Here is a 57,671-nt window from a genome sequence, read left to right on the forward strand (position 1 = left end):
CGGAGGTCGTTTGCTGCACCAGTTTGCGACGATACCGCGTCAAGTCCCGAAGCTCACGGATTTCTTGTGGGGCGACCATGCTGGGTTGTACCAACCCGCAGCGGTGCAACTGGGCGATCCACTGTGCGTCTTGAACGTCGGTTTTACGTCCCGGCATCTTTTGAATCTGCCGTGCATTGGCGAGAGTCAATTCACAGGTGGACTCCAGGACGTTCCATATTGGCTTCCACAGCACACCGGTGCTCTCCATCGCTACCTCTCGGCACTCGCGCTCCTCGAGCCAATCCTGCAACTCCAGCAATTCGCGGGTAGTGGTACCGAACGTGCGGATTTCGGACTTGGGTTTGTGTTCCAACGAACCCGACAAGACGCATGCAACTACGGTTTCCTGATGGACATCCAGACCAGCACAAATTTGACGTACAGCATCCATACCAACACCCTCTTGTTTCAGATTAAACAGACCATGCAGTCCTAAAGGAGAGAGTTTATACGCGTCTTTAGGGACAATGGGCGGCTCTCGCAAACTGCAATAAGACGGATTACTCAACGGGGGACCAATAAATTTCCGTCTTTTGATCTGTTCATTATCTGTTTGTCCAGAATGTAAGAAGGATAAAAGGACGCGTACGACCACATTTTCATCTATGGCGGTGACGGTAACGTCATAGGGGATTACTCAACTGCGTGCAGGGGGTATGTGCACGGCGGGCCGAGATGAGTCGCCACGACTCAATTGGATCGACTGTGGGCGTGCGACGGCGGCGAAATGAGTCATTTTTACTCAAATGCGTGCGGCGGTATGGGCATGGCGGGCCGAGATGAGCCGCCACGACTCAATTGGATCGACTGTGGGCGTGCGACGGCGGCGAAATGAGTCATTTTTACTCAACTGCGTACGGCGGTATGGGCATGGCGGGCCGAAATGAGTCGCCACGACTCAACTGGATTGACTGTGGGCGTGCGGCGGCGGCGACATGAGTCATTTTTACTCAAATGCGTGCGGCGGTATGGGCATGGCGGGCCGAGATGAGCCGCCACGACTCAATTGGATCGACTGTGGGCGTGCGGCGGCGGCGACATGAGTCATTTTTACTCAAATGCGTGCGGCGGTATGGGCATGGCGGGCCGAAATGAGTCGCCACGACTCAATTGGATCGACTGTGGGCGTGCGGCGGCGGCGACATGAGTCATTTTTACTCAAATGCGTGCGGCGGTATGGGCATGGCGGGCCGAAATGAGTCGCCACGACTCAATTGGATCGAGGAGGGCCGAGCCCGGAACGACTTCATGAAAAAAGGCCGCCCCGAAGGACGGCCCTGACTTCCATGCGAAGAAGCTTCGCGCTCGCTCAAATGACCCGGTCGGCAAAATGCTCGAGGAACTCCTGCGCCTTGACGCCCACGCAAACGCGAAGGTTCGGCTTCCCGTCCGGCAGCTCGGCCGTTCGCCCAAGCTCCTCCTCGTTCAGCAGCACCTGCACGTTCAGCATTTCGGTCGTCACGAAATCGGGGTTGACGGCGACGCCGACGGCAAGCGGATCGTGAAGGCCGCACCCGCCCTTGCCCGGATGAATCGTTTCGTAAAAGCCGATATAAAATTCCGTCACCTCGGCCAGAAAACCTCCGAGCTCGGGATCTTTTCGCCGCCAAACATCAACCCGGTCGCGCCCGAGCATCGTCTGGAGCGTCACGTCCAGGCCGACCAGCGTAATCGGCAGCCCGGAGCGGAACACGACGTCCGCCGCCTCGGGATCGCTGTGGATGTTCGCCTCCGCATAAGGAGACACATTGCCCGCCACTCGAACGGCGCCGCCCATAATGACGACATCGCCGACGAGCGGGACGATGCCGGGATCCTTCTGCACCGCAAGCGCGAGATTCGTCAGCGGCCCGACGGCCACGATTGTCACTTGCCCCGGGAGGCCGCGCACCTGCTCGATGATAAAATCGACGGCATGCCGGCCGTCGGGCCGGCGTTTCGGCTCGATATCGAGCACGTTGCCGAGACCTTTTTCGCCGTGAATGTGGCGAACGGCTTCCTTGCGCTTGCGCTTCAGCGGGTCCGACGCTCCGGCCAGCACCGGCGCGTCCACTCCCAGCTTTTCCAGCATGTACAGCGTATTGCGAGTCGCTTCGTCCACCGGAACATTGCCGAAGCATGTCGTCAGCCCGAGCAGACGCAGCTCGGGAGAACGGGCCGCGTACGCGATCGCCAGCGCGTCGTCGACTCCCGTATCCACGTCGAGAATAATCGGTTTCACCAAATGTTCGCACCTCTTGTCGAATCTGATTGCTGTCCACTCAAGTGTAGCTTAAATCCTCTCCCGTTCCAACCCCGCCAAACGGCTCGATCCTTTCGCCGGTCCCACGGCCGGTCCCGCGGCCGCTACGCCCGGTCGGAGACGGCCGCCCCCGCCCCCGGCAGGCTGCCGCTTTGCAGCTTGTTCAGCCGCGCGTCCTTGCGGGCGAGCCGGTAGCCGAACAGAGCCGCCAGCAGTTGCTGGAACAGCATGCCGGAGATGACGGGCAGCGACACGGCGGCCGGGAAGTACTGCACCGCAATGACGGCCCCGGCGCTAATGTTGCGCATGCCGGCGTTGAACTGCATGGCGACGGAGTCTTCCCGGTTCCATCTCAGCAGCGAGGAAACGCCCCAGCCGATCAGGTAGCCGACGACGGCCGTGCCCAGCGTCACGGCGACGACGACCGCGAGATGGTTGTCGAACCGCCGGAAATACGGCGCGATGACGGAGCCGTTGATGACGACGACGACGAACATGCCGATTTTGACGAACGGGGCCAGCGACGGTCCCCATGCGGCGTTTACTTTTCCCTTCGTCCACTGGTTGACCAGCATGCCGGCCAGCGAAGGCAGCACGATCATCCACAGCAAGCCCTGCATCATTTCCCAAACCTGAATTTCGACCGTCTGGCCCATCAGCACGTACAAGCTGGCCGGCACCACGAGCGGCGAGAGCAGCGTATCGATCAAAATGAGCGACAGCGTAAGCGCGAGGTTGCCCCTGTAGATGGATACCCAGACGACGCTCACCACCCCGGTCGGCAGAACGAACAGCAGCAGGCAGCCCATGGCCGTAAGCGGATCGTCCGGAAAAAACAACTTCCCCGATAGCCAGCCCGCGCAAGGCATGACAACGTGCAAAATAAGCAAAATCGTCAGAAGCTTCCAAGGACGGTAAAGCTCCCGCCCGATATCCCCGAAGCTGGACTTCAAGCTCCCGATAAACGTCATGCCGGCAAAAATCCACGGCACCAAATACTCGTAAGAGCTCACCCGCGTCGAAAGCAATACCCCGATGACGATGGCGGACGGCGTCAGCAGCGGCATGATTTTTTCCAGAACGGCATTCAATCTGATCAAAAAAGCGACGACTCCCGATCGCACCATGAACGCATCTCCTTTTGCGAAAGCCCTTTGTCCATTATACCTGCAATCGGACGCAAGGGGGGCGGCGGGGCGATCGGAATTCGTTATGCGAGTGCAAACAATCGTTTATCCAAAAAACAAAACACGCCTGCAAAGGCGTGTCGATAAGCGACTCCTCATTCGTCCCGCGTTGCCGCGGAGCGCCCCCGGCTCGGTCAGGGCCCGACCGGAAGCCCGCTCCGCCGGATCCGATAGACGGCCATTCAATCCAGGCCTGTCGGAACGTGCCGGAACGCTTCGGTGTCGAACAAGCCGAGGTCGGTCAGCTTGAGCTCCGGAATGACGGGCAGGCAGAGGAAGGATAAGGTCAAAAACGCGTTAAACTCCTCGCTCGCTCCGATCCGCGTCAGCGCCCGGTTCAGCGCTTCGATCTCGCGCACGATGTCCCCGTAAGGCCGCGCGGTCATGAGGCCCGCGATTTCCAGCGGCAGCGAAGCGATCGGCTCCCCGTCGTCGACGACGACCAGCCCGCCGCCCATCCGGCCCAAAGCGTCGACGGCCGCCAGCATATCGCGGTCCGTCGCGCCGACGCAGACAAGGTTGTGCGAGTCGTGCGCGACCGTCGACGCGATCGCCCCGCGCCGGAGCCTGAATCCGCTCACGATGCCCAGCCCGACGTTGCCCGTGCCGCGATGCCGCTCGATCACGGCCATCTTCAGCAAATCGCGGGGGGTCGAAGCCTTGAAGACGCCATCCACCGCGTCCGCCTCGACGATTCGCTTGCGCGTTACGATCGAGTTGGGGATGACCTCGATGACGCGGACGTTGCCGGACGGTCCGACGGCAATGCGCAGATCCTCTTCGCGCAGCCTGGGCAGGCGCACCGTGCCGGTCAGCGCCGGCGGGACCGGACGCGAAGCCTCCGCCCGCGATCCCGCTACGACCCGCCCGTCCTCCGCGACCAGCTCGCCGGCGCGGTAGACCTGGCGGATCGTCATGTTCTCCAGGTCGTCGACGATCAGCAGATCGGCGGCATAGCCCGGAGCGACGGCGCCGAGGCCTTGCAGGCCGAAGCATTCGGCGGCGTTCAGCGTCGCGATCCGGATCGCCCGCAGCGGGTCCATGCCGTGCCGAATCGCCAGACGGATGTGATGATCGATGCTGCCTTCGGCGACCAGCTCGTCCAAATGCTTGTCGTCCGTGCAAAAGGCGAACCGCCGCTCGTTGCCCGCATTGACCGCGGGAAGCAGCGCCGCGAGATTTTTCGCGGCGGAGCCTTCGCGCATCAGCACGTACATGCCGCGCCGCACGCGGTCCAGCGCCTCCTCCGGCGTCGTGCACTCATGATCCGTGCGGATGCCGGCCGCCCGGTAGACGTCGATGGCGCCCGGGCCGAGTCCGGAACCGTGGCCGTCGACGGGAACGCCCCGGCCGGCCGCGTCCGCCAGCTTGTCCAGCATATCTTCGCGGGCCTCGGCCACGGCCGGGTAGTCCATCACCTCCGCCAGGCCCAGCACTCCCGGCCGGCCGTAATACGGGGACAGATCCGGCGCCGCCAATTCCGCCCCCGCGTTTTCGAACGGGGTGGCCGGCACGCAGGACGGCAGCATGAACAGCACGTTCAACGGCAGCCCGCGCGAGGCATCCAGCATATAATCCAGGCCTGCCGTCCCGCAAACGTTGGCGATTTCATGCGGATCGGCGACGACGGTCGTCACCCCGTGGGGAAGCACGACCTTGGCGAACTCCGCCGGCGTCGCCATCGAAGATTCGATGTGGACGTGCCCGTCGATCAACCCCGGGCAGACATACCGTCCTTGCGCGTCAATCACGGTTTTCCCCTCATAGGATCCGATCCCGACGATGACTCCGTCGCGAATCGCGACGTCCCCGCGGATCGCCTCGAGCCCGAAGACGTCCACGATTCGTCCGTTCCGAATGACGACATCGGCCGGCTCCCGGCCGGTTGCCGCCATAATCCGTTTGCGCAATTGCTCGCGATTCGCCTCGCCGCTCATGGGCTCTCCCCCTTTTAATGGAACAGCCCGCCCGATTTTCCGGAACGGTTTACTGCTCCTGCTCCAACACGCCGACCAGCAAATCCAGGAACCGCTCGCTGTCCAGGCCGGAAGCGGCATAGATCGACTGCAAATGCTCCCAGCGAAAATGATCCCGACGGTCCCATACGGTCTGTCCGAGCGTCAATGGACTAACCTTCTCCACGGCCACCTTGATTTCCTGCGTCTCAAGCAGGCTCGGATCGATAATCGAAGCGATCGCGACCGAATCGATAATGCCCGAGCTGGAATCGAAGCTTCCGACGGTCGAGCCTTCCTTCACGTACCGGTCGATCCCCAGCATGTATTTCGCTTCCTTCGAGGTCGCCCGCCGCAGCCGGTCGTAATGCCTTTCCTTGAAGTTGATGTCCGGATGATAGGCCACGTCAAGCCCGACCGCGGTCACTTTGGCGCCGCAGCCGAAGACGATCTCCGCCGCTTCCGGATCGACGTACACATTCCATTCGCTCGCCGGGTTGTCGCCCGTCGCGTTTCGGAACGCGTATTCGTTGAACCCGAACGCGCCGCCGATCAGCACGATTTCCTTCACCGCCGCCGCCAGTTCCGGCTTTCTCATGAACGCGAGCGCCAGGTTCGTCAGCGGACCGAGCGCGGCGATCGTCACTTCGCCGGGATGCTTCATCACCGTCTCGATGATTAAATCGGGGGCGAACATATCCAGCGCCTTCAGGCGGGGAGGGGCGAAAAAGTGATTGCCCAGCCCGTCTTCGCCGTGGGAATACGGGTCCTTCGGAAACGGCCGGACGAGCGGCTTGTTCATGCCCTTCGCCACCGGAATGTCTGTTTCGTTCATGAATTCCAGTATTTTCAAGGCGTTCTCGCAGGTCCGATCTGCGATCAGGTTTCCGCTCGTCGCCGTAATGGCCATGACCTCGATGTCGGGATGCTTCAACGCCAGCATGATCGCAATCGAATCGTCGATCCCGGGATCGCAGTCGATCAGTACTTTTTTTGCCATCTTTCCAAACGTCCTCCTCTATGCGTGTTGCGATTGCGGCCGTCCGCCGGGCGGCGTCACTTGACGCTCCCCTGGGTCAAACCGCTGACCAGATATCTCTGAAAAAAGACGGTGAGCAAAACGACCGGCAGACTGGACACGATGCCGGCGGCGGACATCAGCCCGCGATCCAGCCCCTTCTGGCTCACGAGCGTGCTGGTCAGCACCGGCATCGTGCGCGTGTTTTCTCCGGTAAGCGTGACCGCAAACAAAAACTCGTTCCAGCAGAAAATGAAGCAGATGAGCGCCGTGGCGGCGATCCCCGGCATAAGCACGGGCAGCACGACCGTCCGGATCGCCCGAAAACGCGTGCAGCCGTCGATCATGGCCGCCTCCTCCGTATCGGCGGGAAGCGCCGCGAAAAAGCCGCGCAGCAGCCAGATGACGAGCGCCATATTAAGCGCGCAATAGGTGATGATCAGCAAAAAATGCGTATCCAGCAGCTTGACCCGATAGGCGAACAGAAAAATCGGCACGATGATGACGACGGGCGGAATCATCCGGGTCATGAGCAGCAGATTCGGCAGCAGCGCGCCGCCGGTGCGAAACCGTTCGATCGAATAGGCGGCGAACACGCCCGCCCCGACCGTCACGAGGGTCGCGACTCCCGCGATCAGCAGGCTGTTCGTCAGGCTGGGCACGAAATCCGGATGCTTGAACAGCGTCAGGTAGCTCTCGAAGGTCGGGCTTTTCGGAATCCAGACGGGCGGTATCGCCATCTGGTCGACCGGCCGCTTAATGGAAGCGAGAAGCACCCAGACGATCGGAAGCATGAAAAACACGAAAAACAAGGCGAGCGCGAGCGTACGGATGCTTTTGAGCGCATTCCTTCGGGCGCGTCTTGGGTTCATCGTTTGCTCCCTCCTTTGTTCGTCCAGGAGAGCAAGCCGAAAATAACGACGGAAAGCAGGATCATGACGGCGGCGGAAATCGCGGAAGCGTAGCCCATGTCATAGCGGCTGAAGGCGATCTTGTAGTTGTACAAGGACACGAGCTCCGTCGCGGAGCCCGGCCCCCCGCTGGTCAAAATGTACACCAGGTCGAACGTCCGCATCGCGTCCATGCCGCGCAGAATGGCAACGGCCGCAAGACCCGGCCCGAGCAGCGGCAGGGTAATCGACCGCAATTCCCGCCACCAGCCCGCCCCGTCCATTTTCGACGCTTCGTAAATCTCCCCGGGTATCCCTTGCAAGTTCGCCAGCACCAGAATCATGACGAACGGGCTCCACTGCCACAGATCGGCGACGATGACCGAAACCATCGCCCAATTCGCGTCGGTAAGCAGCTTGGTGGTGTCGAACGGAATATGGAGCGCGTTAAAAATCCCTTCCAGCGGCGTAAAATCCGGCAGCAGGAAAATGCGCCAGGCCACGCCGACCACGACGGGAACCATCATCATCGGCACCATGAACGCGACCCGGAAAAACGTCCTTCCCCACACCTCGCCGCGAAGCAGGAGCGCAAGCAGCGTTCCGACGACCATTTCTCCCGCTACCGCGCCGAGCGTAAACACGACGCTACGGCCCATCGAACGGTAAAAATTCGCATCCTCCAGCAGTCTCGCGAAATTGTCGAGCCCGGCGAAGCGGATGCCCAAATCCGGCCGCAGAAGGGGATAGGAGAAAAAGCTTAACCCCACGGCCGCGGCGATCGGAACGAGCAGAACGGCGACGATGATGACAATGCCCGGCAGGACATACCGGACCTTCCCTTTTGCGAGCGACGACAAACCGGCATACACCACCTAACCGTGAAAAGTGAAGAGAAGGAAGCCGTCTTCCTTCTCCTGAATGTCTTTCTTTTGAAAAATTAATAGCCGTGCGAAGTCATCAGTTCGTCGAATTCGTCCGCCGCCTGCTTCAGCGCGTTTTCGGCCGTATCTCCCCCGTAGAGGAACTTGGTGATCGCCGCCGGCAAAATATCGCCGGTAATCGTCGCGCCTTCCGGAATGAGCGGCAGCGGCTCGAGCCGGAACGAATTCATGATGTCGGCATGCGGAGCGTAGTAGCCGTATTCGGCGGCGAGCGAGCCCGTCAACGCGGACGAGCGGGCCGGGATGTTGCCGACAGGAGCGGCTTTTTCCAGCATTTCCTGGCTTGTCGCGAACTCGATCCACTGGAACGCTTCTTCCTTCGCCTCCGACGCCTTCGTCACCGAGAACCCGAACGGCAGATAGAACCGTTTGATGCCCTCGGCATTGCCGTCGTTCGTCGGAATGGCCGAGAAGCCGACCTTGCCGACAACCTTGGATTGATTCGGATCCTGGGCGGCCTGCGCCACGGTCGTAGCCATTTCCGCCATCGCGCTGCGGCCTTGCAGGAATTCGCCCATCGCTTCCGTCCAGCCGTATTGCTTGGCGGCAGGGGACGCGTATTCGAACAGCTCCTTCAGATCGTTCAGCGCGTTGACGCCCGCTTCATTGTTGAATTGCTGTTTGTATTCCGCATCGTAAAGATCGCCGCCGTAATTAAAGAGGCGGTTGTAGAAGCCGAAGCCGACCAGAATGCTTTGTTGGCCCATGAGCGTGACCCCGCTCAAATTTTCGTCCGGACGGTTGAAAAACTCGGCGATCTCCTTATATTCCTTCATCGTCTTCGGCGGCGCCAAGTCATAGCCGTATTTGGCTTTGAACGCTTCCTTCTCGGCCGGATCCTCGAACAGGTCCGTCCGGTACAGGATGCCGTGCGTTTCGTTCATATAAGGAACGAAGTACAGCTCTTCGTTCTCCCCGTAATAGGCGTTCTCGATGCCCGGGAAGTCGTCCAGCTCGAGCTGGTCCAGCTTGTCCTGGGCCGTGGCGATCGGATCGAGGTAACCCGCGACCTGGTATTGGGACACCCAGCCGATCGGGATATAGGCCAGATCGAAGTCCACGCTTCCGGACGTGAACTTGAGCGTCAGCTGCTGCTGGTATTGGTCGTAAGGAAGCTCGACCACGTTGACCTTGACGTTATACTTGGCCTCGAAATCCGGAATAATGCTTTTGAACGCGTCGGCATGGGAGCTTTGCTCGGCCATGATCGTCAGCGTTTTGGGCTCGGACGAGGCTCCTTCCTGTCCGCCGGCGGACGGGGATGCCGTGCCTGCGTTGCCCGAATTGCCCGAGTTGCCTCCGCAGGCGGCAAGCAGGCCGACGATGATCGATACGACGAGCAGCAGCGCGATTTTTCTGGTTTTGAACATAAGCGGCGTACGCTCCTTTTTCTCCGGATGTGTTGCAGACCCTAAACCCTCAACATGTCAGCGTCGCGTGAGATTTGGTGACCCAAGCGAGTTGATGTTATGATAGTAACAAAAAAGCAGCCGCAATAATTTCACGATTCGGCTGATATCGTTTCATGATTCGGCTAAACTATTTTTTTGGAGCGATCGGATGAACCGCCTGCTGTTCCTTTCTTATAATCATTATCCGGAAAACATTTATATCCCGCCGCATACGCACGCCTGTTTCGAAATCGTCTATTATTTCGACGGCCACGGCAGCACGACGATCGGAGCGGCCCGCCACGAGTTCAAGCCGAACCATTTTGCCGTTATTTCCCCGCACATCCTGCACGACGAGAAGCACGCCGCCGAATCCGACTTGATCTTTATCGGCTTTCTGTGCGACAACCTGTCGACGGGCACGATGAACAAAGTGTTCGAGGACGACGACCGCCGCACGATCGCCCAGTACATGCTGCGGATGAAGCACGAATTCATCGCCCACCCGGAAGGATTCTCGGAAGTGTTGAACGTGATGGTCGAGGAGCTGGCAACGCAAATCAAGCGGATATCGGGCATCCGCCGGCATAACACGCCGAACCGGGACAGCTTGAACTTCATTATTAATTACATGGACGAAAATTTCCGCCACAAGCTCGCCGTCTCGACGCTGGCCCAAATGACGGGCTACAGCTACGACCGCTTCCGGCACCTGTTCAAGGAAAAATTCGGCGTCTCCCCCCAGCATTATTTGCTATTGAAACGGCTCGAATACGCCAAAATGCTGCTGATTCACACCCGCACGCCCGTCTCGGACATCGCCGTGGAGTCGGGCTTCGTCAACAGCGCGCAGTTTTGTACCCTGTTCAAGCGCGAGACCGGCATGACCCCGAAGACGTTCCGGCGGCAGCTGTATCATGCGGAGGAGTAGGGGAGGAGTAGCTAAGGCGGCGGGATGAGTCGCCGCGACTCAACTGGACCGACCGCGGGCATGCGGAAGCGGCGAGATGAGTCATTTTTACCCAAATGCGTGCGGCTGCGTGCGTTTGGCGGGTCGAGTTGAGTCGCCGCGACTCAACTGGACCGGCAGCATGCGTGCGGAGGCGGCGAGATGAGTCATTTTTACTCAAATGCGTGCGGCTGCGTGCGTTTGGCGGGTCGAGATGAGTCGCCGCGACTCAACTGGACCGGCAGCATGCGTGCGGAGGCGGTGAAATGGGTCATTTTTACTCAAATGCGTGCGGCTGCGTGCGTTTGGCGGGTCGAGATGAGTCGCCACGACTCAACTGGACCGGCAGCATGCGTGCGGAGGCGGCGAGATGAGTCATTTTTACCCAAATGCGTGCGGCTGCGTGCGTTTGGCGGGTCGCGTTGAGTCGCCGCGACTCAACTGGACCGGCAGCATGCGTGCGGCGAGTCTTTCTTCCGCAAAAAGCCCCGCGGTCGGTCGCGACCGACGGCGGGGCTCACGTCTATTTGGCGCGGATTTCGATCAACCGCGCCGTGCGGGCCTGCGGCAGCGTGACCGTCAGCACGCCGCCGGCCTTGTCCCACGTCAGCGCGCTGTCGTGCGCGGACGGGTACGCGATCCGGACGTCGAGCTCGCGTCCGGCAAACCGCGGCATCGGCAGCGCCGCCGATGCCGACTCGCCGCCGATGCGCCATACGGCGACATAGGCGCGTTCGCCCGCGCGCAGGCCGAGGCTGACCCAGTCGTCCTGCTGCGTCGGCAGGCCGAGCGGCCAGAACGGCAGCGCTTCGGGAATGTCCTTGCGGATCGACTTGTAATAGTCGAGCGCTTCCTTGACGAGCTGCCGCCGGCGCGGGCTCAGCTCGGCCAGATGGCCGCTCTGGTGCACCCGCAGCAGCAGCGCGTTCACCATGTTGAAGACGACCTCCTCGTCGTCGCCTTCCCGCAGCGGGTACGACCAGACGGCGGATTGCTCCGGCGTCAGCCCCGCCGGCGAGCCGGCCGCGATCGCCGCGTAGTTGACGTAGTTCTCCTGGTCGCTCGTCGACTGGATGCTGTGGCGGCTGAGCATCGCGTAGTCCATCCGCATGCCGCCGCTCGAGCAGTTTTCGATGACCAGGTCGGGGTACCGCGCGAAAATCGAATCGAGCCAGGCGAGGTACGCCCGGTTATGCCGCAGCAATCCGTCGCCGAAGCTGTCTGCGTCCGTTTCCGTGCCGATGCCGGCGTTGATGTTGTAGTCCATCTTGATGTAGCCGACGCCGTAATCCTCGACCAGCCGGCGGATGACCTCGTTCGCGTGCGCGATCACCTGCGGATTGCGGTAATCAAGCTGATAGCGGCTGCGGTCTTTGACGCGTTTGCCGTGCCGTTTGAAAAACCAGCCGTCGTCCGTCTCGGCAAGCTTGGGACTGTTGATCCCCATGACCTCGAGCTCCAGCCACAAGCCCGGAACCATGCCCTTGGAACGGATGTAGTCGAGCACATATTTGATCCCTTCCGGGAACCGTTCCGACGAAGGAAGCCACTCGCCGACGCCGTCCCACCATTCGCCGACGGCGTACCAGCCCGCGTCGATGCAGAAATATTCGCAGCCCGCTTCGGCGGCGGCATCGATGAGCGGCAGCAGCTTCGCCGTCGTCGGGTCGCCCCACAGACAGTTCATGTAGTCGTTGAAAATGATGCGCAGCTCGCGGTTGTCGGCGTTCGGACGCCGGATTTTGCGGCGGTACGCCGTGAGCTGCCCGATCGCCTCCTCGAAGCCGCCCGCCACGGCGCCGACCGCGACCGGAACCGACGCGAATTGCTGCCCCGGGCGAAGGCGCACCCACCAGTGGTTGTCGTGCTCGGTCGGTCCGCTCGCGAGCAGCGTCAGCAGGTCGACCTGATCGATGATCTCCCAGTGCCACGAGCCGTTATGCTCGATCTGCCAGAACAGGCTCGTCCCGGCTTCCCGGTTCTCCAGCACGGCCATCGGCAGATGCTCGGACGCGGACCACGATCCCGTGTTGCTGCACGAAACGCGTTTGGACGTGCGATCGATCAGATGCGACAGCCCGAGCTCGGGCAGCGTATACGACCGCCATTGCAGCTCGCTTTGCCACCCGTTGTGGGCGAGCGTCAGCACCATTTTCTCGTCGCGGTCCCGCTCGCCCTCCTTGTCCAATCCCGTCAGCGCGAACGAGGAGACGTACTCGACGTCCGCTTCCGCCTCCCCTTCGTTTGCGAGCGTCGCCCAGCAGCGCGCCGTTTGCACGCCGTCGTAAAACTGAAAATGCTGAACCGCCTTCAACCCCGTCGCCGGATCGCGAAGCTCCACCTCCAGCTTGCGCCCGGGTTCCGTCCGCGAATCCCGGTGCGTTTCGTAGCGCATGCGCAGGCCCGGATAAGTCGCCCGGTGCGTCCGCCCGTGATATTCCGCCCGGTCTTCCCCGGACAGCTGCAGCTCCAGAAGACGGAAGCCGGCCTTCTGCCCGTCCCGCACCGTCGACTCGTCAAAAGGAACCGCCCCGAAATGCAGCAGCCGCACGTCCCGTTCTTCCGTAATTTCGAGCAAAAGATGAAGTCCGTTTTCGTTCAACCGGATGGATGAATTCGCCAAATTGCTCACCTTCCCGCGTATAAAAGTAGGTCATATCCGCACGCAAAATCCCCGAAAAATCCCCCTATAAAAACTTGACCCAGCGCGAAATCGCGCTGAGTCAAGTGAAGCCCGGGAAACGGGGTGCCGGCAATCCGCGCCCGTTCGCGATGCGTTTCGAAACGCTGCCGCGGTCCGGCCGCCCCCGTTCATCGGCCGCGCTTATTGATTGGAGCCGAGTTGAATCCAGGCGGTCTGGATTTCCTTGATGACCGCATCCTTCGACTTCGTGCCGCCGATATAGGCTTGCATCAGTTCGCCGAATTTTTGGTGGAACGTGTCGAGCGAATAGTTGATCGACAGGTCGCCCGACGGCTCGGTTTTCAAAATTTCGTCCATTTGCTTCGGCATATCCAGATCCGGAAGCGGAGCATCCTTGATCGGCGGGATGACTTTCGCTACGCCGGAGAACCAGTTTTTGCCGTAGTCGGACGTATACAGCCAGTTGAAGAACTCGATCGTTTCATTGACGACGGCGGAATCCTTGTTGATCCGCAGCGCCTGGTCGGCGCCCGTAATGATTTGGGATTGTTCGGCCTTGTCGCTGACCGGGTAGCCCATAATGCCGATTTGGATGTCGGGGTTGATTTTCTTGATCGCTTCTTCGTCCCATGCGCCCTTGCCGGTCATGATGGCGGCCTTGCCGGAAGCAAAGTCGCTTACTTCGGCGTTGCTGTCGCGCTCAAGCGGCTTGTCGGTGCCGTGTTCGACCGTCGTATCGACGAATTTGAAGAAGTTGTCGTTCAGAACCGGATGATCGGCAAACGTCGTTTCTCCCGCGACGAAGTTCGCGACGAGCGTTTTCGCGTCGATGCCCGCATCTTGGGCGGCGGCGTTGACGAAGTGCTGGAAGACGTGCTTCCAAACCCACCATTCTTTATAGGCGTTCGCAAACGGCGTAATGCCCTTCGCTTCCAGCTTGGCGATCGCGTCGTCCAGTTCGGCCAGCGTTTTCGGCGCTTCCGTAATGCCGGCTTCTTCGAACAACTGCTTGTTGTAAATCAGCGTGAACAGGTTGCCTTTGACGGGCAGGCCGAGCACTTTGCCGTCGGCGGACGTCATGTTTGCGCGAACGGCGTCGGTCATCGCCGCGGCCAACGGTTCGTTCGTCAGGTCGGCGCTGTATTCCGCGAACGTGTCGATGTCGCCGCCCGCCGTCGTTTGAAAGACGTCCGGCGTGCTGCCGGCCGCGATCCGGGACTTCAGAACCGTGTTATAGTCGGCTTGCATAATTTCCAGATTGATCGTGACGTTCGGCTTCACTTTTTTGTATTCTGCGATGTAAGCGTTGAACGCGTCGGTATATTCCGGAGAAGCCGTAAACATGTTGATCGTGACCGGCTTGGAGGCATCGCCTTCCGCGGCGCCCTCGCCGGCCGCATTGTCGTTCGCGGCGTTGTTGCCTCCGCACGCGGCGAGAATGCCGGCGATCAGCACGAGGCTGAGGGACAGCCCCATCCATTTTTTGAACATCTCTTTGTCCCCGCTTTCCTGATTGTTTGATCTCGAAGCCTATTCTAAAGAAATTGCCCGGCGATAAAAATGTAGATAAGTGGCGTCTTGAGGGTAAAAAAGTGTTCCGTTCGAAGCGGTTCACTTTTTAGCCGTTCGTCCGCGTCATCCGGTATTCGGTCGGCGAAATCGAATAGTAGTTCCGGAACGCTTTGCTGAAATAGTTTTTATCCTTGTAGCCCAGCATTTCGGAAATTTCCTGGATTTTCAGCTCCGAATCGTTCAGCAGCTCTTTCGCCTTCTCCATTCTCACCTTCTGCACGTATTCGTGGATGCCAAACCCGAATTGCTGCTTGAACAGCTTCATCAAATACTCGCGGCTCAGAAAGTAACGCTCGGTAAACATTGAAATTTTGATATCTTCGAAATAGTGGCGATCGATGTACTCTTTGATGTCCGCCACTTGAAACGGCCGCTCCAGCGCGGTCAATAACCGGATTTGCTCCCCGTAATAGTCCAATATCCGGTGCATGAGTTCTTCGAATTGCTCGACCGAATCGTAATCCGTCGCGATGCCGGCCGCAAGCAGCCCCTTGTCCCCGGCCGGAAGCTTCTCCTGCGAAACGCCGAGCTCGAGCGCCATATCGTTCATAAGCACAACGAATTCCTGAAGCGTCCGCTCCGCGTCGCCAAGTCCGAACGCCCCGGAGCTCTTGATTTTTTTGCAAAATTCGCCGAGCGCGCTCTTGGCCTGGTTCCGGTTGCCCGCCTCGAGGGCGCTGCGAATGAGCGGCATCCGGCCCGTCATCGAAAACACTTCGCGGGCGCCGCCCCGATTCTCCTTGCCGGCAACGACTTCGCCGCCTTTCAGCCTCAGCAGGTCGATGTCGTTCAAGGCCGACTTCGCTTCCTCGTACGAACGGGCGATGCCGCCCGCGGCGTCGGCGGGCTTCCCCATACCGGCCGCGATGCGAATGCCGAGCAGTCGGGCGAGCGTCGCCGAAGCCCGTTTCATGACATGAAACGAGCGGTAAGCGAGATCTTCCGGGTAGCTGCCCGACATCGTAAAAACGGCGATCATCTCGCGCCCCTGCTTCGGATTGGCGAAAGCGAAGCCTTGCACGCCGCCGTCTTCCGCGGCGGTCTCGTTCAAAACGTTCGCCGCGGCGAAATGCAGCAGCTCGAGGTCGTTGTGAAACCGCGAGCGGCTCGCTTCGTCCAAATTGACGATCCGAACGACCGCGACGGCGAAGCGCTTGTCCGGGTCGTCGGCGCCGATAAGCGGAAGCAGCGTTTCGTTCGGCTGCTTTTTGAACGTTCCTTCGATAATGGAGAAATAGATTTTCTCCTTCAGCTTCGGCAAGGACATATTCAGCGCGATATTGCGGTTAATAAACTCGCTTTCGTCCTGCCTCTTGGCCTTCAGGACGTCAAGCGCGCCAATAAGCGCCTGGTTCAAATCCTGACGGTTGACCGGCTTCAGCAAATAATCGACCGCCCTCGAACGGATCGCCTGACGGGTAAACTCGAAATCGTTATAGCCGCTCAGCACGATCGTAAACAAATCCGGAAATTCGCGCTCGACCGCCTGCAGAAACTCTACGCCGTTCATTTCGGGCATTTTCATGTCGACGATCGCAATATCCGGCTTGAACTGCTTCAGCAGCTCAAGCCCTTCCCGCCCGTTCGTCGCTTCGAGCACTTCCTCCACGCCGAGCCCGTTCCAATCCCCTAAAATCCGGATCGCCTCGCGAACCGGCTCTTCGTCGTCGACGATGAGAACTTTAACCATTCTTGCCGTCCCCCCGCGGTATCCACATGCTCATCTCGGTCCCCTTGTCGTTTGCTCCGATGCCGAGCCCGGCCTCGTCGCCATAGAGGAGCTTGAGCCGGGTATGCAAATTGACGAGACCGATATTTTCGGTTTCCCGATCCTCCCACTTTGTTTCCAGCGAATCCAGAATTTCGGTCAGCCGCGTCGGCGCAATGCCGGGCCCGTCGTCCCGCACAGTGATGACCGCGTGCGAGGGCGCCAGCACGGCGCTGATCACGATCGTAACCGGAGCCGATACTTTTTCCAGGGCGTGCTTGATCGAGTTTTCGACCAGCGATTGAAGAGACAGCTTCGGAATTTCCAACTCCATCAGCGAATCGTCCCATTCGATCTCCACCTGAAGACGGCTGCCGAACCTTGCCTTTTGCAAACCCAAATACCGCTCGATATGGTTCAATTCTTCCCTAGCCTGCACAATGTCTTTTCCGCTTATGCAGTAGCGAAGCGTCTGCGCCAGCGCATCTACCATGTCGGCAATGTCGTAACGCCCGTTCTTGAGCGCCTTGGTCGAGATGGCCTGCAGCGCGTTGTACAGAAAATGGGGATTGATTTCCGCTTCGAGCGCTTTTAAAATGGCGTTTTTTTCGACAAGCTTGCTTTTGTAGCGTTCATTGATCAAATCGTTGGTGCGCCGGACCATTTGGTTGAAATGCCGGGTCAAGTACGCGATTTCGTCTCTCCCCTTCACTTCCGCCTCCGCATCGAACGTGCCTTCGCTAAACCGCCTCATTTGATGCGACAGGTTTTTGAGCGGCTTCGTGATCGCGCTTGACAGAAACGTCACCAGCACGACGGACAGCAGCAAAAACGCGAAGCCGATCAAATAGCTGATATTCCGGTTTGTTTCGGCGGCTGCGTACAGCTTGCTGTACGGGATCGTTTTGATCAGGCGCCAGCCTTCGCGCTCTCCTTCGTTGGCAACGACGAGATACCGCTCCTTGCCGTTCGACCAGGCGAGCCGGTCTTTCGCGTTCGCTTCGAGCTTGTCCGGCAGGCCCGCGTCCCGGACGGTTTCGTAAAAGGCAAGATCGTCCGCGTGAAAAGGTACGCCGTTCGAATCGACCAGCAGCACATGTTCTCCTTCGCCGAGCGGAACGTCTTCCATCAGCTTGTCTTTGGCCGTCGGATTCATATAGAACGAAATGACCGCCTGCGGCTCGCGCAAAGCGAGCGAACGCAGCACCCGATGGTACGCCATAAAGCTTCCGGAAGGAACCGCCTCCCGGCTCGCATTGTCGAAAAACGACTCGTACGCCCGATTCCGGTCGCTGGCCAGCGTCTCCTTATACCACGGCGTTTCCTCGATGCCCGGATCTTCGCGAACGCGAACCGTCACGTTGTACGCCTCGCGCGTCAGCACGTAAACCCTTTGCTTCTCGACCAGGTACAGCGAAATGCTCTCGACGTCGCCGCGGGAATAATACAACGTCCGCAAATAGTTCTCCAAATACATGCGCGAGCTGTAGCTTGTCTCCTCCGTGGCGATGGCGGCGATAATCTCGTCGTATCGGATCTGCGGAAGCGACAATTGCTCGATTTCGGCCAGGTAATTTTCCAGATTCCGATTGACGAGCAGCAGATTGTTCCGCGTGCTGGCGATGCTGCTTTCCACCGCTTCCCGTTCGAGCATTTGATACGAAATGACGGTGAGCGAAGCGACGACCAGTATGATAATGGACGTAAAAAGCAAAATAAGCTTGTTGACCAAACGTCTGGTCATGCGATCCCGAATGGTCGATACGGCTTTGCTCAGCCTTTTGATAATATTGGCCATCGCTCCCCCTTGAACGGCGCACAGTTCACCTTTTTACCCTTAACTGTTTATTTAAATCCATTTTGACGCCAAAACCGCTGTTTTATAATGCATTATAGCTGAAATAGGACTGCTGCATAGCCCAGGCGGCCGGCAGCCCGTTTGAAAACTGTGACGAAAAAGAGGTGCACCCATGCGCAAAATCGGCAGAAAATGGTCCGAAAAAGTCGAGTTCGGCTTCTTCACGTGGCCGGCCCTGATTTGTGTCGCCATTGCTTTTTATATTCCGTTTGCGATGACGATTCGCTACTCCCTGACCCAATGGAACGGGATTTCCAAAAATCCGAAATTTATCGGGCTGGATAACTTCAAGCAAATTTTTTCGGGAGACGCCAATTTCCTGAACGCGTCCTGGTTTACGATCAAGTATGCGGTGTTGTACATCGTCATTATTAACGTTCTTGCCATATTGCTTGCGCTCGTGCTCGACATGAAGCTGAAAACTTCGACGTGGCTGCGGGCGGCGTTCTTCATTCCGTACATCCTGAGCCTGGTCATCGTCGGCTTTATTTGGAAATTCATTTTCATGCAAGGGTTCGAATCGCTCGGCGAAAGCACGGGTTGGGGCATCTTTAATCTCAGCTGGCTGGGCGAACCCGGCCTGGCGTTCATTTCGGTCTTGTTCGTTTCCATTTGGCAATCGATCGGCTTCTACATGGTCATTTACATCGCCGGCCTGCAATCCATTCCGGACGACCTGAAGGAGGCGGCCACCGTCGACGGAGCCGGACCGATTCGCCGTTTTTTCAACATCACGCTGCCTTTGCTGGCGCCGTCGATCACGATTTCCGTTTTCATGGCGCTGACCAACTCGATCAAAGTATTCGACGTCATCCTGTCGCTCACGGGCGGGGGCCCCGGCGGCACGACGTACAGCGTCGCCTACGACATTTACCGCGACACGTTCCAGAACAACCTGTACGGCTACGGCACGGCCAAAGCGCTCATTTTGTTCGTCGCCGTCCTGATCATCACGATCATCCAATTGACCATCTTCAAGCGCAGGGAGGTTGAAGCCTGATGACATCGAACAAAGCGGGAAAAATCGTGCTCGAAATCTTCATGTTCCTCCTGTCGCTGCTGTTTCTGTACCCGCTGTTCCTGGCGATCATCAACTCGCTTAAAAGCTTTCAGGAGGTCATGACCGACGTCATCGCCCTCCCGAAAAGCCTGGCTTTCGAAAACTATTCCTACGTCTGGAATTTCATCGACTATCCGCGGCTGTTTCTGAACAACGCGATCATTACGGTGCTCGGCCTTGCGGGGATCATCCTCGTTTCGTCCATTGCCGCTTACAAGCTGGCGCGGACGAAATCGCGGTTCAGCTCGATCGTCTACTTTCTGTTGATCATGCCGATGCTCATTCCGTTCCAATCGATCATGCTCACGGTGCTCCAGCTTGCGAAAAATATTAATCTTTCCGACAGCACCTGGGGGCTCGGCATTCTGTACTGGGGCTTCGGCGCTCCGCTCGCCGTCTTTATTTATCACGGGTTCGTCAAAGGCATCCCGAAAGAAATCGACGAAAGCGCCACGATCGACGGGGCGTCCGGTTTCCGGCTGTTCTTCTCCGTCATCTTCCCGCTGCTGAAGTCGGTCACGACGACGATCATCATCATCGACGTCATGTGGATCTGGAACGACTTCCTGCTTCCGCTGCTCATGGTCAACGGCTCGCCGTCGACGAAAACGCTGACGCTTGCCGCCTACACCTTCGTCGGCCAATACACGTCCGACTGGCAGTACGCGATGACCGCCATGGTGATGGCCGTTCTGCCTTCGATCGTCGTGTTCATGTTCCTGCAAAAGCACATCGTCAAAGGCGTCGTCGCCGGCGCCGTCAAAGGATAAGCGGACGATCGGCCGCGCATGGAAGGAGACGCGGCCCGATCGGCGAAAAGGAGCGGCTGTTCACGCAAGGCGGGTTGAGATGAGTAGCCACGACTCAACTGGAGCGGCAGCGTCCGTGCCGCAGGGGGCAAGATGAGTCATTTTTGCTCAATTGCATGCGGCTTTATGCGTTTGACGGGTTGAGATGAGTTGCTACGACTCAACTGGAGCGGCAGCGTCCGTACGCAGGGGTTTAGATGCATAAGGGGTGGGTCAGCCTTTCGGGCGGCCCCCTTTTTTTATCCAGATTCATTTGACATTGAGAATGATTTTCATCTAGAATGACATTACTGGGGCTGCGTTCCCCCGCGGCCCCAGCCCCGATAACCAAAGCAGCCTTCATACCGACTTTATTCTTATGAACAGCAAGGAGTGAGCCGCATGTTGGTTCAAATGAGGACAATTACCGTCAAGGCCGGATTTGCCGGTCAGGTAGCGGAACGCTTCGGCAGGCCGGACCATCCGATGGCCGATATTCCGGGCTTTATCGATTTGAGCGTCATGATCAAAAAGGCGCGCAAAGTTGAAGAACAGGAGCAGGTCGTCGTCGTCGTCCGCTGGGAATCCGAAGAAGCGTGGAAAACATGGGAGAAAAGCCCGGCCCATATCGAAGGACACCGCAATTCGCGCAACCAGGAGAAGCCGGATTATCTGCTCGACACGACCGTCAGCATGTACGAAGTGAAGTCGGTCACGCTGCCGAAGGCATCGTCCCCGTCATGAACGAAGGCTCGGGCCGCCTCTTGCGAATCTTCCCGCAAATCGCAAGGGACGCTCGCGTCAAGGAGCGGAAACGATAAAATGACGATAAGACTGCGCGGCCATCATCTTCTCTGTCTGCTAGGTTTCAGGGGCAAGGGATATTCCGAAGAGTTCTGCGTCAACATGACCTCGGTCTACGAAACGCTTCGCGCGGATCCCGATACCCCGATCGCCATCATCGAAGGTCCCGACGACATCTGCCGGGCTTTTCCGGCCGATCAGCCGAATCACTGCCATAACGAAAGCGTATACCGGAAAGATCGGGACATTTTGCTCAAGCTCGGATTGAGACCGGGATTGAATGCGAGCTGGACCGAGATTGTCGGCCGGGTGACGGAGCATGTCCGGCCCCGGGATATCGATCGGTTCTGTCACGACTGCCCCTGGCAACCGTTAGGCCTGTGCCAGGAAGGGGTCGCCCACATTCGCTCCGGCCGGCCCTTGCGCCCTTTGCCGGGAAAGACGACCGGGTGACGCGCATTGCCCTTTTGGCGGGTTTCGCGGGAGGGGGGGGACATAGCATGGCGCGGAATTAGGCGGGATGGCGCAAGGCCGGGGAAAGCTTGGTTGGATTTTTTCCAAGCAAAACGGGCTTTTTCGCGTTTTTTTCCGGTTTCGCTGGATTTTGTCCAACCTGGCGAGACCTTTTTGGCGTATTCGCCCAAATCCCAAGTGACTCATTGGATAAAATCCACTCCAGATCGCGATTTCCCCGTTTTCCGCCCCCTTGATTGAACAAAATCCAACATAGGCCCTGATCAGCGAATGGTGCGGGATCGTCTCTCCCGGCACGATCAGATTGACGAGCGTCGGCGTCCCGTTCTCGTGCAGGCGGACGATTTTGAGCATGCCTTTCCGAAGACGGTAAAGCGGACCCGACTCGCCTTGCCGGAACAGCGTTTCGCCCTTATGCAAAATCACGGGCCAGCCCCCTTGGCTTAAAAAAATAGCCGTCTTTGAAGCCCTTGTTTCCCCCAAGGGTTTTTTGTTATTTTGTCCCGCCGCCGATAGCGAAAGAGGGCGCCCTTCGGCGCCCTCTTCCGTTAACTGTATGCGATTAATACGCCAGCGTGAACAGGCCGTTGATGTGCGACAGGTAGCGGATGTTGGACGCTTCCTTCATCAACGTGGCCGGCAGGCCTTTCAGGCGCGTTTGGCTCGCGCCGATCGTGCCGATGCCGTCCTTGCGGCCGAGGCTGCCGAGCGTACCGGAAAATACCGGCGTAAAGCTGTCCATTTTGCCTTCTTTGAAGTACGCGGACAGGTTATAGCCGACCGTTTCGCCCATTTGCCATGCCAATTGCGCGGTCGGCGGATACGGCCGTTCGCTGCCGGCAGGGAACACGACGGCGCAGTCGCCCGCCAGGAACACGTCCGGATGCGAGGTCGATTGCAGCGTTTCCGTGACGGTCGCGCGGCCGCGGTTGACTTCGAGGCCGGAATTGGCGACGACCGGATTGCCTTGCACGCCGCCCGTCCAGACGAGCGTATTCGTTTCGATCGTGCTGCCGTCCTTGAGCGAAACGGAAGAAGGCGTTCTTTCCGTGATCGCGACGCCGGTCAGGAATTGCACGCCGCGCTTGGACAGGCTTTCCACGGCGCGGGCCACCAGTTCGGGCGGGAATACCGGCAGGATCGAAGGAGCGGCTTCGACGACGTACAGCTTGATGTCGTTGAAGTCGATGCCTTTGGCGCGGCATTGCTCCGGCAGCTTGTCGGCGAACTCGCCGATCAGCTCGACGCCGGTCAGGCCGCCGCCGCCGACCACGAACGTCGCGTGCGCTTTGTCGCCCGTTTTCTTGTAGGCGTCCAGTTCGGCTTCGACGTGCGCGCGAATGCGGTTCGCGTCGTTGACCGACTTGAGCACGAAGCTGTGCTCTTGAAGACCCGGGATGCCGAAGTAGGCCGTTTCGCTGCCGAGCGCCACGACGAGCGCGTCGTACTTGTACGTAGCGCCGCTGGCTCCCGTCACTTTCTTGTCGTCGGGCTTGATTTCCGAAATCGTGTCGACGACGATGTTGACGCCTTTGTTTTTCAGCAGTTTTTCAAGCGGCAGGGAGACGGCTTTCTCTCCGATCGTGCCGCCGGCAAGACGGTGAAGCTCGGTAATGATTTGGTGCGTCGAGAAACGGTTCACAAGCGTGATTTGGGCTTCCGCAACGCTCAGGTGTTGGCGCGCCGTCAGGGCTGCCAGCAAACCGCCGTACCCTCCGCCCAGAATCAGAATTTGTTTCGACATATCCATCCTCCGTTCTTATGCGTTTCGGGTCTGTCTTACGGGCGCGGTTGCTGTTGCTGACGTTCGGCGAGCACGCTGAGGAAAGCTTGCGCGAAGCGGAACGATTTTTGCACTTGCGGATCTTTCAGCAGCTTGAGCAATCCGAACAATCCGATCGTTGCGGAATCTTGCTGCGCGCGGTCGTTCGCTTCGATCGCGGCGGATGCGATGCCTTTCGCCTTGTCGACGACAGGCTTGGCCATTTCTCCGATTCCTTGCGCGAAATCGTTGATCAGCACTTTGTCCGTCGCGACGGCTTGAGCGAAATCGTAAGCTTTGGTCATGAGCGTGACCAATTCGGCCAGCTTCGGCAGATTTTCCACCAAGGTGGTCAACGACTCCTGGACCTCGGGCTTCATCAGTTGATCCAATACATCGACCGGTTGGCGTTGCGCTTCGGCTTGCTCGGCAAGCGTTTCTTGGGAAACAGCTGTTTCGGACATACGGGAGCGTCCTCCTTTGCAAGGATGTCAGTATGGTTGCTATCTTCGTGCCTGTCGGCCAATGCAAAAATCGAGGGCTGGAAACCGAACATTGTAACAAATTTCACATGAAGAACCGAAAAAACGCGGCGCTCTTGCGTCAAGTTTGCAAACGATTCGGTTCCGGCACCCTCCTGTCTTTCGCATAAACACGGGCAGACGTCGAACCTTCGTGTCTATTCTACACCTTTTCGCCACAAACTTGAATGGATTTTTTGCAAAAAAACGAAAAGAATGTGATTTTGTTCACCAAGTAAAAACGACTCGTCGTCCGAAGGGCGGAGAACGTCGTTTTTGACGGAGCGAATTTCATCGAATAAATAAGGGGGCCAAAAACGTTTGCGACAATCGTTCCGCGATCTCTTCCGAGCTGTAGCCCGATTCGTGCAAATAAAACATCATTTCCGGCGTCAAGGACGAAGCGGCCAGCACGCAGGACGTAAACTCGGGATCGAGGGGAATGAGCTTCCCCTCGTCCTGAGCTTCTGCGAGCAGCTTCCGGATCGTCCCCCGGATGAACTTGAACGGGGGCGCTTCGAACAATTGGTCTCTCGTATCTTCAAGCCTGGCGCAAGAAAGCATCGTCCGTACCCATTCCATGTCGCGGTTCGTAAAAACGATCAAATCCGTGATGATTTTCCCGAGCCTCTCCTCGACGGGACGTTCCTTGCTGCGCTCCAAATACGTTTCGATTTCCTCCATGAAGCGGTCGAACTTGTCCTTCATCAGGGACCTGCACAGATCGCCTTTGTTGGAATAGCGGCGGTAAAGCGTGCCTTGGCCGATTCCGACGGTTTTGGCGATCTGGTGCATGCTGACGGCCTCGACGCCAAAATCGTTGAACAGGGATTGGGCCGTCCGCAGAATTTCCGCATTCAACATCTCCGTACTTTCTCTGCGCGACATTCCTCTCACTCCCTTTCGCGGATTAATGGAACGATTTCGCCTGCTCTTGAGCAGTCCGCACCCGCTTCAAGAAGAAAGAGATGACGAGCGCCGCGATCGCGAAGATGCCGCCGAGCGTAAAGGCGTCCTGCAGCCCCGCCACCAAGCTTTGAACCGCTTCTTCGGGCGCTTGGGGATTGCTCGATTCGGCCAAATAGCTTTTCTGCCCGGAGGACAGAACGCTCATAAACAACGCCATGCCGATCGCCCCGAACACCTGCTGGAGCGTATTCAGGATCGCGGTTCCGTGCGGATAGAGCTCGGGCGGAAGTTGGTTCAATCCCGTCGTTTGCGTAGGCATCATGACGAGCGAGATCCCGATCAGCATGACGATATGGAGGAAAATGACATAGCCCGCGCCGGCCGAAGCGGTAATGCCGCTGAACGTCCAGGTTGCCGCGCTGACCAGCACCAGGCCGGGAATGACGAGCCATCTCGGACCGAACTTGTCGAACAGCTTGCCGGCGATCGGAGACATAATCCCGTTGACCACGCCGCCCGGCAGCATGATCAGGCCGGATTTAAACACCGTGTACAGCAGAGCTCCCTGCAGGAAAAACGGAAGCAGCGCCATCGTCGAAAACAGCGTCATAATGACGACGATGAGCAGGATCGTCGCGATCGAGAACATCGGATACTTGAACGCGCGCAAATCCAGCATCGGTTCTTTCATTTTCAACTGGCGCCAAACGAACAGCAGAAGTCCGAGCAACCCGATGCCGATGCACCAGCCGACGACCGGTTCGGACCACGATTCTTCGCCCGCCTTGCTGAAGCCGTAAACGACGCCGCCGAAGCCGACCGTCGACAGCAAAATCGAGAGCAAATCGACTTTGGGCCTCGTAATGGTAGAGACGTTTTTCAAATAAAGAGCCGCAAAAATGACCGAGAACGCGGCCAACGGGATCACGCAGAAAAACAGCCAGCGCCAATTCAACTGATCGATGATCAAGCCGGAGAGCGTCGGGCCGATCGCGGGGCCGAACATGATGACGAGACCGATCATCCCCATCGCGCCGCCCCGTTGCTCCGGCGGGTAAATAATCAGGATCGTATTCATCATGACCGGAAGCATGAGACCCGTTCCGACCGCCTGAACGATCCGTCCGGCAAGCAGCACTTCAAATACCGGCGCCGCGCCGCAAACGACCGTCCCGACCAGAAACAGCGTCATGGCGGTCAAAAACATTTGCCTTGTCGTAAACCATTGCTGCAAAAGCGCGGTGACGGGAACGAGCACCCCGATAACGAGCATGTACGCGGTGGACAGCCACTGCACCGTCGTCAAGGCGACTCCGAACTCGTTGACCAAATCGGGGAAGGCGATATTCAGCAGCGTTTCGTTCATGATCGAAACGAACGCACCGATAATAAGCGCAGCTACGATTGGTCCTCTCCTGATGTTGCTCAAGTCGATGCTTTGAGCATTTGTCTGTGTACTGCCTACGGCACTCAAGCCATACTCCTCCTTCGAGCTGAGCGTCGCCCCGGCGGCAGGGGCGAGCCTGAACTCTTCTGTTGCGGACAATTGTCCGATAGGGACAACAAGAAAGCGGACAGTTGTCCGATAGGTGGATTCTACCAAACAAGGGTCCGCGTGTCAAAGCTTCTTTTTCATCTTTTTCATTGTTTTTTTATTTTATTTTCCTATTGTTTTCGCAAGATTTTCGCAATGTTTCCGCTCGGTTATCGAACCGGTTTTTGCTGTCCCGCCGCCTTCTTTTCATTATAAGCCCGAAGCAGCGTGAACCGGTTCGGGCGAACCCGGTGCGCTTCCCGCAAGCTTCTGGCCAGAAGCTCGCCGCTCACGCCCAGCTCGGATACGGAGGAAGGGCCTCCGACCCGGCGCAGCAGCCCGCGCAGGGCGTCCGGGTCCGGAATGTTCCGCAAGGCGACGCGCAGCTCGGCGGCCGCCGCCTCGTTCGGGGCATACTCCCCCATCTCGAGCCCGCGATAAAGGCCGGCGATTTCGGCGCAGGCCGCCCCGACCTTCGCTCCGTGCAGCAGCTGCCGCTTTCCCGTCCGGATGTACTCCATCTCCCAGTAATGGGACAGATGATGCTCGGCGCCGGAGGCCGGATGGGATTGCCCGAAGACGAGCATGGCCAGCCCGGAGTCGATCAGCGCTTCGGTCAACACGCGAATGCCGTCTTCGGTCCGGCGGCCGATGAGGTCCGCATGCTCGACGCAATCGCGCAGCGCCTGCTCCGTAATGCCGGCCACCGCTTCGTTATAGGATTCGCCGGCCGTCAAGCTGCCGAACTTCCAATCGAACAGGGACGTATATTTGCCGAGCATGTCGGCGAATCCGGCCGCGGTCAAAGCGGCGGGCGCCCGGCTCATCACGGCCAAATCCGCGAAAATCGCCGTCGGCCCGATCGCCTGCACGGTGATTTTCTCCCCGCGGATCAAGATCGGCGCTCCTCTGGACGTAAAGCCGTCCACCGAGGCGGCAGTAGGGACGGACACGAACGGGAGCCGCGTCGTATAGGCCGCATACCTCGCGATATCGTGCAGCGTTCCGGAGCCCGCAACGACGATCGCGTCCGCTCCCGACTTCTGCAAGTCGAGGATAACCTGGACGATCGAAGCCTCGTCCGCGACGACGTCTCCCTGCGCGTTCGGCTTCACAAGCGTCGCATTCTCGGGAAAGCCCGCCCCGGCAAGGCCGGCCGCGACCGTCCTTCCTGCTGCGGCCAGCGTATGTTCGTCCGCGACGAGCAGCGGACGCCCGTACCCGCGCTCCTTCATGAAAGGAGCGACCCGGCTCAGCGCTCCCGCTTCGACGACGACGGCTTCCGGAAAGCCGACCGTCGCCTCGTTGCCGAGCTGCCTGGCGGCGGCGGCGATTTTTTCTTTTATTCCGTTCATGGGGACATCCGCTCCTTTAATCGTTCATCCAATTCCCGCAAGGAATTCAAAATAAAATCCGGCCGGTGCGGCGCCCCGCCGACGTCCTCGAGCCGGGTCGATCCGGTCAGAACGAGCGCGGTCGCGATGCCGGCCCGCCGGCCAAGCTCAATGTCCGAAGCCAGGCTGTCTCCCACGATCAGGCAGCGTTCCGCGGGCAGCCCCAACGCGGAAAGCGCCGCCTCGGCCATCCGCAGCGAAGGCTTGCCGACGACGATTTCCGGCTCTTTTCCCGTCGAGTACGCGATCGCCCCGATCATCCCGGCCACGTCGATCGAGTCGCCGAAATCGCCGGGAAACGTCCGATCCGCATTCGTAGCCGCGATCCGGGCGCCGTGGCGCACCGCCCGAAACGCCTGGTTCAGCTCTTCGTAAGTCAGCGTCTCGTGAAGCGTGATGACGAGCCATTCCGCCTCCTCCGGCATTTGCGCCATCCGGACGCCGTGCGCCGCAAGCTCCTCCTTCAGGCCCGGGTCGCCGAGCGTCCACACCTTGGCCTCCGGCGCGGCATCCCGCAAATAAAGGGCCATGACGGTCGAAGTCAAAATAATCTCTTCCTCGGCCGCCGCGATGCCCATTCGTTCCAGCTTTTCGCGGCACATCCTTCTCGAAGCGTTCCCGCGATTGCTCAAAAAAGCGATTCGCTTGCCGCCCGCGCGCAGCCGGGCGATCGCTTCCGCCGCTCCGTCTATCGCCCGGGCTCCTTTGTACACCGTGCCGTCAAGATCCAGAATCAATCCGTCGAAACGTTCCAACACGCCCGCTCTCACCCGCTTTGCTTTTCGTCTTGCTTCTATCGTCTCACCGGCGGCTTTCGGATGTCAACGATCGGTTGTTTTTGCCGTCGTCGACATTCGTCAATAAACGAAAGCTAAATCTCCTGCATATGCCGGCGTTCTCCGACTCTTCCCGGCGTTTGCCGTCATTCCGCGATCATAACGCGAATGCGCTCCCGTTCGAGCCGTTTGACGAAGGCGGGATCGGCCGCCGCGTCCGTAACGAGCGTATGGATCGCGGGCGGACGAATCGAGACGGCGATCGACCGGCGGCCCAGCTTCGTATGGTCGAGCAGCGCGACCACCCGCGAAACGCCGGAGGCCATCCGTTTTTTCAACTCGGCTTCGTACACGCTGAAATCGGTCATGCCCGCCTCCAGCGTGAACCCCTCGGACGACGTAAAAAACAGGTCGGCCTGCACATCCTCCAGGATTCCCTGGCCCAGCACCCCTTCGACGGTGCGCGAGCCCGGCCTGAGCACGCCCCCGATCAGAATAACGTTGATGCGGGGATTTTGGCTGAGCAGCATCGCCGCGTTCAATCCGTTCGTCACGACCGTCAAATAATCCAGATCGACGAGGCATTTCGCCAGCTCCAGGGCGGTCGTGCTCGCGTCCAGCATGACGCATTGGCCTTTGCTCACCAGACCGGCGGCGGCGCGTCCGATCGCCTGCTTCTCCGCGCGGTTCAGCTCGCTGCGCGACGATTCGATTCCCGCCGGCCCAAGCCCCGGGGAGGCAGCCGGAATCGCCCCGCCGTGCGTCCGCTCCAGCTTGCCCCCGTCCTCCAGCAGCTTGAGATCGGCTCGCAGCGTCCCTTCCGACACGCCGAACTCCGCGGCCAGCTCCTTGACGACGATTTCCTTCCGTTCCCGAAGCAGCTCCAATATCCGTTCCCTTCGTTGCGGGGCAAACATGCGCGATCGAACCCTCCCGGCGATTTGGTTTCCGATTCGTTGACTTTAGAATAACGGCAAACGACGACATTCCGCAACAAACGCCAATCGAACGCCGATCGGCTCCGCTACGGATCCAACTTGAAATCTTAAGCATTCTTAAGATTGTCCCGCCGCTAACACAAAAATCTTCGGTTAAGCTATAGTAAGGAGAAGAAACCGCAAGTTAGGAGTGCATACGCGTTGACTCGCCGAATTCTAATCGTGGACGACGACCGCGAAATCGCCGGCCTGATCGCTATATATATGAAGAACGAAGGCTTCGAGACGGAGCTGGCCCACGACGGGCAGGACGCTCTCGACAAGCTGGAATCGGGGGCGTACGATTTGGTCGTCCTGGACGTCATGATGCCGCGAATGGACGGTCTGGAGGCTTGCCGGCGCATTCGGGACCGCCAGGGAGGCATCCCTATTTTGATGGTCAGCGCCAAATCGGAGGACATGGACAAAATCCTCGGCCTGATCACCGGTGCCGACGACTACATGATGAAGCCCTTCAATCCGCTGGAGCTGCTGGCCCGGGTGAAATCGCTGCTGCGGCGGTCGTATCAGTACAATTCCGCCCTGTCGGCCGCCTCCCCGGAAGACGGAACGCTGACCGTCGGTCCGCTTCGCGTTCACAAAAAATCGCACACCGTCGAAGCGGACGGAAAGCCGATCCATTTGACCTCGACCGAATTCGGCATTTTGTATCTGCTCGCGAGCCATCCGGGCCGGGTGTTCAGCGCGGAGGAAATTTTCCGGCACGTTTGGAAAGAGAAGTTTTTCGATTCCAACAACACGGTCATGGTCCATATCAGCAAGCTTCGGGACAAGCTCGAACAGGAAACGAGCGACAAACTCATCACGACGGTATGGGGGGTCGGCTACAAAATTGAACCCTAACCCGGTCGGCCGCATGGTCTGGCGTCTCATCTGGCATATCGTCTTCAGCGCGATTTTCGCCGTATGTACCGTCTACGTCCTGCTTGCGTTGGCCGCCTCCCTGGCCCGCAACACCCCGAAGGAGCTCGAAGCCGTACGCCGTTTCCTGTACCGGGTTTACGACCTTTTTTTCGCCCAATTCCCGGATTTCATGTTTTTCGCGGTCATCTTCGCCTTTTTCGTTCTGTACATGGTGCTGTTTCAAATCCGGCGATACCGGTACATCGCCGACATTAACCGCGCGATCGCCCACATCGCCGAAGGAAACTTCGACGACGAGGTTCCGGTCCGGCAGCGGAACGAGCTTCGGGAGCTGGCCGTCCATACGAACGGTCTCGTCGAACGGCTCAAACGCTCCCTCGACGAGGAACGCCGGGCGGAACAGACCAAAAACGAATTGATCACGAACGTCTCCCACGACTTGCGAACGCCGCTGACGTCCATCCTCGGCTACCTCGGGCTCGTCGAGCAGGACCGTTACCGGGACGAAGTGGAGCTGCGCCACTACGTTGCGATCGCTTACGACAAGTCGCAGCGGCTCAACGTCCTCATCAATGACCTGTTCGCGTATACCCGGATGCGCAACGGAGCGATCGCCATGCAAAAGGTGAAGCTGAATCTGGTCGAGCTGATCGGGCAGCTGCTCGTCCACCACCGGCTCGCGCTGAAGGACGCCGGAATGGAAAGCGCCGTGCATGCCGCCCAAAGCGAAATCGCGGTCATGGGCGATCCGAACCACCTCGCGCGCGTCTTCGAAAACCTGCTGACGAACGCGATCTCATACGGCAAAGACGGCCGGAAGGTCGACTTCCATGTCCGGCAAGCGGCGGAAATGGCCGTCGCGGAAGTCGTCAACTACGGCGATCCGATTCCTTCGACGGACCTGCCTTACATTTTCGACCGTTTTTATCGGGTGGACAAGTCGCGGACCGAGCATGACGGAGGCTCCGGCCTGGGCCTTGCCATCGTCAAAAGCCTCGTCGAGCTGCACGGCGGGCGGATCGAGGCGGAAAGCGACGCCTACCGGACCGTGTTTCGGGTGTTCCTGCCCGCGGCCGTTCCGGACGAAACCGAAAGGAAGAGGCCTCCGGCATGAGCTTTCGCTTTCGCGTTCGCATTCGCAACGCGCTTCTGCCGGCGGGACTTCCGGCGCTCCGTGTCCGTTTCTCCTCCGAATCGGATTTTTAAACCAATCTTAAGAAAAAATTACGATTTTGCTTCGGTTCCTTTAAACTTCTCCCCCTACAATGTTCCTTAGCGAAATTCAGGGGGAATACATGATGAAACGGCTGTTATTGGTTGCCTTCATTGCGCTCGTGGCGACGTTGACGATAAAAGGAAACGATTGGCTCGGCCAGGCCGAGGCCGAGTGGCCGGAGTTTCAGGCCAAAGCGGTCGTCATGCTGAACGCGGATACCGGCGAGTGGCTGTATGCCGGCAACGGGGACAAGGCGCTGCCGCCCGCCAGCATGTCGAAAATGATGACCGAGCTGCTCATTCTGGAGGATGTTCGGGAAGGACGCCTCCGGTGGGAGGACGCCGTCGAAGCCAGCGACTACGCCGCGAACGTCCCCGGCGCCGAAATGAGGCTGAAAGCCGGGCAATCCTATACGGTAGAGGAGTTGTTCGCCGCGATGACGGTTCATTCCGCCAACGACGCCGCCGTGGCGCTGGCCGAGCGGTCGGCGGGCAGCGAAGCCGAATTCGTCGAACGGATGAACGCCAAAGCCCGCGAAATCGGCCTGTCCAAAAAAACCGCATTCGGAAACGCGACGGGACTGTCCCGCCAGGACTTGCTGGCGTTTGCGGAGGCTTCGTCCGCCAAGGATACGGTCATGACGGCCAAGGATGTCGCGCTGCTGGCCAGGCATTTGATCACGAGCTTTCCGGAGATCGTCCGGTTTACGACGGAGTCCGCCGCGCCGGGACCGGGCGAGAACGCGGGGGAAACGGTCCGGCTGCAGACGACCAACGAAATGCTCCCGGGGCAGCGTTTCGGCACGGCCGGCAACGACGGGTTGAAGACGGGCTATACGGAAAGCGCCGGCTATTGCTTCACGGGCTCCTTCCTTCGCGGCGGCGAGCGCTATATCACCGTCGTCATGGGGACGGAAACGCCGGAGGCGCGATTCGAGGAGACGGCCAAACTTCTCGATGCCGCCTGGGGAAAGGAGGGAACGCCGGGGTGAGCCCTTTCGAAAAGCGGGAAGCGCTCAAAACGCTCGAGACGCACTGCTACCGGATTTGCTTTTACCTGCTGAACGAGGAAAAAACCGCCTGCGAGGCGGCGAAGCGCGCCCTGATTCAACTGTACGGAGACGACGCCCTCTGGACGATGAACGAGCAACTCCGCGAAAACCGCATCCGGAAAATTTCCTCGTTTCACGCCTTGGCCGTGCGCGAAGGCGTTTCCCGATTTCGGACCTAGAAGATCGGCTCCCGTTTTCCGCTTGCGGACTTGCGGGAGCTTTTTTGATATGCGTCGCGGCTCCCGCAGGCCGTTACCGTTTTGAAACTATCCCACCGTATCGACACCTCCATACAAAAAAGTGCGCACTTCTCAACCGTTCCGATTCCTTTTATACTAAGCCAAAGCGATGCAAAGGGGGCTGTATAGTTGGAATACCGAATCCAAATGGGCGGCGGAAGCTTGGGCCTGGGCTCGCGAATCGCGACCGAGCCATGGACGGGGCCCTCCGAAGCCGCCCGGAGTTTGCCGGAATGGGAGCTGCCGGCGGGAACGTATCGGGCCAAAGACATTGTCCGCGAAGCCGGAACGATTCTGGAAGCGGTCTGCGTGCGACTCGGGGACGCCGCGATCGCCGAGCCGCTGCTGGACAATCTTCAGGCCAGCTTGGCGATTTCCGGCAGAGAGGCGGTACTGCCGTTCGCTTCGCTTGCCCCCGGGGACGAAACGAAAAGCGAATTCGTCCTTCAGGCGCAAACCATCGGAGCGTCGCTGGCAAGGTGGGCGCGGGAGTTTTGCGCCGAGAGGACAGGATGGAAACGGTACGGAGAAAAAGCCTTGGGCAGGCTTGTCCTGAGAAGCCGAGCAACCCTGCGCTTTGGACGGGCTACCGGAATACGTTAACGATCGTTGCCGGCGGCATCGTTCTCAACGTCTCCCTGACGGTATTGGCGGCCTACGTGCTTTCGCGCCGGAACGTGCTATGGAACAAATTTCTGACGATATTTATCGTCGTCACGATGTTTTTCAACGCTGGGCTCATTCCGTTTTATCTCGTCGTCAAGGGCTTGGGCATGATGAACACCTTGTGGGCGCTGCTCCTCCCTTTTGCCATCAAAACGTTCCATCTGATCATCGTGCGCACCGCTTTTTTATCGCTGCCTCCCGAGCTCGAGGAGTCGGCGCAGATCGACGGCGCCAATCACCTGACCACGCTGCTCAAAATCGTCGTTCCTCTGTCCATGCCGGTCATTAGCGTTATCGTCCTTTATACGGCGGTAGACAAATGGAACATGTGGTTTATCCCTTCCGTGTTTATTCAGGATCGAACGCTGTATCCGCTGCAACTCGTCCTGCGCGAAATTTTGATCAACGACGCGACGGACAACATCTCGTTCGGAGCGGGAGTCGGGGAAGCGCGAAAAATCGGCGAAACGATCAAATACGCCACGATCGTTATCGCCACCTTGCCCTTGCTGTTTATTTATCCGTTTTTGCAGAAGTACTTCGTGAAAGGCGCCCTTATCGGGGCAGTCAAAGGTTAATGCGTTTGAAACGAAAGGCTCGCATGTCCGTTATTCGCGGACCGTTGGAGTTCCCCCGCCGATCGCCGAGCGTCGGGGTGTGTCTTTTTCGGCAAGCGCCGTTCCCGGGTTCCCTTTAGCGGAACCTTTTTTTATGGAAAAAGGGTTGCTTCTAACGTAACGTCAAGTTCTACAATGGGAATGGGAGGGAACAGCCTATGACCCGTTACATGTCCATCGGCGAATTCGCCAAGCTTACCGGCGTCAGCCAGCGGACGCTTCGCTACTACGACCAGATCGGCCTGCTCGCGCCAAGCCATATCAGCGATTCCGGACGCCGCTTTTATGACGAAAGCGATCTGATTCCGCTTCAGCACATCATCGCTTTGAAGTATCTGGAGTTTTCGCTGGATGAAATCCGCGCCGCTTTGCCCCAGCGTCCGGCAAGCCTGAAAGAATCGCTTGCGCTGCAAAAAGAGGCGATCCGGCGCAAGCAAGATCAGCTCGCCCAAATGCAAAAGGCGATCGACTACAGCTTGTCCGTCATGGAGGACGGAGAGCTCGATACCCAGTTGATCAGCTTCCTCATTCATAGCGTGCTGAAGGAAAAGGAGCACCTGCGCTGGCTCGCGCAGCATTTCCCGGAACCGACCGTCGAGACGTTGACGGAAGTCATGCGAACCCGGGAGCTGGAGCTGACGAAGCGGTCCGTCGACATCATGCAAGCGTTGAAGCGCGACCTGCCGCTGTACGAGCCCGGGCATCCGCGGTTGCAGTCTCATGTCGCGCAGTTGATGGAGCAGGTTGCGGAAATATTCGGTCCGGGGTTCAGGCTCGAGGACCTCGATATTGATGCGGAAGCGCTGGATCATGTCCCGGACGCCCACGTCTCCCCGTTTACCCGCGAGGAAGAAGAAAAGCTCCAGCAAGTGTTCGAATGCTACGCGCAGCAGCAAAAGGGGGAAAAGACCGATGTATGAGCAGCCATCCGCAGCAGGGGGAAAAGCCGCCTTGCAGGAGCAGCCCGACGCCATGCCGGTAAAAAAGATGTCGCCGGAACAATCGCACGCTTCCGATGAAAAAACCGCGCCGTCGGAGCGGCCGGCCGTTTCGGCGACGGCCTGGCGCAACTTCATTTCACTGCTGAAAATCGGAAAGCCCGCCAAAAAAATTCTCGTGTTCGCCGCCGCGCTCAGCTTGCTCGAAGCGGCCGCCGGATTGGTCGTCCCGCTGTTTGCGCGCGACTTCATCAATCGCTTTGCCGACATCGGGTTCAGCGCGGCCCTGATCGCGGGACTGGTCGCCGCCTTCGTCATGCAGGCGCTGGCGGGAGGCGTCGCCCACTACTTGCTGAACGCAACCGGCGAGCGAATCGTCGCGGGCATTCGCAGGCGCCTGTGGGGCCACGCGCTGGAATTGCCGGTCGCCTATTACGACAAGCACGAGTCCGGCGAGCTGATGAGCCGGATCACGCAGGACACGAGCGCGATCAAGACGCTCGTCGCCAGCCATCTCGGCACGTTCGTCTCCGGCATCGTCTCCATCGCGGGCGCCGTGATCCTGCTGTTCGTCATGGACTGGCGCATGACCGTCATTCTGCTTTCCGCCATTCCTCTTTCCATGCTTGTCCTCGTGCCGTTCGGCAGAAAAATCTACCGCATCTCCCTGCAGGCGCAGGACGAAATGGCCGGCTTCAGCGCGAATCTCGGCCGCGTGCTCAGCGAAATCCGGCTCGTCAAGGCGTCGAACGCCCAAGCTCCGGAACGCAAACGCGGCGGCCTCCAAATCGACAACCTGCTGCGCTTCGGCTTGAAGGAAGCGGTCGTGCAAGCCGTCGTCGCCCCGGTCATGACGACCGTCATTCTGATCGTCTTCGTCGTCATCATCGGCTACGGCGGCGCCCGGGTCGCATCCGGCGACCTGCTGGCGGGAACGCTCGTCGCGATTCTGATCTACTTGTTCCAGATCATAACGCCGTTTACGATGATGGCGTCCTTCTTCACCGCCTTTCAGAAGGCGATGGGCGCCAGCGAGCGCATCCAGGAGTTGCTGAATACGGCGGGAGAGCGGGCGTCGGGACTGGAGGGCGGCGCTTCCGATTCGGACGCATCCGGCGACGGCCGCGTTCCGTCGCCCGAGGATCGGACCCGCGACCGGAATGCATCCGGGCGCCACGCCCCGCTTCCCGCCGTCGCGGCGGCCGATTCGGGCGAAATACTTTCGCGGCATCGCTCGGGATCTCCCGGCGGTTCGACCGCCGCGTTAACGGAACACGGGGTCAAACCGGATTTTTCCCGTCCCCTCGTTTTCGAAGACGTCTCCTTCGGCTACGATGCGGACAAAAAAATTTTAACGAACGTCCGCTTTACCGTTTTCCCGGGGCAAACCGTCGCTTTCGTCGGCCCGAGCGGCGCGGGCAAAACGACGGTCTTCTCGCTGATTGAAAGGTTTTACCTGCCGACGGACGGCCAAATCCGGCTCGGGGATACGGACATCTCGGCCATCTCCTTGCCGCAATGGCGCTGCGAAATCGGCTACGTTTCCCAGGACAGCCCGCTCATGTCCGGCACGATCCGGGAAAATATTTGTTACGGCATCGAACGCCCGATTTCCGACCGGGAGCTGGCGGAGGCGGCCGAACTGGCCAATGCGGCGGAGTTCGTCGCCAAGCTGCCGCAGGGCTTCGACACCGAAGTGGGCGAACGCGGCGTCCGGCTGTCCGGCGGTCAGCGCCAGCGCATCGCCATCGCGCGGGCGCTGCTGCGCAACCCCCGGCTGCTGCTGCTGGACGAAGCGACGTCGAACCTGGACAGCGAATCGGAAGCGCTCGTGCAGCACGCGCTGCAAAATTTGAAAAAAGACCGCACGACGCTCGTCATCGCGCACCGCCTGTCCACCGTTTTCGAAGCCGATCAAATTCTCGTGCTCGAACGCGGAACCGTGACCGGCAGCGGCACGCACGAACAACTGCTGAGCGGACATCCGCTCTACCGCAAGCTCGTCCGGCAGCAGATGAAGGCCGCGCTTCCGGCGAACGACGGCGAGGAGCCGGAGGTTGAGGCTGCAGAGATTAAGGTTCCGGAAATTCCGTAGAGAGCAGGGGCGCCCGAAGGGTTGCCAGCTCCGCGTCCCGGGCTTTATGATAGGAGGGATAAAAAGAGACAAACAGGATAGGAGATAACGGCCTTGGCATATAAAATCGTATTTTTCGATATCGACGGCACCCTGGTAGACGAGGAAAAGAAAATCCCGTTAGACGCGGTCCAAGCCGTCCGCGCGCTGCGGGAAAAGGGAGTCGTTACGGCGATCGCGACGGGACGCGCGCCTTACTTTTTCCAATCGATCGCCGAGCAGCTCGGCATCCGCACTTTCGTCAGCTTGAACGGCGCCTACGTCGTGCATGAAGGCGCCCCCATTTACAAGCATTCGATTCAACGCGAGGCCTTGAAACAGCTGGTTTCGCTGGCCGAGGCACACGGGCATCCGCTCGTATTCGAGGGCAGCGAAGGCTATTTTGCCAATACGGAAGACCATCCGCACATGCTGGAGTCGGTCAACTCGCTTAAAGTCGAGCTGCCGGGCTACAACCCCTCGTTCTGGGAATCGGACGACATTTTCCAGGTGTTCCTGCATTGCGAGTCGCACGAAGAGCACCTTTATGAACCGCTGTTGTCCGAGCTGCGGCTCGTCCGCTGGCATCCTTCGGCGCTCGACGTGCTGCCCGTCGGCGGCTCCAAGGCGCTCGGCATCGAGCAGCTGCTCGCGCATCTCGGCATCGCCAAGGAAGAAGCGGTCGCCTTCGGCGACGGCCTGAACGACAAAGAGATGCTGTCGTACGTCGGCCTCGGCATCGCGATGGGCAACGCCCACGAACAGCTGAAGCCGTTTGCGGACTACGTCACGTCCGACGTGGACAAGGGCGGCATTGCGGGCGGCTTGCGTTACGCGGGATTGCTCTGACGGATCATGCTCGCCGGCGCCCGGCACGCGCCTGTCGCAACGCGCGATAGGCGCTGCCCGATCCCGGTTCGCTCCCCTTGAAGCAACCGTGCCGCCACTGCCGTCACGCTTCGTATCGCGATGCCTCGCGGGCGCCACCCGCTTTGAAACTGGTTTCGTTTGAACGGGGCCGGAGACGGCCCGCCAGCCGAATTAGCGGTCGCCGGAGGCCGTTATTTCGCTTGAGCGACGCCGAAAACGGCCCGCCACCCGAATTAACGGTCGCTGAAGGCCGTTATTCCCGAAAAATCGTGTGATTTGGGTAAATAGCGGCCCCGGGAGACCGCTATTTCGCTTGAACGAGATGGGGTGCTGCCGGCCCATAACGTCTGGGAGGGCAGCCTCTTTTTCACACGCTTTTTGCCATAATCGACTCCCGCATCGCTTCCCGCTCGTCCGGCGTCAGGCGCGGGCAGTTAAAGCACTTCTCGCCCCCCTCGCGGCAGTAATACATGCAGCAGGCGGAACGAATCATCCACTGCTCCCCCGGACGGTAGGGGCTTTCCACGAAGCGCGGCCGATGCGGGAACGGATTGCGGCGGCGGTTGAACCAGTCGGCCGGCACCGTTTCGGTCAAAACCCGGTAGTCGTGCTCAAGCCTCGCCAGCGCTTCTTCCCCTTTTTCCATCTCCGCGATCATGCCCTTCACCCGGAGCATGTGCGCGCCGAATTGTCCCCATACAAGCTCGGGCTTCAATCCCGCGCATCCCGCGATCGTCTCGATCGCAGGCGCGACGGACTCGCGAATGAATGGTTCCCACTCCCGCATGATGAACGCTTCGCGCTCCGGACCCGGCTTGTCGGGCACATCCTTGTACCGGGCTTCTTTTATTTTGAACCCGAGGTGGGCATGGTCCCCGTGAGACTCCAATTGGAACGTTAAATTAGACAAAGACAAGTCCGGCATCCGATTGTGCTGAACGATGAAAATCAGCGAGACGGCGCACAAGTTGCACAGCGTCATTCCCGCAAACGATACCGGCAGCTCCAAGCCCGTCGCCCGAACGAGCCTGCCGCCGCTTTCCAGCACCGGAAGCAGCTTCCCGCCGTCAAGCAGATCCGTTCCTTCCACCTCGACAAGCGGGTGCTCCATCCCCTCGAGCGAAATATGAAAATAGCGCTTCACCAACGAAAAATCGATATCCGTGGACATGCGAACCCTCCCGCGCCTTTCTTTGCTCTCATCATACCTCGGGAGGAGTCGGTAATCAATGAGAAAGATTATTATTGTCGGCGAGAAGCAACCGCCGTTCGTACGACCATTGCCCTCGCCTTATAAGAAAGCGCCTTGCGGGCCTTCGCGGGTTCGGCTTTTCTTTGGTCGCTTCCGTCCGCCGCCGTAACCCCAGTCCGAGAGCTTCGGGCAGCAACCAACGCGCTTGGCCTCGCTGGATTTTATCCAATCAAAACCGGCTTTTTCGCGAAACTCGCCAGCTTGGTTGGATTTTGTCAGATTTTGTCCAATCAGGAGAGGCTTTTTCAGAGATTCCGCCCGACATTTCCGCATCCTCGTTGGATTAAATCCACTGCAATATTGGTTACTGAAGGACAAGAAAATTTTCCCCGGCAAAGTCGATGGCCATCGACCGGGCAAGCATGCGTTTGGCGGGTTAAGATGAGCAGCCTCGACTCAACCGGATCGTTAGTGGGAGTACGGCGGCGGCGAGATGAGTCATATGGACTCAAGTGCGTGCGGCTTAATGCGAATGGCGGGTTAAAATGAGTAGCCACGACTCAACCGGATCGTTAATAGGCGTGCGGAGGCGGCGAGATGAGTCGTCGTTACCCAACTGCGTGCGGCTTTAAGCGTATGGCCGGTCAACATGTGTAGCCGCGACTCAGTTGGATCGGATCGGGAGGCGAGCCGACTTCCGATTCGAAGAAAAATCGCCGGCAGGCCGCGACATCCGTCGCGCCAGCCGGCGATTCGTTTTTCTTTTTACTGCGTCACGGCCCGACGCATTTCCTCCCGCCTTGCCGCCGTCGCCTCCTCGTCCAGCACGTAGCCCGCTCCGGCCGGCTTCACGACGACGCCGTAATCGCGCAACGCTGCCTCCGGCGTCACGTAGCCGTTCAGCACATCGTCCAGCACGCGCGAGGCTTCGCGCTCGTACGGATGGCCCCAGCCGCCCCCGCCCGAGCGGTGGAACGTCAGAATGCCGCCCGGCGCCATCGGCAGGTCGAATTCCGTCTCCGGCACCGACTTCGCGCCCGGCCGGCCGTCGTCCACGATCACCGCGTTGGACGGACCGTCGCCGCCGCCGCAGAAGCCCTTCGTCGTGTTGCGGACGCCGGCCATCATGACGCTCGTGCGGCTTTCGGCCAGGTGCTGGATCCGCACTTCAAGCCCGGGCGCGCCCCGCCATTTGCCCGCGCCGGTGTAATCCGCCGCGTACTCGTGCTTGAGCACCCGGCACGGATATTGCAGCTCGGTCATTTCGATCGACGGCAGAATGACCCCGGTCATGACCGGCGGATACAGTCCCCAGCCGTCCGTGCCGTAAGCCGCGCCCGCGCCGCCCGTGTAGCCGAAAAAGTTGAGGTTGACCCACGGGCGGCCGTCCTCGTACTGTCCGTGCGAGTAGGCGAGCGGCAGCTTGTGCGCGTTCACCCCGACCCGCGTCGGCGCGCATTGCGACAGGGCGAGCAGCACCGCCTCCGCGATTTCCGCGCCCACGCAGGCGGTCGCATGGCCGCACGGAGCCGGCGGCAGCGGGTTGACGACCGTGCCGGGCGGCGCCGTTACGGTCACCGGATTCATATACCCTTCGTTGATCGGAATGTCCTCGTCGCAGCAGGTGGAAATGCCGACGAACGCAAACGACGTCGTATTGGAAAGCGGGCTGTTGACAAAGCCCTCCGCCTGCGGGGACGAACCCGTAAAGTCGATCGCCAGGTCGCTGCCCGACACGGTCACCGTCGCCCGGACCCGGATGTCGCGGTTGCCTTGAAAATCATGATCGGCAAACGTCTCCGCCGTATACGTGCCGTCCGGCCAACTCGCGATCTCCTCGCGCACCCGCCGTTCGGTGTAGGCGATGCGGTCGTCGATCGCCTCGGCCACCGCCTCGCCGCCGTAGCGGTCGAGCAGCTGCTGCACGCGGTCCGCCGCCACCTGGCAGGCGCCGATCATCGCGTTCAAGTCGCCCTCCAGCCAGTGGGCCAGCCGGTTGTTGCCGAGAATGAGCTCGAACACGTCCTTGCGTTTTTCCCCGCGTTCGTACAGCTTGACCGGCGGAATGCGCAGCCCGTCCTGCCAAATGTCGCGGGAACGCGGATTGTAGCCGCCCGCCACCGGCCCGCCGTTGTCGCCCATGTGGCTGCGGACCGCGGGAAGCAGCATCGGCTTCCGGCCGTAAAACACGGGCGTCACGATCGTCCAGTCCAGGCTGTGCGAGCCGCCGTAATACGGATCGTTGACGAGCAGCACGTCGCCCGGGTGCAAGTCGTAACGGAAAGCCTCCATCAACCGGTCGACCGCGCTGACAACGGCATACAAGTGCAGCGTGCAGCCGGGCGCCTGGGCGACCAGCCGGGACGTGCTCCCGGGCAGGTCGAAAATGCCGGTCGTAAAATCGTGCGCTTCGTTAAAAAGCGGCGACCTGGCTGTCCGGGTGACGACCGCGCTCATCTCCTGGGCGACCGAATCGAGCGTCCCGCCTACGACCTGCGATAAAATGCGTTTGTTCGTCTCACGCGCCATCGGCCTCGCCTCCGTTTTTCCCTGATGTATTCGGCCCGGCATAACGGAATTCCAGCAAATCTCCGGATTTCAGCACTTGCGGGCGCGAGCCGTCGGATTCGGTTGCGGCGCGAACCGTCAGCGCGCTCTTGTCGGGCGAGAACACCTTGAACTCCCACTCGCCCTCCAGAATCCGCAGCCGCACGTCCATGCCGCCGCCGCGGTCGTCCGTCCGCTCCCTCCGCTCCAGCCGAAAGCCGTACCCGGTTTCCATCTCCTCCGCCGAGGCAAGCCGTCCCGACCCGTAAAGTCCGGACGGCCCCCAGCCGCCCGGCGAAGACGGAAAGCCGGGGTCGACGCGAAGCGGAACGACCTTCGGCGAACCGATCGGCGCGTACAGCATGGCCCACGGGCCGTTGCCATGTACGGCCGGGTAGGCCGCATCGGCGTTGCCGCCGCGGTCCTGCGCCCGTTTGCCGCCGCCTCCCAGCGCGTCCGTCACCGCGGCGGCGACGGCATGTCCGGTCACGCTGCCGCCAAGCGCCGTCGCCGCCGGAAATTCCGGCGCCACGACCGAGCCCGCGGGCATCTCGAACCGGAACGCCTCGAGCAGGCCGTCGTTGAGCGGCAACTCGTCCAGCCGGTCCGCCAGCGCCGCCGCCACCGCGCATGCTTTCGCCGTTTCCGCCGTGCAGTTGAAGGGGTTGTCCCCTTGCTCGGAGCTGCCGGCAAAATCGAACACGAACCGTCCCCCTTCCCGTTTGCCATGTACGCGAACCGTTCCCTGCGCTTCCTCGAACGTCCATTCGGCCCTGCCCTCGTGCGACGCCCCTTTGCCGGGCAGCGCCCGCAGCGCTTCCGCGTTCGTGTAGGCGATCATGGAAGCGACCGATTGCCGGACTTTCCCGTCGCCGTATTGCTTGATCAATTCCAGAAGGGACCGCTGCGCCTCGCGGCAGCAGGAGTGCATCGCCTCCAGATCGGCGCCGAGCCAGTCCGGCGTCCGGCTGTTCGACGTCAAAAACCGGAACACGTCGCGCTGCAGCTTGCCGCCCGCGAACAGCTTGACCGGCGTGATCCGCACGCTTTCCTGCCAGAGTTCAAAAGCGACGGGATTGTACCCGCCGGGAATTTCGCCTCCGAGATCGGCGAGCTGCGCCCGAATCGCGGGGAACATCGTCAGTTCCCCGTCCACGAACACCGGCACCGCCATCGTCAGAGCCTGTCCTTTCGTGCCGCCGCCGTAAGGGTCGGCCGTAACGATGACATCCCCTTCGGCGATGTCGTAAGCAAACACATCGAACGCATGCCGCACCGAGGCGCGCAAAGCGTACAAGTGCTCGGGCTCGAACTGGATTTGATGCGCCAGCTCGAGTCCCGGGGTCAGCACGGCCGCGGCGAACATCCGGTTTTCCGCAATGAGCGGAGAACGGGAAATCCGCTGCAGGCGCTCGCCCGCGTGCATGTTCAGAGCCGCCAGCTTGCCATAGATGATTTGCCGCTCGATCCGGTTAGCCGACGTCTCCGTCATACCGCAGCACCCTCTCTTTCCCTCCGGACCTCGATCATGCAGTTGCCCAAGGCGTCGATCAGCGCTTCGTGGCCCGGATAAACGACGATCGTCGTGCCCCACTGCTCGATGACGGCGGGACCCACGATCATGTTGCCCGGATTCAGCAGATCTCCGTTATAGATGGCGGCGTCGACCGCTTCGGGGCCGAAATGCACTTTGCGGGTTCCCGTTTGCGCCGCCGCCGGGTTCTCCTCGTCGAACGGCGATTCCCGCAGCGGGATCCGGTCCCGCACGCCGATCAGATCGAGGCGCAAGTTCAAAATTTCGACCGGCTGGCCCGGATTTTTGTGCGCGTACAGCCGCTCGTGCCAATCGTGGAATTGCGAGACCGTCGCCTCCATGTTGAGCGCCGTCACCCGCCGCGTCCGCGTGCGGATCGGCAGCGTCACTTCATGCACTTCGCCTTCGTAGCGCATGTCCACGAACCGCCGCGCCTCGAACTGCCGCGCCGCCGCGCCGCCGCCGAGCTTCTCCCGCGCGGACTTCTCCATCTCGTCGAACTCGGCGTTGATCGCCTCCAGGTCGACGCGGTCCGCGCGTTCGAACCGGGTGCGCAGCTCGGTCACCTTCAGGTGCGCGGACACGTCGCCGAGCGCGCACAGCACGGGCGCGAACTTCGGCACGATCACGGTCTCGATGCCGAGATCCTCGGCCTGCCGCCCGGCGTGAATGGCGCCGGCCCCGCCCGCGGCGAGCAGCGCGAACCGCCGGGGATCGTGTCCGCGCTGCGTCGTCACGAAACGGATCGCATTGGACATGTTGTTGTTGACGATCTCGGAAATGGCGATCGCCGCTTCCATCACGGAAATGCCGAGCGGCTCCGCAATGCGGGTGCGGATCGCCTCGACGGACGCTTCCTTGTCCAGCTTCATTTCCCCGCCGAGAAACCGGTCGGGATTCAAGTAACCGAGCACCAGATTCGCGTCGGTGACGGTCGGTTCCTTCCCGCCGCGCCCGTAGCATGCCGGGCCGGGGTACGATCCCGCGCTCCGGGGGCCGACCTGCAGCAGGCCGCCGTTGTCGACCCAGGCGATGCTGCCGCCGCCCGCGCCGACCGTGTGAATGTCGAGCATCGGCAGCGCGACGCGGTACCGGCTGATCCAGCTTTCCGTCGTAAGCGTCGGCTGCAGCTGCTCGATGACCGATACGTCGTAGCTCGTCCCGCCCATGTCGACGGTGATCAGATCCGAATAGCCGATCCGCTCGCCGAGGAAGGAAGCGGCGGTCACCCCGCCTGCCGGACCGGAAAGCAGGCAGCCGGCCGCCAGCTTGCCGCTTTGTACGATATTTTGCACGCCGCCGTTGGACTGCATGACGTACAGTTCGCCGCCGAAGCCTTCCTGGCCGAGCGTCCGCTCCAAGCGCTCCAGATACCGCTGCAGCGCAGGTCCCGTATAGGCGTTCACGACCGTCGTGCTGACGCGTTCGAATTCCCGGATTTGCGGCAGCACCTCGCTCGACAGCGAGACGAACAGCTGCGGCGCCTCTTCCCGCAAAAGGTCCCGAACTCGCTTCTCATGCTCCGGATTGATGAAGCTGAACAGGAAGCAGACCGCAACGGCCTCTACTCCTTCTTGCGCGAAGAAGCGCGCCGCCTGCCGGACCGCTTCCTCGTCCAGCGGCTGAATCACATTTCCCTTCGCGTCCAGCCGCTCCGGCACGCCGATGCGCAGCCTGCGCGGCACGATCGGGTGCGGAGCCGGGAGCCGCGGCGAAAAGACGCTTTCCTTATAGGCCCGCCGGAACTCGATCTCGTCGCGGAAGCCCTCGGTCGTGATCAAGCCGACTTTGGCCCCGTTGTATTCCAAAATCGTATTCGTCGCTACCGTCGTGCCGTGAACGATCAGGGAGCAGCGCGCGAGGAACTCGCGCAGCGGCAGCCCGAACCGCTCGCCGAGCTTGGCGATGCCGTTCATGACGCCCTCGGAAGGATCGGGAGTCGAAGGCGTTTTGGTAGACGTAAGGTTTCCGTCGCCGTCCAGGGCGACCAAATCGGTAAACGTACCTCCGACATCAATGCCAAGCATCCATGACGGATGTTCCGATGCAGAATTCATGGGTGAGCAGCCTCCATCCGCGCGTCCGTCAGAACCCCGTTTGATCTTCGCGGCTCCGTCCGAACGCATAAGGAATTTTCAATAGATTCAGCAAATAAGCGATCACGATATACCCGGCAAGCGACAGCACGATCGCATTGACCGGGCCGATGCCGAACGTCAGCCTGGAAGCCGCAAAGCCCGCCAAAATCACGACCGCAATGGCCGCCACGTTAAGCTTGTCATACTCGGCGCCGGGACCGAAACGGTACTCTTGCTTGCGGATATACGGACCGACGATCCAATGGTCGGCGATCATGACGCCCGCGATCGGCGGCACGTACGTCCCGAGAAAATTAAGAAACGGCACGAATTTATCCTGGATGCCCGTTACCGCGATCGCGATGCCCAGCGCCCCCATCACGAGGACCAGAATGAATTTCGGCAGCTTGATGACGTTCCGCAGCCCCAGCGCGCCGGTGTACAAATTGCTGTCGTTCGTCGTCCATTGCGCAAACACGAGGATCAAAAAAGCGAAAAACCCGAGGCCGATTTGCGCCATCGCCGCCGGAATGTTCGCGGTTGCGCCCAGGCTCGGCACTTGCGCCGCGAACGTCATGGCCGCTCCGGCCACGATGCAGAACAGCCCGCCTAGAAAGTACCCCGTGGACACGCCCATGCCGCCGCCAAGCGGCGTTTTGCCGTAACGGGAAACGTCCGGGAACACGACCGCGCCGAGCGCCGCGTTGCCGACCACGAGCGTAATGCCCGCGAACAACGTCATCGGCTCGCCCACCGGAACGGAACTCAGCAAAGCTTCAAAGCTTCCGGCATGATTGACCGCCGCGACAAAGCCCCAAATCGACAAGATGAAAATTAGCGGAACCGCGATAAAGCTGACCGCCGCAAGCCCGCGATAGCCGATAAACGCGGTCGCGATCATCAAAATGCCGCCCCAAATCATCGCAACCGTCTGATCGGCGAACCATTGTCCGGGGAACATCTGCTCGATTGTCAACCCGAAAAACGCGATCTGCCAGCCGAACCAGCCGACGCCCATCGTAATCGAGAGAAGAAGGCCGAAAATCCCCGCACCCCAACGTCCGAACGCCTGCCTGGCCAGCACGGTCGTCGATACGCCGTATTTCGCGCCCATCCAGCCTTGGAAAAATCCATAAATCGCAAGAATCAGCATGCCGAACACGCCGGCGAGAACGGCTTGTCCGAAGCTCAAGCCGGCCGCCAGCGATCCTCCCGCGAACATCGTCGACAACGAGATGATCCACGCGCAGCTGGTCACGGAAATATTTAAAAACGATTTGCGCTTGTCGCCCGGCACCGCTGTAATCGAATAATCCTCCACGCCGGCATTGCCTGCCGGATTCGATGCCGTCATTTGAGACTGCGTCATCGAACACACTCTCCTTTGGATGGTCATGTTAGCCCCGTCGGGGCCCGTTATTCCGCTTCGTAACTCAGCTCGCTGCCCCGCTTCAGCGTGTTGCCGATCGTGCATATTTGCGAAGCGTGCCGAACGAGCTTTTCCTTATAGCCGGACTCGAACAGGTTGGGAAGCTCGACGCTCAGGTCAAACCTCTCGAGCCGCGAGGCCCCCGAGCCCGCTTTCGCGGAATGAAGAGTGACGACAAACCGATCCGCCTCGACGCCGTCGCGCTCCATGGCCATGTTAAGCGACTTGGCCACGCAAAGCGCAAGCGAGCACTCGAGCAGCACGATCGGCGTCCAGGAAGTCGAAGCTTCCGTTCCCCATTCGACGCCTTCCCCGTCTTTTACAACGTAGTGATTGTCCGTCCAGCTTACTTCGATCATGTCGGTTCCCTCCATGTTGTGTAAAACGAAAAACGCTCGGTTCCTGTAAATCACACGCCGAGAAGCCCGAAAAACTCGAATCGCGCCGTCTCCGCGGCCAGCTCCTCCGCCGTTCGCTCCGTCAAATTCCCCTCGGGGTGAACCGGACCGAACAGCCACCGCGAGACGACGCCTTCGATCAGGCTCATCAGCAGCGCGGAGCGCACCTCGACGTTCATCGACTCGGGAAGCATTTTCAGTTCGATCGCCCTGCGCATATTGCGCCGGAAAGCCTCCTCCATCGCCACCCGCGTCTCGTGCGTCGCCTTGCGAATCGTTTCGTCCCCGCCGCTTCCCGTTAGTAGCATTTCCATTAAATAGCGATTCTCGCGAGCAAATTCGAACAATCCGCCCAAAAGCATTTGCGAGGACTGCACCATATCCTGCACGGAGCCGACCTGCTTGCGGTAGCCTTGCCCGATGACCTGCAGCAGCCGCTCCTTGCCGGAGGCGATGATTTCCAACGCCACGGCTTCCTTGCTCTTGAAATACCAATAAAACGTCCCCTGCGCCACCCCCGCCTGTCCGACGATGTCCGAGATTTTCGTCTGCCTGTACCCGTACTTGGCAAATCGCTCCACCGCGATCGACATCAGAAGTTCCTTGCGCCCCAAGTCGTTCGGAACCTCGTTGTCTCTATGGTCCGAAATACGTACCCCACCTCTCGATTGACTAGTCAGTCAAGTAAATCATATGGGGAAACTATGGATTTGTCAATTGGGGGAATGAATCGTGTCTGGGAATCGTCGAACGAAGCTGTTGATTCAATCCATGTATAATAATGGCGAACAGGAGGGGAAGGTCATGAAAAAAGCGGAATTCGAAAACCTCTTCTGATTCTCGGCATCTTATTCCGGGCAGAGGGATTTGCTGTCTTTATTGAAGAGGAATTTTCGCCTTATTTTACAGAGGGAATTATTTGGATAATAGCGCGGGTAATCCTGCTTACACCAGTTCAGGAAGTAAGGGACTGTCCAAAGAGTCATCATTGACCCCGGGCAGTCCCTTTCGTGTCTATCGTGTCTAGTAAGCAACGGCTGCGGCGCTGTTTTTCACGATCCCCGTCAAAACGACATGCAGCCCCGCCCCCGGCTCCCGCCGGACGACGGCCTCGACTCCGTAAATGTCGCGAATGGCGCGCTCCGTCACGACTTCCTCGGGCGTCCCCGCCGCCGCGACCGTTCCGGCCTTCATTGCGATGATCCGGTCGCTGTAGCGGATCGCCTGGTTGATGTCGTGCAGCACCATCGCGATCGTAAGGCCGTGCTCCTCGTTCAGCCGCTTGATGAACTCAAGAATTTCGAGCTGGTAGTAGATATCGAGATAAGTCGTCGGCTCGTCGAGAAAAAGAATCGGCGTCTTCTGCGCAAGCGCCATCGCGATCCAAACCCGCTGCCGCTCCCCGCCGGACAGCCGGTCGATCGCGAGGTTCCGCTTGCCCGCCAGATTCGTGCAGCCGAGCGCCCACTCGACCGCCCACTCGTCCTCCTCGCGGTCTCCTCCGAGCATCGTCCGGTGCGGCATGCGGCCGAAGGCGACGAGGCGCTCCACCGTCAGGTCCGAGGGCGCGTCGTTCTGCTGGTGGACGACCGCAAGCTTGCGCGCCAGCTCCTTCGGCTTGTACTGGTGAATCGCTTTGCCGTCCAGCACCGCCCGGCCGCCGCCCGGCGCATGATTGCCCGACATGACGCCGAGCAAGGTCGACTTGCCGCAGCCGTTCGGGCCGATGATCGTCGTGATTTTCCCGCTCTCGACGAGGCCGGAAACTCCTTTTAACTGATTCGTCTTTTTGTCGTACGAAAACGTAACGTTGTCAATTTCCATGGACTCGCGCGCTCCTTCTCAGCAGGAAGATAAGGAAAGGCCCGCCGATGACGGTCATCATGATCGAGGCCGGAATTTCGGTCGGCGCCAGAATCGTCCTGCCCAGCGTATCCGCCGTCAAAATGAGCAGCGCCCCGGCCAAAGCCGAAAACGGGATCAGAATGCGGTGATCCGAACCGACCAGAAACCGCGCGATATGCGGAACGAGCAGCCCGACAAAAGCGATCAGCCCCCCGATCGCGGTCGCCACGGCGGCAAGCAGGACGGCGACGATGGACACGAGCAAACGCGCGCGGTTGACGGGAAGCCCCAGATTGCGGGCGGTTTTGTCCTGCATCGCGAGCAGATTGCACCAGGACGACAGCAGCATCGCCAGCGCAAGGCCGGCCGTGCCGTAAATCAGCATCGTCTGCACGTCCGTCCACGTTTTCAGCGTGAAAATCGAGGTCGTCGCCTGGTTGACGCTCGTCACCGCGTAGCTCCCCCGATAGTTGAACGACTGCCCAAGCCCGGTGAAGGTCGCGTTGATGGCGATGCCGACCAGCACGATCCGGATCGGGCTTAAGCCCGACTTCCACGAAAGCGAGTAGACGAGGAAGAAAGCGAACGCCCCGCCGAGAAACGCAAAAAACGGCAGCCAAAAAAACAGCGCCGGAAAAATCGTGACAAACAGCAGCGAGATAAGCCCCGCCCCCGACGAAATGCCGATGACGCCCGCGTCGGCGAGCGGGTTGCGCATGACCGCCTGCAGCAGCACGCCGGACACCGCGAGCGACGCGCCGACGAACAAGGCGACGATCAGGCGCGGCAGCCGCAAATCGCGAATGACTTCGACCTGCTCGTTCGTGCCGGTCCAAAGCCCCTGAAGCAATTCCCAAAACCCGACCTTAATGCTGCCGGTCGCGGTCGAGTATGCGACGACGGCAAGCAGCAGCGCGATCACGACGACGAAGCTCAGCACTTTTTTCGTCATGGATACAGCATCCCTACGAGCGCGTCGAGCGCCTCATCGGCCGCAAGGTTTCCGGTCGTTCCGAACAGCGCCTCTTCCAGGTCGTAAACCCGTCCGTTTTTGACCGCGTTAAAATGTTTCCAGATGTCGTTTTCCTTGAATTCCTCGTCGAACATCTTCACGACCTCTTCCGGCATGCCGTGCGCCGCGCGCAAGATGACGTCCGGATTCGACTGGTGCAAATACTCGCTGTTGGACGCGAGGTATTCCACCGTCTCTCCCTGCACGACGTTGACGCCGCCGGCCATTTTGACGAGGTCGCCGATGTAGGAATGCTCCGTCGCCACCAGATAACTGCCGGGAACGCCCATCAGGATCAGCACCTTCGGCTGCTCCTTGCCGGCTACCGCCGCCTGAACTTCGGCGATTTTATCGTCGTATTTCGCGACGAGCTCCTTCGCTTCGTCTTCCTTGCCGTACTTCCCGCCGATCGTCGAAATCGCTTCCTGCATCGAGGCCAGGCTCGTCAAATCCACGAATTCCGCCTCGATGCCGGCGCTTTCGAACTTGGGCTCCAAATCGTACTGCAGCGTCGTGACGGACAGCACCTCCGTCGGCTTCAGCGATTTGACGATTTCCATATCCGGGCTCATCGGGTTGCCGACCCTCGTCGCGCCGTCGTAACGGGCCGGGAGCGTCTTCGCGCTCGTCGGCACGCCGACCAGCTCGATGCCGAGCGCGTCCATCATCTGCGTGACCGCGACGGTCGTCGCCACGATGCGGTGCGTTTCCGCCGTCTGAGCGGATGGACCTGCCTGGGCGGAAGATGCCGTCTCCGTGGGCGGAGACGAAACGCCCTCGTTCGCCGACGCCGAGCATCCGGCCGCGGCGACGAGCAGCAGCGCGCCCAGCCATAAGCCCCATCGTTTTTTCATCGGTGCAAAACTCCTTTCAACCTGCTTTCCGGGCCGTTCCCGCCCCGTCCGTTCCCGCAAAACCTCGCGGATGACGATCCAATCGAAAGCGGCGCCTTGTTGGAACTTTTCTTCATCGTCGGGTCATTGGCCGGGCACATGCCGTTTGGCCGAACATTCGCTTGCGTCGGACTTTGTCCAGTCAACAGCCGCACTTTCGTTAACCTCGCAGCCTTCGTTGGATTTTGTCCAATCAACAGCCGCACTTTCGTAAATCTCGCCGCCTACGTTGGATTTCGTCCAATCAGATGACGACTTTTTAAAAGATTTGCCCGGAATCCCCGTTTCTCGTTGGATAAAATCCATCCTGGAACGCTTCATTCGCCAAATAAGCTTTGTAGATTGGATGAAATCCAACGTAGGTTTTCCTATCCGACAAAGGGTAAAGGGGGCCTTCTTCAAAGGCGGCCAAATCGTCAAAACTCACGAAGGATGCCCTTTGCCGGCACCCTCCGCGAATCTCTTCGCGCGCCGTCGTCCCGGCAGCGAACCGCCGCGCGCCGGGAGCGCGCGGCGTAAGCGTTATTGCTGCTTCAGCAGGCGCATGATGAAGGTGACCGCCTCCGCGCGCGAAGCGTTGTCGTTCGGCTTGAGCAGCTCGCTCGACTTGCCGCCGATCACCCCCAGCTTGTAGGCCGTGGCGACGTACGGGCGGGCCCAGGATTGGACCTGGTCCGCGTCCTTGAACGGCAGCTCGGCCGTTTCGTCCGGCTCGATGCCGAGCGCGCGAATCAGAATGACCGCGATTTCCGTGCGCGTGATCGGGTTGGAAGAACGGAACGTGTTGTCCTGGTAGCCGCTGACGAGACCCGCTTCGACCGCTTGCGCGATATACGGTCTGACCCACAGCGGAATGTTGCCGAGGTCTTTGAAGGTCAGGCCGTTTTCGGCGCTCGCCAGCTTCAGCGCGCGGGCGATCAGCGCCGTGAATTCGGCGCGGCTTACTTGCGCGTCCGGACGGAACGTGCCGTCCGTAAAGCCGGTTACGAAGCCGAGCTTCACCGCTTCCTCGATCGTGCCTTTTGCCCAATGGTACTGAATATCGCTCAATCGGACCGTCTCGCCCGCGGAGCCGCCGGTTTCGGTGCCGGAGCCCGCGTTTTCGCCGCCGGTTTCTTCCGTCTCTTCCTCTCCCGGTCCGGCTTCGATCTTCACCGGCACGAGCCGCGGCGCGCCGAACTTCAGATCGATGTCGTATTCGTGGTGGTAGTTGTATTCCGGCCAATCGATTTTCACCCATGCCGGGATGATCGCCGTCAAATCCGCGACTTCGAATTCGACCGTGCGCGTGTTTTCGGCGCTGCTCGATTCGATCGTATTCGGCGTGACGCCGTTGACCGTGAACCCGGTAATTTCCTTGCTTTGCTTCAGCGTAACCGCTACGTAGTTCACTTTGTTTTCGACTCTCAGCTTGGCGGTCGTGACCACATAGCCGTTCATGACCGACGTTTCCGTCGTCCCTTTTTTCAAAACGGTAAAATCCATCGTATAATTGCCGTCGGACAGCAGGTAACCTCCGGTTCCGCCGCCATTGCCGCCGGTCCCGTCCTCTTCGGCCGGAGCCGCGCCGCCCAGCGCGAATTCGAACGTGCGCTCCGTCTCGTCCCCGTCAACCTTCACAAACGCGGTATACGTCGCGCTCAGATCGTAAAGCTCGAACTGTACCGCCTTCGCCGCCGTCAATGCAAGCGCCGCGACTTCGGACGCCTTCGGATAGACGAAGCTGCTTACGCCCGTTTTTTGCAGCTTGGTAACGGTCGCCCCTTCCGCCACGTTGAACGTTACCGTACCTTTCGCGTCTTCCACCGTCAGGCCGAGCGTGTCGTCGACATGCTCCTTCGCGTTGTCCGGCAACGTCAGCGAGACGTTGTATTTGCCGTTCGCCAGGCCTTGCTTGATGCTGCCGGTGTCGAACGCGAAGCGGATGTCGTACGTCGCTTCGTAAGGAGTAGGGACCCCGTTGTTGAGGTAGGACGTCACGACATGGACTTTCGCCTTCAAAATGTCTTTCAACTGCGCGACTTCGAACTGGACGATGCGGGTATCGGCGTGCTCGTCCGCGCTCAGCGTCGTCGCTTCCGCGTAGTTTTCGCCGTCCGCGGCCACTTTGAATTCCTTGACGACCGAGCTGTCCGCCACCGTCATCGCGATCCGCTTCTTGCCGTCCTTGACCGTAAGCAGCTTGGGCGCCAGGAAGTACCTCTCCATCGTGGATGGCGCGTCTTCTTCCGCTTTCAATACCGTAAAATCGATCGTATAATTGCCGTCCGCAAGCGTCGGCTCTTCCGCAGGCTGCTCCGGTTGCTCTTCGCCAGGTTGACCCGGTTGTTCCGGTTGTTCCGGCTGTTCCGGCTGTTCCGGTTGCTGCGGTTGTTCCGGTTGCTGCGGTTCCCCCGGCTGTTCCGGCTCTTCGGACCCCGCGAGCGGAATCGACGCCGTGTCGAAACCGAATTCGATGTCGTACTTGTTGTTATAGCCCGGAATCGTATCCGTAGCGTCTATATGGACATAGGATTTCGATCTTGCTCCCAGATCGGCGACCTTAAATTTGACCGTCCTTTTGTCGGCCGCCGTGTCCTCGCTTACCGTCGTCACCTTCGGGTATTTGTAATCCTCCGCTCCCTTGGGGTCGCCGTTGTCGACTTCCAGCGTCACCCACCAGTGGGCTTGCGTCAGTACGACCGTGACCCAGGTCTCGCCGTTGGCGATTTCGACCTTGGCTTTGGCGGCCTTGTCCATGTAGCCGTCCATTACGGATGCCGAATCCGTGCCTTGGCCGTCCTCGACCTTGTAAACCGTGTAATCGATCAAGTACGTGCCGTCCCGATACACCGCGGACGAGGCGGATTCGCCGGTTGCGGCGGAAGCTTTGCCCGGAACGAAGTTCAATCCGGCAAAAAGCGTAAAGACGGCCGACAATAACGCGATAACTTTAAAATAAGATCTGTTCAACATCGCATCTCCTTTTCGTGGTCAAGTCGTATGTTCCGACGCCGCGTCGGCCGCGGCGCGGTTGCGAAGCTTCGCTCGGCGCAGCAGAAAAACCGTCGCCGCCGCGGCGGTCGCCAGCAGGCCGACGAGCAGCGCGATCGCGCCCGCTCCGGGGCCTGCCGAATCCGCCTCCTCCTCCGCGGGGGAGGCGAGAAAGCCTTCCTGCGGCTGCGCGGACGCGCTTGCCGCAGCGTCCTCCGCCGCCGCTTCCGGGGCGGCGGAAGGCTCGCTCTCCGCAGCCTCTCCGGCTGCGGAAGCCGATGGAGCGGCAGCGCCCGCGGATGCGTCGTTGCCGCCAGGCGCGGCGCCGGCGGACGCGCTCGGCGCCGCCGTCTCGGCCGCGGACGCCCCGGATCCCGCCGGGCTGGCGGCCGCCCCGGACGCCGCCGGACTCGCGTCCGGCGTCCCGCTTGCGGCGGCCGCCCCCCCCCCCCCCCCCCCCCCGCCGCCTCCCGCCCCCCCCCCCCCCCCCCGACACTCCCCCCCCTGCTCTCCCGGGGGGAATCTCTGCGCGGAGAATAGAGAAAGGGAAGAATGATGGTGAAGAGGTTCTTTACAAGTACATCTTATGTTGGATTAAGTGCATTCAAATGATAGACACGCGCGTATGATCGTCGACGGCGTCGTCTGTGTATCAGAACCAGGCCCCGCCCTGCGCGCCCGGCGCAGCTCCGCCCGCGGAGGCGCTCGCGCCGCCCGACGTTCCGGCCGGCGGCGCGGACGCCGAAGCTCCCGGGGCCGCGGACGGCGCCTCGGCTTTCGGCGTCTCGGCGGGCCCGGCGGACGGCGTCTCCGCCTCCGGCGGTTCCTCCGCCGCTCCGGCAGGCGCCTCCGCCGCCTTGACCAGCTTGGCGCTGGCCGTGTCGAACACGAACCGCACCGTATAATCGTGATCGTAATCGATCGATTCGACCGTCACGTGCATCTTCACCGCCAGCGGGGCGGACAGTCCATCCACGCCGAAGCGAACGGTGCGCGTGTCGGCGGCCTTGTCGCTGGCCACGACCGGGGCGTCTATGTAGGAACCGCCGCTCGGCACCTGGAATTCCGTAATCCATGCGCTGTGATTCATCCGGATGTCGACCGTCGCCTCCCCGTTTTTCACGGTGAGTCCGGCAGGCTTTTCAAAATAGTCGTTGGCGATCGATACCGAGTCGTCATCCGCCTTCTTGATGACATAATCGATCGTGTACTCGCCATCCGCCATGTCTACGGCAGCCTGGGCCGCAGACGGCCAAGCAAGCAGCGCCATGAGGCACGCAAGCGGCAGCCATGCGGCGGAAATTCGGTTCCTTTTTCTCATGCGAAAACGAACAACCTCCCATCGAATAATCATTTTTTAAATGATTATCATTCTCAATTAACGACAAAAAAAGAGAAAAACCTGCTCTCCTCTCCCTCCGCCCTGCCAGGCAAATCGCCCGCAGCCCGCGTAAAACCCGGCTTTCCCTTACTTCATCCCATCACCTCGGCTCGATCATAACGACTCGAGTATACCACTAGAAGATATTGACATCAAGAACGATTCTCATTATCATTGAGAATAAATCTCAGCAAAGTCGAGGAAACAGGAAATGAACCTTTGCAAAATCGCCGGACTGTCCCTCCTGTCGATCGCCTTGGCGGGATGCGCGACGGGCGGAGCGGCGGGCTCCGGCGGCGCCTCCGGGGAAGCGGCCCGAATCAGCGTTCGCGACTTCGCGGACCGGACGGTCGTCTTCTCCGAAGTCCCGAAAAACATCGTCGCGCTGAGCAACGGGGATATGGACATCGTCTACGCGCTCGGCGGCACGCTGGTCGGCAGGCCGACCTCCTCCGGTCCCCTTCCCGTGCCCGAGGCGGCCGACGTCGAGCAGGTCGGCTCCACGCACGAAGTCGATCTGGAGAAAATTACGCTCGCCAGGCCCGACGTCGTGCTCGGCAGCGCGTCCATGAACGCGAAGGACGTTCCCGCGCTCGAGGGCATCGGAGCCAAAGTCGTGCTGACGGAAGCGAACTCGGTCGACGACATTAAGAAGCAGATCGGCCTGCTCGGGCAGCTGCTTCGAAAAGAGGAGAAGGCGGAGGAGCTGATCGCGGGCATCGACGCCAAGCTGGCCGAAGTCCGGTCGGCCGCGGGCAAATCCGGGCCCCGCGTCCTCCTCGTGTACGGGGCGCCCGGGACGAATATGGCCGCGCTGCCGAATTCGCTCGGGGGCAGCATTTTGGAGCTGGCGGGCGGAACCAATATCGCGGCCGACTATCCCGCCCTGCAAAATTTCCCGCAGTACGCGCAGCTGAACGTCGAACGCATCATGCTGGCGGATCCGCAGTATATTTTGATCATGACGCACGGCGATCCGGAGGCGGTGCGCGACGGCTTCGTGAGCGAAATGGAGAAAAACGCCGCCTGGAACGGCATCGACGCGGTGCGCAACGGCCGGGTGGACGTCCTGCCCTCCGAGCTGTTCGGCACGAATCCGGGAACGAGAGTGACGGAAGCGATCGATTTGCTCCGCGGTTTGTTCGAGGCAGGCGGTGGCCCCGCGGAATGAGAAAGCTCACGTTACGCGATAAGCGCAGGCTTTTTCTGTGGCTGGCGCCGATCGTCCTGCTGCTGTCCGTCCTCTGCGGACTGGGCTACGGTTCGGTGCCGATATCGCCGCGGGACATTTGGCTGGCGCTCGTGTCCGAGGGAGACCCGCTGTACCGGCAAATTTTGCTGGACCTTCGGCTGCCGCGGGTGCTCATCGGCCTGCTGGTCGGCGCCTGCCTGGCCGCGGCGGGCGCGCTGCTGCAGGGCGTCATGCGCAACCCGCTGGCCGATCCCGGCGTCATCGGCGTTTCCGCCGGCGGCGGGGTCGCGGCGATTCTGACGATGGTCGTCTGGCCGCAGGCGAGCTTCCTGCTTCCGGCGGCCGCGTTCGCCGGCGCGTTCGCGAGCTCCGTCGCCATTTATTTGCTTTCCTGGGACAAGGGAGCCTCCCCGGTCAAAATCGTGCTCGCGGGCGTTGCCGTCAACGCTTTGCTCGGGGCCGTGACGAACGGGCTCATGGTCGTCTACAGCGACCGGGTGCAGGCCGTGCTCCCGTGGCTGGCCGGCGGCTTGAACGGGCGGAGCTGGCACCACCTCGAATTCATGGCGCCGTACGCCGTCGTCGGCCTGCTGCTGACGGCGCTGGCCGTCAAGCCGGCCAACCTGCTCATGCTGGGCGACGATTCCGCCAAGCTGCTCGGCCAGAAGGTCGAGCTGCAGCGGATGCTGCTCATCCTGCTCGCTTCCCTGCTCGCGGGGGCCGCGGTCAGCGTCGCGGGGCTCGTCGGCTTCGTCGGGCTCGTCGTCCCCCATGCGATGCGGCTGCTGATCGGGGAGGACTACAAGTTGTTGCTCCCCTGCTCCATTGCGGGCGGGGCGGCGCTCGTCGTGCTCGCGGACACGGCGGCGCGCACATGGTTCGACCCGATCGAGCTGCCGGTCGGCATTCTGCTCGCCTGTCTGGGCGCGCCGTTCTTTTTGATTTTGCTTCGAAGGAGGAGTCGGCTCGCATGACCGCGATCGAAACGGAACATCTGCGGCTGGATATCGGCCATTTTCAATTGGATGACGTGACGCTGTCGTTTCCGGAAGGGCAAATCACGGCGATCGTCGGCCCCAACGGCTCCGGAAAATCCACCCTGCTTAAAATGATTTCCCGGCTCGCCACGGCGGACGGCGGCGAAATCCGGGTCGGCGGCTTGCCCGCCGGGTCGTACAGGGCGACGGATTTCGCCCGCGTGCT

Annotated in this window: 49 protein-coding genes and 1 pseudogene (2 of these 50 cut by a window edge); 17 read left to right on the top strand and 33 right to left on the bottom strand. The window is 60.2% G+C overall.

Annotation, left to right across the window (positions count from 1 at the left end):
• From B7E11_RS06225 to B7E11_RS06260, 8 genes are all read right to left on the bottom strand, one after another.
• A protein-coding gene (locus B7E11_RS06225; RefSeq protein WP_080832730.1) for an IS110 family RNA-guided transposase crosses the window boundary here: on the bottom strand, positions 1–433 show its beginning. Its footprint begins 803 nt before the window's first position; only the first 433 of its 1,236 coding nucleotides appear in the window; the start codon lies at positions 431–433; its stop codon lies off the left edge, out of view.
• Positions 434–1,351: 918 nt separating this feature from the next.
• Positions 1,352–2,263 (bottom strand): nucleoside hydrolase, encoded by a 912-nt coding sequence (locus B7E11_RS06230; protein ID WP_080832817.1) that lies wholly within the window; start codon positions 2,261–2,263, stop codon positions 1,352–1,354.
• 125 nt (positions 2,264–2,388) lie between these two features.
• Positions 2,389–3,411, bottom strand: coding sequence for a bile acid:sodium symporter family protein (locus B7E11_RS06235; protein ID WP_080832731.1), 1,023 nt, complete (start codon positions 3,409–3,411; stop codon positions 2,389–2,391).
• A 242-nt stretch (positions 3,412–3,653) separates the two neighbouring features.
• A complete protein-coding gene (ade, locus tag B7E11_RS06240) occupies positions 3,654–5,408 on the bottom strand; it encodes an adenine deaminase (RefSeq protein ID WP_080832732.1) in 1,755 nt (584 codons plus the stop codon).
• Between the two features lie 49 nt (positions 5,409–5,457).
• A complete protein-coding gene (locus tag B7E11_RS06245) occupies positions 5,458–6,426 on the bottom strand; it encodes a nucleoside hydrolase (protein ID WP_080832733.1) in 969 nt (322 codons plus the stop codon).
• Between the two features lie 56 nt (positions 6,427–6,482).
• Positions 6,483–7,316, bottom strand: a complete 834-nt coding sequence (locus tag B7E11_RS06250; protein ID WP_080832734.1) for a carbohydrate ABC transporter permease — start codon at positions 7,314–7,316, stop codon at positions 6,483–6,485.
• Entirely contained in the window at positions 7,313–8,194 is an 882-nt protein-coding gene (locus tag B7E11_RS06255) for a carbohydrate ABC transporter permease (protein WP_080832818.1), read from the bottom strand. The genes B7E11_RS06250 and B7E11_RS06255 overlap by 4 nt, the downstream gene beginning before the upstream one ends.
• An 80-nt stretch (positions 8,195–8,274) precedes the next feature.
• Complete coding sequence (locus B7E11_RS06260) at positions 8,275–9,648, bottom strand: ABC transporter substrate-binding protein (RefSeq protein WP_080832735.1); 1,374 nt, start codon at positions 9,646–9,648, stop codon at positions 8,275–8,277.
• A gap of 190 nt (positions 9,649–9,838) precedes the next feature.
• Here B7E11_RS06260 and B7E11_RS06265 point away from each other — a divergent pair, with 190 nt between their 5' ends.
• Positions 9,839–10,600 (top strand): helix-turn-helix transcriptional regulator, encoded by a 762-nt coding sequence (locus B7E11_RS06265; protein WP_080832736.1) that lies wholly within the window; start codon positions 9,839–9,841, stop codon positions 10,598–10,600.
• Between the two features lie 541 nt (positions 10,601–11,141).
• On the opposite strand, the gene B7E11_RS06270 is transcribed toward B7E11_RS06265, so the two are convergent.
• The 4 genes from B7E11_RS06270 to B7E11_RS06285 all read right to left on the bottom strand — a co-directional run bounded on the left by B7E11_RS06270 (position 11,142) and on the right by B7E11_RS06285 (position 18,340).
• Complete coding sequence (locus B7E11_RS06270) at positions 11,142–13,241, bottom strand: glycoside hydrolase family 36 protein (protein WP_080832737.1); 2,100 nt, start codon at positions 13,239–13,241, stop codon at positions 11,142–11,144.
• Positions 13,242–13,442: 201 nt separating this feature from the next.
• The gene (locus tag B7E11_RS06275) at positions 13,443–14,753 is read right to left on the bottom strand and encodes an extracellular solute-binding protein (protein WP_080832738.1); all 1,311 of its coding nucleotides are present in this window, start codon (positions 14,751–14,753) and stop codon (positions 13,443–13,445) included.
• 127 nt (positions 14,754–14,880) lie between these two features.
• Positions 14,881–16,524, bottom strand: coding sequence for a response regulator (locus tag B7E11_RS06280; protein WP_080832739.1), 1,644 nt, complete (start codon positions 16,522–16,524; stop codon positions 14,881–14,883).
• A complete protein-coding gene (locus B7E11_RS06285; protein ID WP_080832740.1) occupies positions 16,517–18,340 on the bottom strand; it encodes a sensor histidine kinase in 1,824 nt (607 codons plus the stop codon). The genes B7E11_RS06280 and B7E11_RS06285 overlap by 8 nt, the downstream gene beginning before the upstream one ends.
• Positions 18,341–18,512: 172 nt before the next feature.
• On the opposite strand from B7E11_RS06285, the gene B7E11_RS06290 reads away from it, so the two are divergent.
• The 4 genes from B7E11_RS06290 (at position 18,513) to B7E11_RS06305 (ending at position 21,505) form a co-directional block, all read left to right on the top strand.
• Positions 18,513–19,400 (top strand): carbohydrate ABC transporter permease, encoded by an 888-nt coding sequence (locus B7E11_RS06290; RefSeq protein WP_080832741.1) that lies wholly within the window; start codon positions 18,513–18,515, stop codon positions 19,398–19,400.
• Positions 19,400–20,230 carry a carbohydrate ABC transporter permease gene (locus tag B7E11_RS06295; protein ID WP_080832742.1) on the top strand — a complete coding sequence of 277 codons (831 nt, stop codon included), beginning with the start codon at positions 19,400–19,402 and terminating at the stop codon, positions 20,228–20,230. The genes B7E11_RS06290 and B7E11_RS06295 overlap by 1 nt, the downstream gene beginning before the upstream one ends.
• Before the next feature lie 420 nt (positions 20,231–20,650).
• Entirely contained in the window at positions 20,651–20,992 is a 342-nt protein-coding gene (locus tag B7E11_RS06300; protein WP_080832743.1) for an antibiotic biosynthesis monooxygenase family protein, read from the top strand.
• A gap of 78 nt (positions 20,993–21,070) precedes the next feature.
• Positions 21,071–21,505 (top strand): DUF1284 domain-containing protein, encoded by a 435-nt coding sequence (locus B7E11_RS06305; RefSeq protein WP_080832744.1) that lies wholly within the window; start codon positions 21,071–21,073, stop codon positions 21,503–21,505.
• A 282-nt stretch (positions 21,506–21,787) separates the two neighbouring features.
• On the opposite strand, the pseudogene B7E11_RS06310 reads toward B7E11_RS06305, so the two are convergent.
• The 8 genes and pseudogenes from B7E11_RS06310 to B7E11_RS06345 all read right to left on the bottom strand — a co-directional run.
• A pseudogene (locus tag B7E11_RS06310) lies at positions 21,788–21,952 on the bottom strand (cyclic nucleotide-binding domain-containing protein); the annotation flags it as partial.
• A 136-nt stretch (positions 21,953–22,088) separates the two neighbouring features.
• The gene (locus B7E11_RS06315) at positions 22,089–23,270 is read right to left on the bottom strand and encodes an NAD(P)/FAD-dependent oxidoreductase (protein WP_080832745.1); all 1,182 of its coding nucleotides are present in this window, start codon (positions 23,268–23,270) and stop codon (positions 22,089–22,091) included.
• Positions 23,271–23,305: 35 nt separating this feature from the next.
• Positions 23,306–23,752, bottom strand: coding sequence for a DUF1641 domain-containing protein (locus tag B7E11_RS06320; protein ID WP_080832746.1), 447 nt, complete (start codon positions 23,750–23,752; stop codon positions 23,306–23,308).
• Between the two features lie 348 nt (positions 23,753–24,100).
• Complete coding sequence (locus B7E11_RS06325) at positions 24,101–24,697, bottom strand: TetR/AcrR family transcriptional regulator (protein ID WP_240353164.1); 597 nt, start codon at positions 24,695–24,697, stop codon at positions 24,101–24,103.
• Between the two features lie 22 nt (positions 24,698–24,719).
• Entirely contained in the window at positions 24,720–26,153 is a 1,434-nt protein-coding gene (locus tag B7E11_RS06330; RefSeq protein ID WP_425430055.1) for an MDR family MFS transporter, read from the bottom strand.
• 269 nt (positions 26,154–26,422) lie between these two features.
• A complete protein-coding gene (locus B7E11_RS06335) occupies positions 26,423–27,607 on the bottom strand; it encodes a sn-glycerol-1-phosphate dehydrogenase (protein WP_080832748.1) in 1,185 nt (394 codons plus the stop codon).
• Positions 27,604–28,404: an HAD-IIA family hydrolase gene (locus tag B7E11_RS06340; RefSeq protein WP_080832820.1), complete on the bottom strand. Its 801-nt coding sequence runs from the start codon at positions 28,402–28,404 to the stop codon at positions 27,604–27,606. The genes B7E11_RS06335 and B7E11_RS06340 overlap by 4 nt, the downstream gene beginning before the upstream one ends.
• A 164-nt stretch (positions 28,405–28,568) precedes the next feature.
• Positions 28,569–29,339 (bottom strand): DeoR/GlpR family DNA-binding transcription regulator, encoded by a 771-nt coding sequence (locus tag B7E11_RS06345; RefSeq protein ID WP_080832749.1) that lies wholly within the window; start codon positions 29,337–29,339, stop codon positions 28,569–28,571.
• Positions 29,340–29,561: 222 nt separating this feature from the next.
• Between B7E11_RS06345 and B7E11_RS06350 the strand changes: the two genes are divergently transcribed.
• The 9 genes from B7E11_RS06350 to B7E11_RS06385 all read left to right on the top strand — a co-directional run bounded on the left by B7E11_RS06350 (position 29,562) and on the right by B7E11_RS06385 (position 37,973).
• Positions 29,562–30,263: a response regulator transcription factor gene (locus B7E11_RS06350; RefSeq protein ID WP_245809635.1), complete on the top strand. Its 702-nt coding sequence runs from the start codon at positions 29,562–29,564 to the stop codon at positions 30,261–30,263.
• Positions 30,253–31,398 (top strand): sensor histidine kinase, encoded by a 1,146-nt coding sequence (locus B7E11_RS06355; RefSeq protein WP_080832751.1) that lies wholly within the window; start codon positions 30,253–30,255, stop codon positions 31,396–31,398. The genes B7E11_RS06350 and B7E11_RS06355 overlap by 11 nt, the downstream gene beginning before the upstream one ends.
• A 184-nt stretch (positions 31,399–31,582) precedes the next feature.
• Entirely contained in the window at positions 31,583–32,491 is a 909-nt protein-coding gene (locus B7E11_RS06360; RefSeq protein ID WP_080832752.1) for a D-alanyl-D-alanine carboxypeptidase family protein, read from the top strand.
• Complete coding sequence (locus B7E11_RS06365) at positions 32,488–32,730, top strand: hypothetical protein (RefSeq protein WP_080832753.1); 243 nt, start codon at positions 32,488–32,490, stop codon at positions 32,728–32,730. Before B7E11_RS06360 ends, B7E11_RS06365 begins: the two co-directional genes overlap by 4 nt.
• A gap of 189 nt (positions 32,731–32,919) precedes the next feature.
• Positions 32,920–33,393 (top strand): hypothetical protein, encoded by a 474-nt coding sequence (locus tag B7E11_RS28810; protein WP_139787090.1) that lies wholly within the window; start codon positions 32,920–32,922, stop codon positions 33,391–33,393.
• Entirely contained in the window at positions 33,303–34,034 is a 732-nt protein-coding gene (locus B7E11_RS06370) for a carbohydrate ABC transporter permease (protein ID WP_080832754.1), read from the top strand. Before B7E11_RS28810 ends, B7E11_RS06370 begins: the two co-directional genes overlap by 91 nt.
• Positions 34,035–34,231: 197 nt before the next feature.
• Positions 34,232–34,993 (top strand): MerR family transcriptional regulator, encoded by a 762-nt coding sequence (locus B7E11_RS06375; protein ID WP_080832755.1) that lies wholly within the window; start codon positions 34,232–34,234, stop codon positions 34,991–34,993.
• Positions 34,986–37,106 (top strand): ABC transporter ATP-binding protein, encoded by a 2,121-nt coding sequence (locus B7E11_RS06380; protein ID WP_245809636.1) that lies wholly within the window; start codon positions 34,986–34,988, stop codon positions 37,104–37,106. Before B7E11_RS06375 ends, B7E11_RS06380 begins: the two co-directional genes overlap by 8 nt.
• 93 nt (positions 37,107–37,199) lie before the next feature.
• Entirely contained in the window at positions 37,200–37,973 is a 774-nt protein-coding gene (locus B7E11_RS06385) for a Cof-type HAD-IIB family hydrolase (protein WP_080832756.1), read from the top strand.
• A gap of 388 nt (positions 37,974–38,361) precedes the next feature.
• Here B7E11_RS06385 and B7E11_RS06390 read toward each other — a convergent pair whose 3' ends face one another.
• The 13 genes from B7E11_RS06390 to isdC all read right to left on the bottom strand — a co-directional run bounded on the left by B7E11_RS06390 (position 38,362) and on the right by isdC (position 55,216).
• Positions 38,362–39,165 carry a hypothetical protein gene (locus B7E11_RS06390; RefSeq protein ID WP_080832757.1) on the bottom strand — a complete coding sequence of 268 codons (804 nt, stop codon included), beginning with the start codon at positions 39,163–39,165 and terminating at the stop codon, positions 38,362–38,364.
• A 786-nt stretch (positions 39,166–39,951) separates the two neighbouring features.
• On the bottom strand, positions 39,952–41,715 hold the full coding sequence (locus tag B7E11_RS06395) for a hydantoinase B/oxoprolinase family protein (RefSeq protein ID WP_080832758.1): 1,764 nt from the start codon (positions 41,713–41,715) through the stop codon (positions 39,952–39,954).
• Positions 41,705–43,225 (bottom strand): hydantoinase B/oxoprolinase family protein, encoded by a 1,521-nt coding sequence (locus tag B7E11_RS06400; RefSeq protein ID WP_080832759.1) that lies wholly within the window; start codon positions 43,223–43,225, stop codon positions 41,705–41,707. Before B7E11_RS06400 ends, B7E11_RS06395 begins: the two co-directional genes overlap by 11 nt.
• Positions 43,222–45,324, bottom strand: a complete 2,103-nt coding sequence (locus tag B7E11_RS06405; protein WP_080832760.1) for a hydantoinase/oxoprolinase family protein — start codon at positions 45,322–45,324, stop codon at positions 43,222–43,224. The genes B7E11_RS06400 and B7E11_RS06405 overlap by 4 nt, the downstream gene beginning before the upstream one ends.
• Before the next feature lie 28 nt (positions 45,325–45,352).
• A complete protein-coding gene (locus tag B7E11_RS06410) occupies positions 45,353–46,714 on the bottom strand; it encodes a cytosine permease (protein WP_245809637.1) in 1,362 nt (453 codons plus the stop codon).
• A gap of 47 nt (positions 46,715–46,761) precedes the next feature.
• Positions 46,762–47,133 (bottom strand): OsmC family protein, encoded by a 372-nt coding sequence (locus B7E11_RS06415; RefSeq protein WP_176220625.1) that lies wholly within the window; start codon positions 47,131–47,133, stop codon positions 46,762–46,764.
• A gap of 50 nt (positions 47,134–47,183) precedes the next feature.
• Positions 47,184–47,765 carry a TetR/AcrR family transcriptional regulator gene (locus B7E11_RS06420; RefSeq protein ID WP_080832823.1) on the bottom strand — a complete coding sequence of 194 codons (582 nt, stop codon included), beginning with the start codon at positions 47,763–47,765 and terminating at the stop codon, positions 47,184–47,186.
• Positions 47,766–48,195: 430 nt separating this feature from the next.
• Complete coding sequence (locus B7E11_RS06425; RefSeq protein ID WP_080832762.1) at positions 48,196–48,996, bottom strand: ABC transporter ATP-binding protein; 801 nt, start codon at positions 48,994–48,996, stop codon at positions 48,196–48,198.
• Positions 48,986–49,969 carry a FecCD family ABC transporter permease gene (locus B7E11_RS06430; RefSeq protein WP_080832763.1) on the bottom strand — a complete coding sequence of 328 codons (984 nt, stop codon included), beginning with the start codon at positions 49,967–49,969 and terminating at the stop codon, positions 48,986–48,988. The genes B7E11_RS06425 and B7E11_RS06430 overlap by 11 nt, the downstream gene beginning before the upstream one ends.
• Positions 49,966–50,883 carry a heme ABC transporter substrate-binding protein IsdE gene (gene isdE, locus B7E11_RS06435; RefSeq protein WP_080832764.1) on the bottom strand — a complete coding sequence of 306 codons (918 nt, stop codon included), beginning with the start codon at positions 50,881–50,883 and terminating at the stop codon, positions 49,966–49,968. Before isdE ends, B7E11_RS06430 begins: the two co-directional genes overlap by 4 nt.
• A gap of 123 nt (positions 50,884–51,006) precedes the next feature.
• Positions 51,007–51,279 carry a hypothetical protein gene (locus B7E11_RS06440; protein ID WP_080832765.1) on the bottom strand — a complete coding sequence of 91 codons (273 nt, stop codon included), beginning with the start codon at positions 51,277–51,279 and terminating at the stop codon, positions 51,007–51,009.
• A 165-nt stretch (positions 51,280–51,444) separates the two neighbouring features.
• Complete coding sequence (locus B7E11_RS06445; protein WP_176220626.1) at positions 51,445–53,874, bottom strand: NEAT domain-containing protein; 2,430 nt, start codon at positions 53,872–53,874, stop codon at positions 51,445–51,447.
• A 673-nt stretch (positions 53,875–54,547) separates the two neighbouring features.
• The gene (gene isdC, locus B7E11_RS06450; protein WP_176220627.1) at positions 54,548–55,216 is read right to left on the bottom strand and encodes a heme uptake protein IsdC; all 669 of its coding nucleotides are present in this window, start codon (positions 55,214–55,216) and stop codon (positions 54,548–54,550) included.
• A 271-nt stretch (positions 55,217–55,487) separates the two neighbouring features.
• On the opposite strand from isdC, the gene B7E11_RS06455 reads away from it, so the two are divergent.
• The 3 genes in view from B7E11_RS06455 to isdG are tightly spaced (each overlapping or abutting the next) and all read left to right on the top strand, a layout consistent with a single transcriptional unit that may run on beyond the window.
• Positions 55,488–56,447 carry an ABC transporter substrate-binding protein gene (locus tag B7E11_RS06455; protein ID WP_080832768.1) on the top strand — a complete coding sequence of 320 codons (960 nt, stop codon included), beginning with the start codon at positions 55,488–55,490 and terminating at the stop codon, positions 56,445–56,447.
• Positions 56,444–57,442, top strand: coding sequence for a FecCD family ABC transporter permease (locus tag B7E11_RS06460; RefSeq protein ID WP_080832769.1), 999 nt, complete (start codon positions 56,444–56,446; stop codon positions 57,440–57,442). Before B7E11_RS06455 ends, B7E11_RS06460 begins: the two co-directional genes overlap by 4 nt.
• Positions 57,439–57,671 carry the start of a heme oxygenase gene (gene isdG / locus B7E11_RS30580; RefSeq protein ID WP_080832770.1) on the top strand. The gene runs 910 nt beyond the window's last position, so only the first 233 of its 1,143 coding nucleotides appear in the window; its start codon is at positions 57,439–57,441; the stop codon falls past the right edge of the window. Before B7E11_RS06460 ends, isdG begins: the two co-directional genes overlap by 4 nt.

Source organism: Cohnella massiliensis, assembly GCF_900169535.1.
GTDB classification, from domain to species: domain Bacteria; phylum Bacillota; class Bacilli; order Paenibacillales; family Paenibacillaceae; genus Cohnella; species Cohnella algarum.

Coding starts and splice junctions, on each gene's coding strand:
- B7E11_RS06325 (WP_240353164.1), bottom strand. CDS start 24,697: ATGTCGCGCAGAGAAAGTACGGAGATGTTGAATGCGGAAATTCTGCGG.
- B7E11_RS06235 (WP_080832731.1), bottom strand. CDS start 3,411: ATGGTGCGATCGGGAGTCGTCGCTTTTTTGATCAGATTGAATGCCGTT.
- B7E11_RS06395 (WP_080832758.1), bottom strand. CDS start 41,715: ATGGCGCGTGAGACGAACAAACGCATTTTATCGCAGGTCGTAGGCGGG.
- B7E11_RS06280 (WP_080832739.1), bottom strand. CDS start 16,524: ATGGTTAAAGTTCTCATCGTCGACGACGAAGAGCCGGTTCGCGAGGCG.
- B7E11_RS06410 (WP_245809637.1), bottom strand. CDS start 46,714: ATGACGCAGTCTCAAATGACGGCATCGAATCCGGCAGGCAATGCCGGC.
- B7E11_RS06370 (WP_080832754.1), top strand. CDS start 33,303: ATGGAAACGGTACGGAGAAAAAGCCTTGGGCAGGCTTGTCCTGAGAAG.
- B7E11_RS06455 (WP_080832768.1), top strand. CDS start 55,488: ATGAACCTTTGCAAAATCGCCGGACTGTCCCTCCTGTCGATCGCCTTG.
- B7E11_RS06290 (WP_080832741.1), top strand. CDS start 18,513: ATGCGCAAAATCGGCAGAAAATGGTCCGAAAAAGTCGAGTTCGGCTTC.
- B7E11_RS06300 (WP_080832743.1), top strand. CDS start 20,651: ATGTTGGTTCAAATGAGGACAATTACCGTCAAGGCCGGATTTGCCGGT.
- isdC (WP_176220627.1), bottom strand. CDS start 55,216: ATGAGAAAAAGGAACCGAATTTCCGCCGCATGGCTGCCGCTTGCGTGC.
- B7E11_RS06285 (WP_080832740.1), bottom strand. CDS start 18,340: ATGGCCAATATTATCAAAAGGCTGAGCAAAGCCGTATCGACCATTCGG.
- B7E11_RS06315 (WP_080832745.1), bottom strand. CDS start 23,270: ATGTCGAAACAAATTCTGATTCTGGGCGGAGGGTACGGCGGTTTGCTG.
- B7E11_RS06275 (WP_080832738.1), bottom strand. CDS start 14,753: ATGTTCAAAAAATGGATGGGGCTGTCCCTCAGCCTCGTGCTGATCGCC.
- B7E11_RS06295 (WP_080832742.1), top strand. CDS start 19,400: ATGACATCGAACAAAGCGGGAAAAATCGTGCTCGAAATCTTCATGTTC.
- B7E11_RS06305 (WP_080832744.1), top strand. CDS start 21,071: ATGACGATAAGACTGCGCGGCCATCATCTTCTCTGTCTGCTAGGTTTC.
- B7E11_RS06375 (WP_080832755.1), top strand. CDS start 34,232: ATGACCCGTTACATGTCCATCGGCGAATTCGCCAAGCTTACCGGCGTC.
- B7E11_RS06425 (WP_080832762.1), bottom strand. CDS start 48,996: ATGGAAATTGACAACGTTACGTTTTCGTACGACAAAAAGACGAATCAG.
- B7E11_RS06260 (WP_080832735.1), bottom strand. CDS start 9,648: ATGTTCAAAACCAGAAAAATCGCGCTGCTGCTCGTCGTATCGATCATC.
- B7E11_RS06320 (WP_080832746.1), bottom strand. CDS start 23,752: ATGTCCGAAACAGCTGTTTCCCAAGAAACGCTTGCCGAGCAAGCCGAA.
- B7E11_RS06360 (WP_080832752.1), top strand. CDS start 31,583: ATGAAACGGCTGTTATTGGTTGCCTTCATTGCGCTCGTGGCGACGTTG.
- isdE (WP_080832764.1), bottom strand. CDS start 50,883: ATGAAAAAACGATGGGGCTTATGGCTGGGCGCGCTGCTGCTCGTCGCC.
- B7E11_RS06430 (WP_080832763.1), bottom strand. CDS start 49,969: ATGACGAAAAAAGTGCTGAGCTTCGTCGTCGTGATCGCGCTGCTGCTT.
- B7E11_RS06390 (WP_080832757.1), bottom strand. CDS start 39,165: ATGTCCACGGATATCGATTTTTCGTTGGTGAAGCGCTATTTTCATATT.
- B7E11_RS06380 (WP_245809636.1), top strand. CDS start 34,986: ATGTATGAGCAGCCATCCGCAGCAGGGGGAAAAGCCGCCTTGCAGGAG.
- B7E11_RS06415 (WP_176220625.1), bottom strand. CDS start 47,133: ATGATCGAAGTAAGCTGGACGGACAATCACTACGTTGTAAAAGACGGG.
- B7E11_RS06460 (WP_080832769.1), top strand. CDS start 56,444: ATGAGAAAGCTCACGTTACGCGATAAGCGCAGGCTTTTTCTGTGGCTG.
- ade (WP_080832732.1), bottom strand. CDS start 5,408: ATGAGCGGCGAGGCGAATCGCGAGCAATTGCGCAAACGGATTATGGCG.
- B7E11_RS06265 (WP_080832736.1), top strand. CDS start 9,839: ATGAACCGCCTGCTGTTCCTTTCTTATAATCATTATCCGGAAAACATT.
- B7E11_RS06400 (WP_080832759.1), bottom strand. CDS start 43,225: ATGACGGAGACGTCGGCTAACCGGATCGAGCGGCAAATCATCTATGGC.
- B7E11_RS06335 (WP_080832748.1), bottom strand. CDS start 27,607: ATGAACGGAATAAAAGAAAAAATCGCCGCCGCCGCCAGGCAGCTCGGC.
- B7E11_RS06245 (WP_080832733.1), bottom strand. CDS start 6,426: ATGGCAAAAAAAGTACTGATCGACTGCGATCCCGGGATCGACGATTCG.
- B7E11_RS06405 (WP_080832760.1), bottom strand. CDS start 45,324: ATGAATTCTGCATCGGAACATCCGTCATGGATGCTTGGCATTGATGTC.
- B7E11_RS06420 (WP_080832823.1), bottom strand. CDS start 47,765: ATGTCGATCGCGGTGGAGCGATTTGCCAAGTACGGGTACAGGCAGACG.
- B7E11_RS06345 (WP_080832749.1), bottom strand. CDS start 29,339: ATGTTTGCCCCGCAACGAAGGGAACGGATATTGGAGCTGCTTCGGGAA.
- B7E11_RS06250 (WP_080832734.1), bottom strand. CDS start 7,316: ATGAACCCAAGACGCGCCCGAAGGAATGCGCTCAAAAGCATCCGTACG.